The sequence below is a fragment of the Streptomyces sp. CB01201 genome (assembly GCF_002803085.1).
In the GTDB taxonomy this organism is placed as follows: domain Bacteria; phylum Actinomycetota; class Actinomycetes; order Streptomycetales; family Streptomycetaceae; genus Streptomyces; species Streptomyces hundungensis.
Map to the genome: position 1 here is coordinate 55,649 of NZ_NNBJ01000020.1, position 56,571 is coordinate 112,219.

Sequence of the window (56,571 nt, forward strand, 5' to 3'; positions counted from 1 at the left end):
CTCCGCCAGATGCAGGACGGCGGCGATCTCCGTGTTGGACAGCCCCCGGCCCACTTCCGTGAGCACTTCGCGTTCGCGGGCGGTGAGCCGGCCGAGCCGGTCGTCCAGACCGGCCCGGTCGGTCCCGGACGGGAGTTGATGGGCGAAGTTCTCCAGGAGCAGCCGTGTGACGCGCGGAGCGACCACCGCGTCGCCGGCCGCGACCGAGCGGATCGCGGCGAGCAGTTCCTGCGGCAGCGCGTTCTTGAGCAGAAAACCCGAGGCTCCCGCCCGAAGCCCCGCGAAGGCGTACTCGTCCAGGTCGAACGTGGTCAGGATGAGGACCCTCGAACGCGGTGACTCGGCGACGATGCGCTCGGTCGCCTCGATGCCGTCGGTGCCGGGCATCCGGACGTCCATCAGCACGACATCGGGCCGCAACTCGCGGGTGAGCCGGGCGGCTTCGGCGCCGTCGCCGGCCTCGCCGACGGGCTCCATGTCGGCCTGCGCGTCGAGCACCATGGTGAAGGCCATGCGCAGCAGGGGCTCGTCGTCGACGAGCAGGACACGAATGGGCATGCGGCTACGCTTCGTTCTGGTTGAGGGCGAGTACGGCGCGGACCTGCCAGCCACCGCCGGGGCGGGGCCCGGCCGTCAGTTCGCCGTTGTAGGCCGCGGCCCGCTCGCGCATTCCGTGCAGGCCGTGACCGGTCGTGCCGGCGGGCAGCGCGCCGCCGGGCCCGTCGTCGGTGACGTCGACGGTGATCCGCTGCTCGGCGCAGCTCACGTACACGGACGCGCTGGTGCCGGCCGGTGTGTGCTTGAGGGTGTTGGTGAGGGCTTCCTGGACCAGGCGGTAGACCGTCAGCTGGGCCGCCGCCGGAGCACCGGACGGATCGCCCTTGACGGTGAGGCGGGTGGGCAGCCCCGCGGCGCGCACCTGGTCGGCCAGCGGTTCCAGCTGGGCGATGGCCGGCATCGGGTGGCGCAGGGCGTCCGGCTCGTCGGCGCGCAGCACGCCGAGGAAGCGCCGCATGTCGGTGATCGCCTGGCGTCCGGTGGTGGAGACCTGGCGCATCGCCGTCGTGGCCCGCTCGGGGGCCCGGTCCTGTGCGAACACCGCGCCGTCGGCGAGGGCCACCATGACGGACAGGTTGTGCGTGACGATGTCGTGCATCTCGCGGGCGATCCGGGAGCGTTCTCCCGCCACGGCGAGCTGGGCCTGCTGGTCCCGCTCGCGCTCCAGGCGCTGGGCGCGCTCTTCGAGCAGCGCCATCGCGGCGCGCCGGCCGCGCATGTTGATGCCGATGACCGAGGCGGCGACGACCATCGCGGAGAGCCCGATGAACGTCTCGGCTCCCCGGTCGTCCGGCGCCCAGCGGAGCGCGGCCAGCAGCACACCGCCCTGGAGCACCCCGATGGCCGCCCGGACGCGCCGCCCGCTCGCATGGGCGGCGACCGTGTACAGGCCGATGAGCAGGGCGATGTCCGCCGGGAGCCGCACATCGTCAAGCCACTGGACGAACGCGACCGCCGACATCGTCAGGAACACGGCGAGGGGTGCCCGCCGGCGCCACACGAGCGGCGCCACCATCGGGGCGGTGAAGCCCACGATGGTCCAGGGGTGGTCGTGCAGCGGCCGGCGTGCCATGCCGGTGAGGGCAAGGAAGACGGCGGCCGCGAAGACGGCGTCGACCGTGCGCGGCGACAGCCGGGCGCGCGCCCGGAGCCGGACGCGCACCACGAGTGCGCGCCACGACTCCAGCCACTGCCGCGCCGCGCCCGCGTACGCGTACGTCATGACCGCGCCCGGCAGGGCGGCCGGCGCACGGCGTCACCGGCTGGTGAACCCGCCGCCGGCTTCATCAGGCGTCCCGCCGCTTGAGCGCCACTCCCGCCCCGGCCAGCGCGATCAGCGCGTAGAGGCAGAAGAATGCGAACCCGGTCCATGGGGCCAGCGTATGCGGCTCCTGATGGATGTGGAGCAGGCCCTGTCCGGCCGTGCTCGGCAGGTACGGGTTGATGTTCTGGAACCACGAGGACGGCAGGGCCTCCGCGAGCACCGGCAGGACGAGGAGCACGCCGAACACGGTGGCGATGCCGCCCGCCGTGTTGCGGATCAGGGCGCCGAAGGCCACTCCCAGCAGGCCCACGACCGTGAGGTAGAGCCCGGCGCCGAGGACCGCGCGCACCACGCCGGGTGCGCTCAGCGAAGTGCCCAGATGGTGGCCGGACATGGCGGCCTGGCCGATGAGGAACGCCACCAGCGAGGCGGCCGTGGTCAGCACCCACGCCACCACGCCGTACACCAGGGCCTTGGCCCACAGAACGGGCAGCCGGCGGGGCACCGCGGACAGCGAGGCACGGATCATGCCGGTCGCGTACTCACCGCTGACGACGAGGACGCCGAGCACGCCGACGGCGAGCTGGGCCAGGTAGAAGCCGCGCAGGCTGACCAGCGTCGGGTCGAAGTGGGCCTTCTCGTCCGCGGGCAGATGGGCCCAGCGGTCGGCTGTGAAGTAGCTGAACAGCAGACCGAGACCGATCATCGCGAGCACGGCCGCGAGCAGGGTGAAGAGCGTGGACCGCAGCGAACGCAGCTTGATCCACTCGGAGTGGATCACCCGGGCCTGCGTCACCTCGCCCCGGGCCGCGGCGGGGATGAGGGATGCCGTCGTCATGCCGCACTTCCTTCGCTGCCCGCGGCGACCAGCTCGGGCGCCGGGGCCTGGAACTCCACGGCGTCCCTGGTGAGTTCCATGAACGCCTCTTCGAGCGAGGCCTGCTGTGGGGTGAGTTCAGCGAGGGCGATGGCGTGGTCGGCCGCCACGCGACCGATGCGGTCGCTGCTCAGGCCGGTCACTTCGAGGACGCCGGGCGCGCGCGATTCGACCGTGACGTCGGGAGCCGCGAGCAGTGCGCGCAGCTTCTCCGCGTCCTCGGTCCGTACCCGCACCACATCGCCCGCGGCCTGCGCGGTGAACTCCGCCACCGAGGTGTCGGCGATCAGCCGGCCGCGCCCGATCACGATCAAGTGCTCGGCGGTCAGCGCCATTTCGGACATCAGGTGCGAGGACACCAGGACCGTACGGCCCTCGGCGGCCAGCCCCTTGAGGAGATTGCGTATCCACAGGATGCCCTCGGGGTCGAGACCGTTGACCGGCTCGTCCAGGATCACCGTCGCGGGGTCGCCGAGCAGCGCACTGGCGATGCCGAGCCGCTGCCCCATGCCGAGCGAGAAGCCGCCCACTCGCTTCTTCGCCACCTCGCGCAGCCCGACCAGGTCGATCACCTCGTTCACCCGGCGCGCCGGGATGCCGGTGGTGGCGGCGAGGGCAAGCAGGTGGTTGTAGGCGCTGCGGCCGGTGTGGATGGCCCGCGCCTCCAGCATCGCCCCCACCTCGTGCAGCGGCGCCCGGTGCTCGGCGTAACTCCTGCCGTTCACGACCGCGCGCCCCGAGGTGGGGGCGTCGAGGCCGAGGAGCATCCGCATCGTGGTGGATTTGCCCGCGCCGTTCGGCCCCAGGAACCCCGTGACGATGCCGGGTCGCACGCTGAAGCTGAGGTCCGAGACGGCTGTGCGCTCACCGTAGCGTTTGGTGAGGGAATGGGCTTCGATCATGAAAGGTCCTTGCGCGAAAAGGTCGATCGGGAGTCCGAACCGGACGCTGCCCACGCTAGGCCCGGGCTCCCCGGCCCCACGACGGCCCACGGACCGACATCACGGGGCTCCGTGTGCACCCCGGGATGGATCGTCAGTACATCTGGCGGTGTACGCACGGGCCGGCCGGTGTCGGAGCCGCGGCGCGTCAGCCGCGGCTGCTGCCGCTGCTGCCGCACCCCGGCCAAGGTGTCGTACCTGGACCACGTGGCCCGGCCAACAGCACTGCCACGCCCCGGCCGTGGGCGAGCGGGCCCGGCCCGGCGACAGGCGACATCGGCCTGGTCCCCCAGCAAATCCCAGCCCGGAATGGTGCGTCGCCTCCTGCGCCGACATCGCGCGAACCGGTCAGCACGCTTAACAACTCCGTCGGCCGGCCGACGCCTGGAAACGCCCCGTGACATGCGACGAGGTCCGAGCCCGCCAGACGTCCGCGTGGGCACCGATGCCACCCGGCCCGCCTCACCGCGTGTTCGGCCCGCCCACTCGACACCACACCCCCGTCACGAGATCGCGCGCCACCACCGCTCTGCCAGGAGCCGATCTGCCCGGGGCAGAGAACGGTTCCGCCACCCGCCCCCGCGGCGCAGGCTGAAGGAAACGACCGCCCTTCGTCACGCAGCCCGAGGAGGCCGCCCGATGAGTTCCCGCTTCACCGCCGAGGAAGGCGACACCCCCATCACCCGCTACGACGACCATCTGTCCGCCCAGCTCCTGGACCAGCGGATCATCGTCCTGGGAACCCAGGTCGACGACGTCTCCGCCAACCGCATCTGCGCGCAGCTCCTGCTGCTCTCGGCGGAGGATCCGCGCACCGACATCGCGCTCTACATCAACTCCCCCGGCGGATCGGTCACGGCAGGTCTGGCCATCCACGACACCATGCAGCTGATCCCCAACGACGTGGCGACGCTGGCCATGGGATTCGCCGCCAGCATGGGGCAGTTCCTGCTGACCGTGGGCACCAAGGGCAAGCGGTACGCCCTGCCCAACTCGCGGATCATGATGCATCAGCCCTCGGGTGGCATCGGCGGTGTCGCCGCCGACATCGCGATCCAGGCGGAGAGCCTGGAGTTCACCAAGCGGACCATGGAGAAGCTCATTGCCGAGCACACCGGGCAGTCACCGGAGACGGTGTCCCGGGACGGCGACCGCGACCGCTGGTTCACCGCCGAACAGGCCCTGGAGTACGGGATGGTGGACCACGTCCTGACCTCCCTCGACTCCGTCCGCCCCGCCGCGTCGAGGGCCCGCACGGGCCTCGGCATCCGCTGATCACCCCCGAAGGAGGCACCCCATGAGCCAGTACACGATCCCCAACGTCATCGAGCGCACCCCGAACGGTGAACGCGTCGCCGACATCTACAGCGCGCTGCTGTCCGAACGCATCGTCTTTCTCGGTACGGAGATTGACGACGGCGTGGCCAACGTCATCACCGCGCAGCTGCTCCACCTGGAGTCCGCCACCCCCGAGAGCGAGATCTCCATCTACATCAACTCGCCCGGCGGATCGGTCACTTCACTGATGGCGATCTACGACACCATGAGCTTCATCTCCTCCCCCATCGCCACCTACTGCATCGGCCAGGCCGCCTCCACCGCCGCAGTCCTGCTGTCCGGCGGCGACCCGGGGCGCCGCTTCGTGCTCGAACACTCCCGGGTGCTGCTCGGCCAGCCCGCCAGTGGCGGCCGCCAGGGCACCGCCGCCGACCTGGCGGTGCAGGCCAGGGAGATGCAACGGATCCGCGCCCAGGTGGAAGAGGTGCTCGCCCGGCACACCGGACACGAGCGGGCCCGACTCCGCGCCGACATGGACCGCGACAAAATCTTCACGGCGCAGGAGGCGGTGGAGTACGGGCTCGCCGACGAAGTGATCAGGAAGCGCGTGCTCGTACCGTCCTGAACAGAGGGTTTCCGGTCAGGCGGCGAGGCAGAGGGCGCCGCCGCGGGTGGGCGCACCCGCACGGCCCGTGGCCGACAGATCGCTGTGCACACGGAGGATCAGGTCGCCGAGCCCCAGACCGAGCGCGTTCGCCGCGGCCGCGAGGACCTCGGAGGATGCCTCCTTGAGGCCGCGCTCGATCTCCGACAGATACGGCATCGAGATGCGCGCATCGTCCGCGACCTCCTTCAGGGTCCGCCCCTGCGACTGCCGCTCCCGCCGCAACACACCCCCGACGAGATCGCGCCAGAGAGGTTCCCGGGCGGGCGGGGCCTTGTCGGAGTCGGACTGCACCAGACGGAGGGGACGCACGGGGACCGGAGCGCTGGGTACGGGTCGGCTGCTCATGCCGACCAGTATCGGCGGCGGCGCCGGAGTGCGGCACGGCGTGTCGCTCTGCCCTCAGCCGATCCGCTCTCGGCGAAACCGAGCAGACGACCGATCGGCTCCGCAGTGCGTCGACTTGGACGGTCATGGATTCCCGGACCGGGGCAGGCATCGGCTGGCCGTCAGGTGGAGCTGGCCGGCTTGGGGAGGGTGAACATCAACGCCCACATGACCGTCAGGGCGGCGATGATGTACCAGATGGTCCCCGCGAAGGCGGTGGTCACAGCGGTGCCGTGGCTGCCCGCGGGCGCGTGGTCGAAGAAGATGAGTGAAGCCGTGGCCAGGCCGAGGGCCGTGCCCAGTTGCATGGCCGTGTTGAACAGTCCAGCCGCGGATCCGGCGTCGTCGTTGTGGATCCGGCTGAGGGTGAGGCCGGACAGTCCGGCGCCGATCGCGCCCAGGCCGACCCCGATCAGAAGCATCGGGGCGGCCGCGGCCGCGAACGGCAGGTGGGTGCCGTAGCCGGAGATCAGCAGCTGGTAGCAGGCCAGGGTGCACACGATCAGCAGCGTTCCCGCCTGCGGTATCCGGCGCAGATGTCGGGCCGCCCACTTGGAGGCGAGCATCGCGCCCGCCATCCCGCCGACGGAGATGGCGATGTTGGCCGGGGCGAACTGCCACGGCGTCAGGCCGAGGCCGTCCTGCATGAACAGGACCCAGGTCAGCAGGAAGACACCGAGCATCAGGCCGAAGACCAGCTGGGCGGCCAGTCCGCCGGCGAACGCCCGGCTCCTGAAGAGGGACAGCGCCATGAGCGCCGAGTCACCCCGGGCCGTCCTGGCCCGCTGCTGGAGAAGGAACGCGACCAGGACGACCGCGCCGGCAGCGAGCATGGCCAGGCTCCATGTGGGCCAGTGCTGCTCGCCGCCCACGGTGAGGGGGTAGGCGATCAGCAGCATGGCCGCGGCGGAGAGCACCACACCCATCAGGTCCAGACGCTGGGCCCGCGGGGCGCGGGACTCGGGGAGGAACCGGATTCCGCATGCCAGAGTGGCCAGTCCGACGGGCAGATTGATCAGGAAGATCATCTGCCAGCCGAGGCCGGCGATGTCGGCGGCGGTCAGGATGGCGCCCAGGGCCGGCCCGAGGATGCCGCCGAGCGACATGACCATGCCGTACAGGCCGAACGCGCGTGCACGTCCGGGGCCTTGGAAGGTGACGGCGACGGTGGCCAGGACCTGCGGCACCATCACCGCTGCCCCGGCGCCCTGAAGGGCGCGTGCGGCCACCAGGAGTTGGGGACCGGTGGCGATCCCGCACAGGAGCGAAGCCAGGGTGAAGCCGGCTGTTCCGGCGAGGAAGACACGTTTGCGTCCGTAGAGGTCGCCGAGGCGTCCGCCGGTGATCAGGCCGAGAGCGAAGGTGAGCGCGTAGGCGGCCGGGATCCACTGCATCGCGGCGCTGGAGGCGCCGGTGTCCGCCTGGATCAGCGGCAGCGCGGTGTAGACGATGGAGGCGTCGAGCGCGTTCATCAGCTCGGCGATGAGGACGACGGCCAGAATCACTGAGGTGCCGCTCCCGGCCCGTGCGGGGCGCGGCTGGGTGTGGGTGTTGGTGAACACGAGGTTCCTGTTCGCGTGCGGTGAGGAATCGGGACAGGGGCGGGCCCGGTCAGGCCCCCGTACGCCGACAGCGCGACAGGGTGAGGCGAAGAATTGTTACGGGCCCAGGCCGTGGGAGGGCGCCGTCGTCGAGGCATGCGTCAGTGGTCCGGCGTGGCGGACGCGACTGGAATGAGCCTCAGAACGAGCGGCTACAGGGCCTGGCGGATCGGATTCTCCTGGGACGTGCAGGGCCGGGTCCGAACAGTGAGCGGAGCCGACGGGACCCGAAAAGCGTAGAGGACGATTTGTCCTCGGCGCAAAGCGGTCGGGCTCACGGACCGTCAGGCGATCGGGGCAGCCTGGGGATCCGGGGCGGGAGGACACGCGGGCCGAGCCGGTCGGGAGGAAGTGTGCGCGAGGCCGCGGCCCGTCGGTGTGGATCTCTCTCCAGCACTCGGACGCGCGGCGGATGAGCGTCGGCCGAAAGGAGGATGGTCCGGTGGTGCGAGCCATGTGTAACGTGATGGGCGGTCCTGTTGTCGCCGATTGAGGTGGACTTTGCGCATCTGAGGTTCATGCCCCTGCTGCCTGCACGGTGTCCACTCCGTGCGGCCCCGCCGCGGTCGGCCATGCCGACGGTGGTGGCGTGCATGTGACCTCTGCGCCTGCTCGGCATCTCCGGACGCCGCCTGCCGCGCTTCGTGTCCGAGTCCGCATCCCGATGTGTTGCGCTGCCGCCCTGCCGTCGCCCCACCGATCGCGTGCGATCTCCCACGCACCCGATCCCGTCACCTCAGGTGACGGACCTTTTCCGGTAGGTGACCTCATGACCGCGACCCTCACAGCCAAGAACCTCGCCGCGGGCCACGGCGGCCTCTCCCTCTTCTCCGGCCTCGACCTGACCGTGACAGCCGGCGAGGTGGTCGGCCTGGTCGGGACCAACGGAGCGGGCAAGTCCACCCTGCTCCGTATGCTTGCCGGGCTCGTCCAGCCCGAGGAAGGGCAGGTGCGCGCGGCCCCGGCCGGGGCGACCCTCGGCTATCTGCCACAGGAGCCGGACCGGCGCCCGGGCGAGAGCGTGCACGCGTTCCTGTCCCGCCGCACCGGGGTCGCCGCGGCCCAGCACGCCTTGGACAGCGCAGCACAGGCTTTGGCCGACGGTGCCGTCGGCGCGGACGACGCGTACGCCACCAGCCTGGAGCGCTGGCTGGCCCTGGGCGGCGCCGATCTTGAGGAGCGCGCCGAACAGGTCGCCGCCACGCTCGATCTCGGCGTCCGGCTGGAGCAGCCCATGGTCTCGCTCTCCGGCGGGCAGGCCGCTCGCGCCCAGCTGGCTTCGCTGCTGCTGTCGCGCTACGACGTGTTCCTGCTGGACGAGCCCACCAACGATCTGGACCTGGCCGGCCTGGAACAACTGGAGCAGTTCGTACGCGGCCTGCGTGCGGGCGCGGTCGTGGTCAGCCACGACCGCGAGTTCCTCACCCGCACCGTCACGCAGGTCCTCGAACTCGACCGCGCCCAGCAGCAGGTGCGCCTGTTCGGCGGCGGCTACGACGCCTATCTCCAGGAGCGCGAACGCGCCCGGCTGCGCGCGCGGGAAGAGTACGAGGAGTACGCCGACCGCAAGGCAGCCCTCCAGGACCGTGCGAGTGTGCACCGGTCCTGGGCGGACAAGGGCGTGCGCACCGCCTCGCGCCGCAGTCGCGACAACGACAAGTTCGGCCGTCGCGCGCGCATGGAGAACAGCGAGAACCTCGCCGCCAAGGCCAAGCAGGCCGAACGGCTCATCGAACGCCTCGAAGAGGTCGAAGAGCCGCGCAAGGAATGGCAGCTGCGCATGCGGATCGCCGACGCCCCCCGCTCCGGCACGGTCGTTGCGACCCTGCGCGAAGCGCGCGTGCGCCGCGGCGACTTCGAGCTGGGGCCGGTGTCCCTGCAGATCGACCGGGCCGACCGCGTCGCGATCACCGGCGCCAACGGCTCCGGCAAGTCGACGCTGCTGGCCGCATTGCTCGGCCGCATCCCGCTGGACACCGGCCATCAGGCGCTGGGCTCCAGCGTGGAGATCGGCGAGATCGACCAGGCCCGGGAACTGTTCCACGGCCCCGAAACGCTACTGGAGGTCTTCTGCGCCGCCGCACCCGAGACGGAACCCGCCGAGGTGCGTACCCTTCTGGCCAAATTCGGTCTGGGTGCCCACCACGTGTTGCGCGAGGCGACCACCCTCTCGCCCGGCGAACGCACCCGAGCCGCACTCGCCCTCCTGCAAGGCCGAGGGGTGAACCTGCTGGTTCTGGACGAGCCCACCAACCACCTGGACCTGCAAGCCATCGAACAGCTGGAAGCCGCCCTGGATTCCTACGCCGGCACCCTGCTGCTGGTCTCCCACGACCGCCGGCTCCTGGAAGCCGTAAGAGTCACTCGTCGGCTGCATGTCGAAGACGGCCAGATCACCGGCGCCCCCGCATGACCACGACGTGGAGGTGATCCTGGCCGAGTGGGCCATGGCGGGACTGTTGGACAGGCCGTCGTGCAGAGGCATCACACCGGTGCTGCGCCTCGGCGCCATCCGCTGATGCGGCGGCGTCGCTCCATGGGGCAGCAACGCCGAGACGGAGCCGGCCGCGAGCGAGGGTGGTCACGTCCAGCGACCGCGCCGGGAGCCCCCGTTGCTACGCAGCCGGCGTCCGGACGAGCTGCGATCGGCACTGTTCACGAGGACGCGTTCTCGTGCACGGCGGGTGTGCCAGAACCCGAGTTCTGACCGTGCCGCGGGGCAGCGACGTCGGCCGCAAAGCCTTGGCCAACGATCCTGGGGCGGGGTGGTTCCTGCTCGACAGGCACGGCAGGATGAGTGATGACCGGACCCCGCACCAGCAGGAGATCACCGCGTGCCCCCACCCGATCGTGGCCCCGCTCTTCATGTGCATCAGTACGCATGCGGCGACAGCTGGGTGGTAGCGGCCGCGGGTGACCTGGACGCCCAGACACTGCCTCCGCTGCAACGGGCTCTGGAGGCCGCCGCCATGACGCGGCAGATCGTGGTCTTCGACGCGTCCGCAGTCCCGTTCGCGGACTCCTCCACCCTGAACCTGCTGCTTCAGACCCACCGGACCACGAGGCTGCGGATCGCCGGCGCACAGCCCCAGCTCCTGCGCATCCTGGAGATGACGGGCACCGACGCGACCCTCGCTCTCTACCCGACCGTGACCGAAGCCTGCGCAGCCGTCGTCTCCTGAACCACCCGCGTCCGGCCGAGGCGCGGGCGCACTTCGTACGTGCTTGGGATCCTGTGCGGCTGCCCGGGAGAAACGACGAGGACCCGGTCGGACTCCCCCGCCGGACCGGTGACTAGGTGAGGCCGAGCGTGGCCAGGGCGGTGGTCCAGTCGGTCGCGATGGCCTTCTGTGCCGCGGCGAGCTGCACCTTGCCCGAGCAGACGGCGGTGTGGAGTTTGGACTCGACGCCGTCCTTGGGGTTGTTGGGGCCGGCGCCCTGCTTGTGACCCGGGGAGGGCGGCTCGACCCAGAGGTTGCGCGGGTCGTTGGGGTCTCCTCCGAGTTCCAGACTGACCAGGTGGTCGTATTCGGCATCGTGCAGGGAGCCGGTGTAGCCGTACGACTTGGCGTTCGCCGCCTTCTCCACCCCGGTGACGCTCTCGGGCGGCCGTATCGTCGACGTGTAGCCCGCCTTGCAGATGGTGGTCTTCAGCGTGGCCGGTGTGACCTTCGGATTCAGCGCGCCGGGCGTACACGCCTTGTCCTCAAGGGGCTGCTTGTCGGCTTCGAATCCGAAGTGACACGACCCGGCCGGCGGCTGCGTCTGCACCGCGTACTTCGTCTGCGGGCCCGGCCCGTACGGCAACGCCGAGGGAGCCCCAGCCGCCCCCGTCGCCGGGCTCCGGGACGGGCTGGACGCCGGCGTTGCCGGATGCTTGGCGCCACTGCCGCCGACGGAGGCGCCGTGGGAACAGCCGGCCGCAGCGCCGGCGAGCAGCAGCGACACCGTGACGACGGCGATATTGCGGACACCCATGACCGATCCCCCAGGCGCGACGGCAACACGGTGAAGCTACCGCCCGGATCCCAACTCGGCTGCCGACAATAGGTGTTGTTGACCTGATCGAGAGAGTCCGAGCCCGCCGCGCAGGCAGCACCGCCGTGGTGCACCGCTACTGCACGCGTGCAACGGCCCGGTCCCTTCGGACGGCCGGATGGCCGGACGGCACCAGGGACTACTCCCATGGGGTGAAGTCGGCGCAGGTGCGCAATCCGCACCGCGTGCGGTCTCGAAGCACGGGTGAGAGGTCCGGAAAGGGCCTCCCGCACGGCGCCCTCCAAAGCTCGTGCGGTTCGTTGAGACAGTGAAGAGGTCACAAGATGTTTCGTGCGGTGAAGGCGGCCGGTCTGATGGTGGCAGTGGGCGCGGCGGCCCTGATGGGCGCCTCCGCGGCGTCCGCCGACGCGGGTGCCCAGGGTGCGGCCATCGGTTCGCCCGGCGTGCTCTCCGGCAACGTCGTCCAGGTTCCGATCCACGTGCCGGTCAACGCGTGCGGCAACACGGTCAGCGTGATCGGGCTGCTCAACCCGGCGTTCGGCAACACCTGCGTCAACGACTCGCGCGGTGACTGGCACAACCACGGCTGGAGCGGATCCAGCATGCACGGCCACGCCGGGATGCGCGGACAGCAGATGGGCATGGGCCACCACGGCGGATACGGGGAGGAGCACTGAGCGTTCCCGTAGTCCGGGCCTGCGCGGGGTGAGCCCGTTGGGCCGGCCTCGGGGAAGGTGACGTCCGGCCCGGGTCGGCAGTGGATCCCATCCGTATCCGCTGCCGGCCCGGGCCGGGCCGGTTCCGCGCCGCATCGTTGGGGTTCGGAGGGACCCCGGCCGGCTAACGACAGTGCCGGTTCGGGGGCTGCCTCCAACTCGGGTGACAGGAGCGAGAAGTGCTGCCGGTACGACGTGAGGCGGCGAGGCAGCCGACTCGGCTCCCGTCAGCTCAGGAACGCGGGGCACCCGTTCGGATGAGCGACCAATCCGCTGGGCCGTCGGCTCCGAACCAGAAGTCGTGATGAGAAACCTGAGCAGCGAGGGCCGGCCGCCGATCGGCCTGCCCCGCGCAGCCGAGGGCGGCCGTAGGCCGACCGCGCGCTCGATCTCCGCCCGTACAGAGATCACGCCGCGCGCGGTGGGCGGCAGCCCCAGGCCTCCGCTCGGCGCCCTCACCACTCAAGCCGTTTCAGCACCGCCGGCACACCCCGCCGTCGGCAGGCCCGGCGATGCCGCGCGACGCGCAGAGCACCCGGCTGCCGCTGCCGGCCCCGGCGGGCAACTGCGCATCCCTGTCCTGCCGTTGGCCTTCCCAGGCATGTGCCTGCCCCGTCAACGCCCCGTCAACGCCCCGTCAATTCTGGAGTCATCGTGAATGCCCTGCGTTTCCGTCGTACCGCGATCGCCGTCACCGCTGCCGCCATCCTCCCGTTCGCGCTGAGCGCGTGCGGAGGCAGCGACAGCAAGAAGGACAGCTCCGCCTCTTCCGAGGCGGCCACTCCGCCGGCCTCGCAGCCGTCCACGGGCGGGGACTCCTCGAACGGTGACGCCTCGATGACGGACAAGCCGTTCGGCGCGGCGTGTGCGTCCGTGCCGAAGGACGGTGCGGGTTCCTTCGACGGGATGGCCAAGGACCCGGTCGCCACCGCCGCCTCGCACAACCCGGCGCTGTCCACCCTGGTTGCCGCGGTCAAGAAGGCCGGTCTGGTCGACACCCTCAACAACGCCCAGAACATCACCGTGTTCGCCCCGACCAACGACGCCTTCGCGAAGATCCCGAAGGCCGACCTGGACAAGGTCCTCAACGACAAGGCGATGCTCACCAAGATCCTCACCTACCACGTCGTGGGCCAGAAGCTCGCGCCCAAGCAGCTGGAGAGCGGCTCCTTCGACACCCTGGAGAAGGGCAAGGTCACCACGACCGGCTCGGGCACCGCGTACAAGGTCAACGACAGCGCCAGTGTGGTCTGCGGCAACGTGCCCACGGCCAACGCCACCGTCTACATCGTCGACACCGTCCTGATGCCCAAGTAGCCCAGACGCAGGCGCAATTGAGCAGTAGTGGAGTGGGGGCGGGCCGCATCGCGGCCCGCCCCCCGGCCGCGTTGATCGCCGACAGCGGGGTCGATGTGCGGGGTCGATGTGTGCGGCTGATGTGTGGGGCCGGCGTTGCTCCCGGCCCCACCACGACGCTCAGGCGGTCGCGACGTCCATCAGTACGAGCGGGGACGAGGTCGGAGCGGGTGAGCCGCCGGAGGGTTCCAGGGTGATGCCCATGCCGGACGCCCGGTCGACCGGGCCGGTGAGAAGGACGGCTTCGGTGCTGCGCGCTGAGTCCATCAGTCCCGCCGGGCGCATGGTTCCGGCGTCGTCGAACCACAGCTGGTAGACCTTGCCGGCCGGTGGGTGCGGGAGCCCGGACGCCACGAAGGCCGCCCGGTTCTTGCTGTGGGACACGACGAGCGTCCCGGTCGCGCCGTTCTTCAGGGTGGCGGTGGTCGCCTTCGCATCGGGTGCCGCGAGGACGTCGGCGAGCTGCTGGGACCGGCGCTGAGCCGTATCGGCCCGCTGCTGGGCGTCGTCGGCCTGCTGGTGCTGCCATACCGCCACTCCGCCGAGACCGGCCGCCGCCGCAAGACATGCGGCCAGTGCGAAACGGGACCAGGGTGCTCGGCTCGGTCGGCTGCCGGTGGGGCCGGCCTGGCCGGAGGTGCGGGGGGATTCCTGGCGGACGATCGCGATCCGCCGCAGGACCGTGGCCTTCAGCTCAACCGGCGGCCTCACCGACACGGCGAGTCCGAGCCGACCGGCCGTCGCGGTGAATTCCCGCACCTCTTGCGTACAAGCCGCGCAGGCGTCCAAGTGGCCCTCGAACGCGCTGCGTTCGGCCTCCGGCAGCGCGTGGAGCGCGTAGGCGCCGGTCAGCGTGTGCAGATCAGCTGTGATCATGCGGTCACCCCCAGGCAGTCGCGCATCCGGATCAGTCCGTCGCGCAGTCGGGTCTTGACCGTGCCCAGCGGCACGGTGAGCAGTTCGGCGACTTCCCGGTAGGTCATGCCGCGGTAATAGGCGAGTGTTACGGATTGGCGCTGGAGTTCGGTGAGGGTGCGCAGACAGCGGCGCACCTGTTCCCGCTCCAGGCGCCGGTCGACCTCTTCGGCGACTTCGTCGAACGCCGGGGTCTGCTCCAAAAGCGCGGCCTTGTGGTCGCGTGCGCCGGCGGCCTGGGCGGAGCGGACGCGGTCCACGGCCCGGCGATGCGCGAGGGTGAGTACCCAGTTCATGACGCCGCCCAATTCGCGCCGGTAGCGCGCGGCGGTCTGCCACACGGCCACCATGACCTCCTGGGCGACTTCTTCCGACTGTGCCGGATCACGTACGACGGCGCGTACCACCCCGAGCACGGGGCCGGCCACCGCGTCGTAGAGGGAGCCGAAGGCTTGCTGGTCTCCCTGCGCCACGCGGTCGAGCAGGTCGGGCAGGTCGGGCCCGGCAGAGGGCAACCCGCTGATGTACACCGGTTCTTTCACGCGGTGATCCTCCTGAGAATCGATTCGTACACACACGATTCGGAACCGGTGTGCCGATGGATTGCTACGGATCACTGGTGTCCACGGAAAGCCGGGCGAAGCGTCGGCAGGCGGTTCCTCGGAGCGGCACCGAAGCAGCCGTGCGCGGACGCCTGCCCGACGGGCCCGGGGCGCCGCCTCCGGCGAGACGCGTCTCGGGGAGCCGCGGAGCCACTCAAGAGGCGATTTCGCCAGGAACGTGAAGACCGGACAGAGCTTGAACGGCAATCTTCAGCGTGCCGGACATTCGCGATGAATCCGTTCCGGACGAGCGGGATCCGCGCATGGCGAAACCGTCTCCGGAGCGATCGCTCTTCCATCTCAAGGGGACATCTCAAAGGGACATCTCAAGGAGACGTCAGGAAAAGACCTTGGGTGCTTTTGTGGTGCGGGCTGGTGGAGGCAGACGTAATCGGCATTGATCGACTGGATCAGTGCGACTGCCCACGGCTTGCGTCGTCGCCCCTGCGATGATCACCTTCCCTCTTTCTTCTCTGCCGGTATTGGTTCGGTTCAGGTCCGCTGCCGGTTTGGTCCAGTGGGAAGAAAAAAGCTGTTTTCCCTCGTTCGGTCGATCGAGTGAGGTCTGAACTGCGCAAAGGCGCCCGGGTCGTGTTCCTCGTCAAGTGCTGGCTCTGTAAGCCTCCTTGACGTGATGTGAGGCGGGGCGTTTCATACGTGGCGAGCGTCGGGCCCTCTTCTGCCTCGGGCCCAGCGTCTGCCGTCAGACGCGTCGTCGACGCCTTCAATCCCTGTAGCGCAATCCCTGTAGCGCAATCCCTGAGCGCGGAACGCGGAAGCGACCGCGTCAGAACGCAACGTCCACGTGTGTGCCGCCTTTTGCCGGCCATCGACGCACGCCTTGCCCAGATCCGCCTGCCGGTTCGCCCTGCCGCGCAGCCAGTCATAGGAGTGATCATGAATGAATCCCGGTCCGAGCCGCAGCAGCGGGAACCCTCCGGCATGGATCGCCGAGGCGTGATGCGCGGCGCGACCCAGGTGGGCCTCGCGGCCTTGACGGCCGGCGCGGTCCTGAGCGTGACCGAGCCGGCCCAGGCGGCCCCCTCGCGCGGGGTCGTACCGATGGCAGAGGAGCCCGCCGGAGCGGTCGGCCCGCACGAGCCGCTGGTGGTGCACGTACGCGACGCGTCGACCGGCGAGATGGACTTCTTCCACGGCGACCAGCACCGCCTGGTGCACGACCGGGAGTTGGCCGCGGCACTGCTGCGTCACGCCCGCTGACCCGAGCACCCCCCGGCCACGGCAACTCCTGCCGCGTCGCCTTCGACCAACCCGGATGAGGTTTGATGTCCTCCCACCGCGAAGCCCCGGAGATCTCCAAGGACCCGGTCGCCGACAGCACCGACGTCTACGCCTTCGTCAGCCCCGACGCCCCAGGGACCGTCACGCTGATCGCCAACTACATCCCGTTGCAGAACCCGGCGGGCGGGCCGAACTTCTACGAGTTCGGCGACGACGTGCTCTACGAGATCCACATCGACAACGACGGCGACGGCCGCGCGGACGTCACCTACCAGTTCGAGTTCACCACCAGGATGCGCCGCCCCGACAGCTTCCTCTACAACACCGGGCCCATTCTCACCCTGGACTCGCCGAACTGGAACCGCTACCAGACCTACACCCTGACCCGCTGCGAGAGCAGCGGTCGGCGTTCGGTCCTCGGCCGGAACCTGACCTGCCCGCCCTGCAACATCGGGCCCCTGTCCACCCCGACGTACGCGAAACTGGCCCAGCAGGCCATCCACACGCTCGGCAGGAACCGCAAGGTGTTCGCCGGCCAGCGCGCCGAGGGCTTCTACGTCGACCTGGGGTCCATCTTCGACCTCGGCAACCTGCGCCCCTTCCAGAACCTGCACAACCAGTTCGGCACCAGCGCCTTCAGCGAGCCCGCCGACGGGGTCAACACGACCAAGGAACTGAACGTCCACTCACTCGCGGTCCAGGTCCCCGCCACCGACCTCACGTTCCACGGACGCCCCGTCAAGGACCCCGCGGACCCCCACGCCACGGTCGGCGTGTGGACCAGCGCCAGCCGCCGCCAGGCCCGGGTCATCGAGCCCCGGCAGGGCAAGGACCTGGAGACCGGTCCGTACACGCAGGTCTCCCGCCTGGGCAACCCCCTGTTCAACGAAGTCCTCGTCCCCCTCGGCCACAAGGACGAGTGGAACGCGGTCCCGCCGGCCGACGACAAGCGGTTCGCCGCCTACGTCGCGCACCCGGAGCTGGCCAAACTCCTGCCGACGCTCTACCCCGGCGTCTTCCCCGCGCTCGACGCGTACAACAAGTCCGGCAAGCCCCGCGCGGACCTGCTCGCCATCCTGCTGACCGGCATCCCCACAGGTGTCGTCCCCGGGTTCCAGAACTACACCGGGCCCACCCAGGCGGACATGATCCGTCTCAACACCGCCATCCCCGCGGCCAAGAGCCCCAACATCCTCGGTCTCATCGGCGGTGACCCGGCCGGCTTCCCCAACGGCCGCCGCGTCTTCGACGACGTCGTCACCGTAGAACTCCGCGCCCTCGCCGGAGCAACGCTCCCGCTCGTCGACAAGAGCTACACCCCCGACGCGGCGTCCTCGAAGGTGACCGACGGGCTGACCCCCGCCGACGTCACCAACCCCTACCTCGACACGTTCCCCTACCTCGGTGTGCCCTACGACGGCTACCACCACCCCGCCTCCTGACCCATGCCCCAGCAGCGGGGCCGCGATCACGACGAACGCGGCCCCGCCACCCCGACCCCTGAGGAGGCTCCATGCACTCCCACACCACTCACCCCTCCACGCCCGGCAGCGTCGTGCTGGACATCGGCGAGACCACCGCGGCCCTCATCATCCACACCGCGCCCGAGCACGAAGGACTCGAAATCCACGTCAGCCCCACCCACCGGCCCCAGCAGCGCACCCACGCCGCCGTGCGGCCCCGCCACCTGGCCGACCGCACCATTCACTGCGTCCTCATCCAGCCCCTCCCCGCAGGGGACTACACCGTATGGAAGGACGACAGCACTCCCCACGGCACCACCACGCTCACCGGGGGCAGCGTCACCGAATACCAGTGGTAGGGACTTCGCGGACGAGTCGATACCCCTGCGGCCGAGGATGCGTGCGCCTGCCTCGGCCGCCGAGGAGCGGCGTCCCTGAACGTTCGCCGGGAATCGGGCAACTCGCTACCTGGGCACACGAGTTGAGCTATCTGGCGCGAGCGGGGGAGCTACTCGACGGTGCGGGCAAGGATGCCGAGCGTGGCACGCAGACCGGCCTCGGGGATCACGGGGAAGATGCCGGCCTCGCGGTACTTGTCGTCGATCTCGCTCCAGTCGTAGTACGACGTGACGGCGGTGCCGGACTCGTTGGGTTCGAGCCGATAGCCGTACAGGTGTCGGGTCGGCGGCTGGATGGTGCCCGAGATCGTCCACTCCAGGACGGCGTCGCGCTCGTAGCGCGTGATGATCACGGTCACGTCGTAGCGGCCCATGGGAAGGTCCCCCAGCGCCTCCCGGTCCATGTGCACAAGGAATTCGTCGCCCACCGCGCCCACCGGCGCGCCCTCGGCGGACTGCAACATTCCTGAGCTGTCGATGCGCACGTGCCCCTGCGGGGACCGCAGCACGTCGAAGATCACTGAGGGGGTCGCGGCGATCTGGCGCGTGACCTCGAATCGTTCTGATGTCATGCACCACCTTCGCACGCCTGCTCCGATCCGCCCCGCCGTGAGCTGTTCCGGCAATCCTGAAGCCGGCTTCAGGAGACTTCAGGGACGGTTCAGGACGCGCCCCGAGAGTGGAGTCATCGCCATCCGGTGAAACACACCGCTCGGGAGTACCCATGAACAACAGCGCCACCGTCAGGCCGCACACCGCAGGACCCGCGCGGCGCCACCGCCGCCCGGCGGCCGTCGCCCTCGCGGCGGGGGTCCTGGCCGTCTCGCTCAGCGCCTGCGGCGGGTCGGACACCGATGCCGGCGTGGACAAGGCCCGCGCCGCCAAGAGCACCGCCCCGGCAGCAGCCGAGACGCCCGTCACCGCACGGGCCAAGGCTCCGGATCCGGCCGCCTCCGACCCTGATGCCTCCGCCTCGCCCGAGCGGGGCGGACCCAAGACCTCCCGCACACAGGCCCTGGTCACCGCCGAGAAGGCGGTGTCCGGAGGCCGCATGACCGAGGTGCGGCTGGAGAACGAGCACGGCACCCAGGTCTGGAAGGTCGACGTCATGACGGCCGACCCCCGCGTCCACAACCTCAAGATCGACGCCACCACCGGCGCCCTCCTGGGCAACCGCGCCGACCAGATGCCCGAGCGGGCCCGTCAGTACCTGGGGATCCCACTCGCCAAGCTGGCCTCGGCGAAGGTGGACCGTGAGGCCGCCGTCCGTACCGCCGTCGAGGAGGCGGGCGGCGGATTCGTCACGCGGCTGTCGATCCAGGGCACCGAGTCCGGCCCGGTCTGGCAGATCCGCATCAGCGACGGCACGGTCCGGCACGAGGTGGACGTGGACGCGAAGACGGGCGCGATCGCCCGCCACGAAGAGCACAAGAGCGGCTCCACGAAGGCAACCCGGGACGGTGGGAACGACTCCGGCACGGGTTCCGCCACCGACGGCTCCGGCGAGCGCGCCAACGGCGGCCGCATCTCCGAGCAGGAGATCCGCGAGCGCTCCGGCAACTTCGGCAGGGACTTCTACGACTGGTCCCGGCACGTCCCCCGCTGATCCGTCGCGTCCGGATCACGCCCGCCAGCACCAGGAACCAATAGGTAGAATCCGGTCAATGAGTCGTATTTTGATCGTCGAGGACGAAGTCTCCCTCACCTCCGTGCTCCGCCGCGGGTTCGAGGCCGAGGGGCTGAGTGTCGATGTCGCCCATGACGGCAACGAGGGTTTGCGGCTCGCCCTCACGGACGCGTACGACGTGATCGTCCTGGACGTGATGCTGCCCGGCCTCGACGGCCACCGGGTGTGCCGGACCGTGCGGGCGGCCGGCCTCTGGACGCCGATCCTGATGCTGACCGCGAAGGACAGCGAGTACGACGAGGCCGAGGGGCTCGACACCGGAGCCGACGACTACCTCACCAAGCCGTTCTCCTACCTGGTCCTCCAGGCCAGGCTCCGCGCCCTGCTGCGGCGGCGAGGCGGCGGCAGGCCGGCCGTCATCGAGGCGGGAGACCTCGTACTGGAACCGGGGAACAAGCGGTGCACGAGGGCGGGGACCGAAATCCCCCTCACCGCCAAGGAGTTCGAGCTCCTCGCCGTGCTCGCGCGGCGGCCGGGGGTCGCGGTGTCCAAGGGGGCGCTCCTTGAGGAGGTATGGGACCTGCCCGCCGACAGCGACCCGAACATCGTCGAGGTACACATCAGCGCGCTCCGGCGCAAGCTCGACCGGCCCTTCCGGCAGCCGGCCGACGACAATCCGCCGTCACTGCTCCACACGGCCCGCGGCATCGGCTACCGCCTGAACCCCGCATCTCGGGCGACGAGGTGAACCTCCCGGACGACTCCGCCCCACCCCACGAGAGCCAGCCGCAAGCCCAGGGCCGGCCGCCGCGTTCCGGCGGGGCCGCGGGCCCTCCGTCACCGGAGCCACGCGGGCAACGCGGGCAACGCGGGCAACGCGGGCAGAGCACGAAGCCGGCACAGCCGCGCAAGGGCGCTCAGCGCGAGCGGCACGAGCAGGACGAGGGGCGGCGCCGGCAGCACGAGCGGGACGAGGGGCGCGAGCGGCACGAGGGGCACGAGCGGCACGAGGGGCACGAGCGGCACGGGCAACCGCCGTGGCCCCGGCAGCCCTCGCGCCGCCGGATCTTCCCGCTTCCGTTCGGGTCCGTGCGGGTCGCGAGCACCCTGGGAGCGGTCGCCGTCGTCGCCGTCGCCCTCCTGGCCGCCTGCGCCGGGCTGCTCGGCGTGATCCGCCACGGACTGGTCGGATCGGCCGAGCACACCGCACGGGCACGCGCCGACGCGGTGGCCGGCGTGAGCGCATCCGGCCGGCTCGTCGATCGTCTCGCCGTCCCCGACGGCGAGGACAGCCTGCTCCAGGTCGTCGCCGACGACGGCCGGATCCTGGCCGCGAGCGAGAATCTGGCGGGCCGTGCCCCCGTCGCCTCCTTCGAACCCGCCCCCGGCCACAACTCGGCTGCCCGCAGCCTGGACCTGGCCCTGTCCCCCGACCCGCACCCCCACCCGTACCGGCTCGTCGCGGTCCGCGCGACGACGGCGAACGGCTCCGGGGCGACCGTCTACGCGGGCACCAGCCTGGAGACGGCCCGCTACACGCAGCGTCTGATCATCAACTCCATGATCCCCGGCATCCCGCTGCTCCTGCTCCTGGTCGCCGCCGTCACCTGGCGTTCCACCGGCCGCGCCCTGCGGCCCGTCGAAGCGATCCGCGCCGAGGTCGCGGAGATCACCGAGCGCGACCTCGGACGCCGCGTCCCCGTGCCGGCCTCGCGCGACGAGGTGGCCCGCCTTTCGCAGACCATGAACGCCACCCTGGACCGGCTGGAGGAGTCCATGGACCGCCAGCGCCGTTTCGTGGCCGACGCCTCGCACGAGCTGCGCAACCCCATCGCCGCCCTGCGCGCCCATGTCGAGGTCGCCATCGCCCACCCGCAGTTGCTGCACGGACCCGAACTGCTCGACGACGTCATCCGGGTCCAACAGCTCGCGGACGACCTGCTGTTGCTCGCCCGCCTGGACGCCGGCCAGACCCCGGAGCGGAGCCTCCTCGATCTCTCCGAGCTCGTACGGGCCACCACGGCCCGGCGCCCCCGGGGCCGGGTTCCGGTCACGGTGCACGCCGCGGATCCGGCCTTCGTGCACGGCAACCGCGGACAGCTCGCCCGCGTCCTCGACAACCTCCTCGACAACGCCCAGCGGCACGCCCGAACGGCAATCACCGTGACCGTCACCGACGGGGCGCCGGCCGTCGTCCTGGAGGTCCATGACGACGGCCCCGGAGTCCCGGAGGCGGACCGGGAACGGGTCTTCACCCGGTTCACGCGCCTCGACGCCTCGCGCAGCCGCGACGCGGGAGGCACCGGTCTCGGCCTGGCCATCGCCCGGGACATCGCGGCGAACCACGGCGGCCGACTCGCCGCCGCCGCGGGACCGGGCGGCCACTTCACGCTTTGCCTCCCCCACGCCCCGGCAAGGACGTGATCCGGCGCGGCCGCCGACGTGCTCCACGGCGGCCCCTCCAGGACGTGGGGACGGATCACCTGCGGGTCGAGCACGGTGAGCGGGGGCCCGGATCAGCGCACCCGGCCTCGCGGTTTCAGCGGCACTCCCGGGAGTTCGGGTGCCGGAATCGGGGGGCCGTCGTACCCCTTCACCTCGCCGAAGCGATCACCGTTCATCCACTCCGAACGGGCCTGAGCGATATCGTCGTTGGAGCGGCCGATGAAGTTCCACCACATGACGATCTCCTCCTCGAACGGCTCGCCGCCGAGCAGCATCAGGGAGGCGTCGGAGGTGGCGCGGAGGGGGAGTTCGGTGCGGCCGCAGCCCAGGTAGAGCATCGAGCCCGGAAGCAGCGGTACCTCGTCCACCTGCGCCTCGCCCGACATGGACAGGACCGCGTACTCGAAGTCGGGGTTCAGGGGCAGGCGGGGCTCGGCGCCCGCCGTCAGGGTCACGTCGGCGCCGACGATGGGCGTGTAGGTGCTGCCGGGTGACTCGGCACCGTCGAGTTCGCCGAGGATGACGGTCGCGTCGAAGCCGGGCGCGGTGACGTGCGGAAGCTCGGCGTGGTGCTGGAAGTGCGGCTCGACGTTGCGGTGGGCGTCGGGCAGGGCGACCCACAGTTGGGCCCCGTGCAGGAACCGGCTGTGCGATTTGGGGGTTTCCTCCGAGTGGCTGATGGCCCGGCCGGAGGTCATCAGGCCCAGTTCCCGCGGGCGTACGGTCTGGAGGCTGCCCAGGCTGTCGCGGTGCAGCACCTCGCCCTCGTGCAGCCAACTCACGGTCTGCAGGCCCATGTGCGGGTGCGGGGCCACCTGCATGCCGGGTTCGTCGGCGATGTCGTCGGGGCCGTAGTGGTCGACGAAGGCCCAGGCCCCGACCATCCGGCGGCCCAGGTTCGGCAGCAGTCGGCGTACTTCGGTGGACTCGCCGAGCCGCACGGTGCGGGGCGAGAGGAGCTCGCGGACCGGCTCGGCCACGACGAAGCCGCGTCCGCCGCAGACGGAGAGCGCGGGCTGGCGATCGAGATTGCTCATGCGGCCAACCTATTGCCTCGCGGGCCCGGCGTGCCGCGTTCACCGGAAGCGTCCCGCGCTACCGGTCGTCGCCGCAGGTGGACCCGCTGTCGCGGGGCAGTCCGTGCGCCCGGGGAGCTTGGTCGCGCCGGGCGCCACCGGGTGACCTGGAGCGGCCCCGTAACCCGGTCGGCCCCCCCGTCGGCCGCGCCCTCACCTCCCCAACAGCCCCCGTCCCAGCCAGTCGGAGGCGTCCCTCACGCCGGGGAGGGCGAAGAAGTAGCCGCCGCCCGTCGGGGATATGTAGTCGACGAGCGGCTCGTCGACGAGGCGTTCCTGAGTCGCCTCGAACTGGCGCTTCACGTCCTGCTGGTAGCAGCAGAAGACCAGGCCCATGTCGAGGTTGCCGACGTTGTCGATGCCCCGGTCGTAGTTGTAACCCCGGCGCAGGATGCGGGAGTTGTCGGTCGCGGCGGTCCTGGGGTTCGCCAGCCGGATGTGGGCGTCCAGCGGGATCGCGTTGCCCTGCGGGTCCTTGGCGTACTGGGGCGTGTCGGTCTCGACCGCGCCGTCCAGGGGCGCGCCCGTGTCCTTGCGGCGGCCGAACATCTTCTCCTGCTCGGTGAGCGAGACCCGGTCCCAGAATTCGACCAGCATGCGGATGACGCGGATCACCTGGTAGCTGCCGCCGACCGCCCAGGACGGCTCGCCCAGCGCGTTGCCGACCCAGATCAGCCGGTCGGTCTCGCGCGTGGACGTCACGTCCGGGTTGACGATGCCGTCCTTGAAGCCGAGCAGGTTGCGCTGGGCGCCCGTGGGGCGCGGCGCGTTCTGGAAGCCGTCGATGCGCCACTTGATCTGCATCGCGCCGCGGGTGTGGCGGGCGATGTCGCGCAGTGCGTGCAGCACCACGTCCTGGCGGGCGCCGCAGATCTGGAGCGAGAGGTCGCCGTGGCACTCGGCGGGGTTCAGGTTGTCGTTGGGGAAGGTCCGCATGGGCGTGAGGCGGAGCGGTTTGGCCTTGGCGAGGCCGTACCGGTCGTCGAAGAGGGAGGCGCCGACGCCCACGGTCACGGTCAGTTCGCCGGCGGGCACCACCGGGCCGAGGATGCCGTTGTCGGACGGCGGGGCGCCGACGCCGAGGTCGGCCGGTGCGCCGCCCGCCGTGAGGAAACGGGCCCGTTCGGTGATGGTCCGCAGCAGCTCGGCGAGGCCCTCGCGGCTGTCGGCGATGACGTCGAGCGCGGCGAAGGTCGCGGCCGCGGGCTGCGCGGTGAGGATGCCCGCCTGGTGGGCGCCGTGGAAGGGCACCGCGCCACCGTCGCCGGTGGCGGCCGCGTGCGCCTGCCCGGCGCCCGTCTGGCTGAGCGCGAACCCTCCGCCGGCCAGAGCGGCGCCGGCCGCGCCCGCGCCCAGGGCCGTCTTGACGAAGGAGCGCCGGCCGGCGGGGCAACCGCCTTGCGGGGCAGGGGATTCGGCGGACATGACGGGGTTCCCTTCGGGATGTGCGGGGGTCGGTGTGTGACGGCCGGCCGGTCGCCCGGGGCCCTCGGCGGGCGGATCGGGGTGCGGTTCGGGGCGCGGTTCGGGGCGCGGCATCAGGCGGACTTGCGGATCTCCAGGAGGTCCGGCACCGGGGCCAGGTCCTCCAGGAGCTGGCCGGTCGCGCCGTTCAGCCGCGCTCGCGCGATCGGGTCCAGCCGGCCGACCGGCGTCCAACTCCCGTCGTTGTGAGCGGAGTCGAGCAGTTTCTGCATCCGCGTGATGTCCCCGTCGACCACGGAGAGAAGCCGCGCGTCGCGTGCGGCCAGCAACGGGCGCAGGACGCCCAGGAGTTCACGCGTCCCGGCCAGGTTGGCGTCGGCGGTCGCGAGGGTGGTTCCGCTGCCCTGGTCGGCCTCGCCCGTCAGCTCGAACTGGAGGGTGTTCTCCAGGATCTCGTGGGTGCGCAGGGGCAGGTCTGCGGGATCGAAGTCCTGTGTGGGGAAGGCTTTTTGAAGACCTGTCACATCCATCGCGAGCTGAGCGGCCGGCGCCTTGAGGTCACTCGCCGACTCGCCGTGCCACAGGCCGTACTCGATGCGGTGGAAGCCGGTGAAGGCCTTGTCGTGCACGCCGTCGGGGAGTCCCGCGGTCCGGCCGTTGATCTTCTTGTCGAAGTCCTGGAACGTGCCGTAGGCGGCGCCGAGCGAGGCATACGTACGGTGTGCGGTGAGCCAGTCCGTGCGGGCGGCGTTCAGATCGCCGCCGGCCATGTCGTCGCTCAGCTGCTTCGTCTGCGCGACGAGGGTGCTCAGGCCCTGGTTCACGTACTGCTTGTACGCGGTGAGCGGTGCGGCCAGATCGGCCTCCGCGACCGGCACGACCGGCTTGGCCGCGCCGCCTCCGCTGACGCGTACGGCCGCCGAGGTGACGGCCTTTCCGCCGGTGGGCACACAGCGCCAGGCATAGGAGCCGCCCGCGACGGTGGCGACGAGGTCGCGCGTGGTGCCGGGCGCCAGGCCCTCGATCTCGCCGTACACCGCGTTGGTCGCCGGGTCGATGAGGTAGACCTCGGAGGCCTTGTCGCCGGTGTTGTGCATCTGGAAGGTCTGGCGCCCCGGCTTCGGTGCGGTGAACCCCTTGCCGCAGTCCCGCTCGGAGACGGAGACGGTCCCCGCGCCGGCCGGCTTGGACCCGCTCAGAGCCACGACCGCGCCCGCGACGACGGCGGGTACCGCGACCACCGCGGCCGGCACCAGCCAGACGGGCCGGCGCCGAGCCCGCACCCCCGACGGCCCGGGCACCGCGGCACCAGCACCAGCACCAGCACCAGCACCAGCACCAGCACCAGCACCAGCACCAGGCTCCGCCGCCACATCAGTGGCCGCACCGGCGGCCGCACCGGCGGCCGCAACAGTCTTGGCCGGCTTCGCCGTCGCGCCCCGTACGCCCCGCACGAACAGCGCCATCACCACACCCAGGTACCCGACGTAGGCGACGACCTGGAGCCACGTCATCGTCGGCGTCAGGTTGAACACGCCCTGAACCAGGGTGCTGTACCAGGCGGACGGGTCGATGCTCCGGCTCAGGTCGAAGGCGTACGCGGACTTGCCGGGCAGCACCCCGCCCTCCTGGAGGTCGCGCAGGCCGTAACCGAGGACGCCCGCGGCGACGACGATCAGGACCGCGCCCGTGGCGGTGAAGAACTTCGTGAGGTTGATCTTCAGGACCCGGCGGTACAGGCCCCAGCAGAGCCCCGTGGCGATGGCGATGCCGACCCCGGCGCCGATCATCGGGCCCGCCGACTCGCCGGCCGCCTGGGCCGTGGTCCACAGGAACAGGGCCGTCTCCAGGCCCTCCCGGCCCACCGCGAGGAACGAGGTCACGACGAGCATGCCCGCGCCCATGGCCAGTGCCCCGGTGACCTTCTCCTTGATCTCGCCGGCGAGCGTGCGCGCCGAGCGGCGCATCCAGAACACCATCGCCGTGACGAACGCGACCGCGATCACGCTGAGCGTGCCGCCGAACGCCTCCTGGGCCGTCGTCGGCATGTTGGCGGCCGAGAAGGTGAGCACCGCACCGAAGCTCATCGCGAGGGCGACCGCCGCGAGCACGCCCGTCCACACTTGCGGCAGGCGGGACTTGGCCTCGGCACGGACCAGCGTCGCGATCAGGATCGAGACGATCAGCCCACCTTCGAGTCCCTCCCTCAGTCCGATCAAGAAGCTTGGAAACGCGTCGTCCCACATGCCGTTCTCCCCAGCCCGCGAAGGCGTGCCTCGCCTCAGTTAGCGAAGGCATACCTTAGTCACGAAAGGCCCAGGTCGTCTACACGCATGTAGTCAAGGGACCTTCATGCGGGAGTCATCGCAGGTCAAACACCTGTGCGCGGGCTGTGCGCCGCGTCCACTCCCCGCCGGTCGCGCCCCCTCGACGGGCCACCCCCTCCCGCACTCTCCCCCATCTTCATCGTCTACAGTCACGTAGACATTCGCCGGGCCGCGATCAACGGCCGGCCGGACACAGTGGGCCCAACCATGCCCGGAATCAAGGCGGTTGAGGTCCGGGCGCGGCGCGCCGGGAGGGCGGGACGACATGGGGCAGCCCAGCAGCGAGGCGATGACGAGGCCGCTACCGGAGGGACGCACCCACCGGGCCGGCGGGCCGGCCGAGTCCGCCCTGAGCAAGGTGCCCGAGGTCACCGCGCTGTTCTGGATCGTCAAGGTGCTCACCACCGGCATGGGAGAGACGGCCTCGGACTACCTGGGCCGCACGCTCGGCCCGATCCCCGCCGGCGCCCTCGGCCTCGGCGGTCTCGTCGTCGCACTCGTGGCGCAGTTCCGCAGCGACCGGTACCGGCCGTGGACGTACTGGTCGGCGATCGTCATGGTCAGCGTGTTCGGCACCATGGCCGCCGATGTCGTGCACGTGATCGCGGGCATCCCGTACGCGGTCTCGACGGTGGCGTTCAGCGTGGCGCTCGCCGCGGTGTTCATCGCCTGGCAGCTGAGCGAGGGGACGCTGTCGATCCACAGCATCCGCACCCGACGCCGGGAGACCTTCTACTGGGCCACCGTGCTGGCCACCTTCGCCCTCGGCACCGCGGTCGGCGACCTCACGGCGGGCACGCTGCACCTCGGATACCTCGCGTCGGGCTTCCTCTTCGCCGCCCTGATCGCCGTGCCGGCGCTGGCCGGGCGCTACCTCGGGCTCAACGCGGTGGCCGCGTTCTGGTGGGCGTACGTCCTCACCCGGCCGCTCGGCGCCTCCTTCGCCGACTGGATGGGCGTGCCCACCAGCAGGGCCGGACTCGGCTGGGGCACCGGACCGGTCACGCTGGCCCTGATCGTCCCGATCGCGGCCCTGGTCGCCGTGCTGGCCCGCCGGCACAGGGCCGCCGCACGCTGAGCGGGCCCACCCCGCACGGTCGGGACATGGTGGTGGAATGTTCAACAACATACGTGTGTTGAGCGAGGCGCGAGGCTCCACCCCGGGGCCCGCGGAACAGGACGCACCCATGACCACCGCACGCGACGAAGTCACCGACAGCTACTACGAGTTCGGCACCGCGGCCGAGCGCTGGAGCCGGGCCCTGATGTTCTTCGAGGCCAAGGAGTACGTCACCGCCGCGGGCATCCTGACCGGCCTGGTCGCCGAGGTGCCCGAGCAGGTGGCCCCGCGCCTGCTCCTGGCCCGGGCCTACTACCACTCCGCCCAACTGGGGAAGGCCGAGGCCGAACTGCGGGCCGTACTCGTACGCGACCCGGTCGAGCAGTACGCCACGCTGATGCTGGGCCGCACCCTGGAGCGCCAGGGCCGCCCCGCCGAGGCGGCGCCGCATCTGCGGATGGCGGCCGCGATGGCGGGCGACTTCCCCGAGCCGGGGTCCGGTCCCGCGCACGCCGGAGCGTGAGCCCCACCCGCGCACGCGTGCTCACACGCGCCGACGGCCGATAGCACGGGCGCCCCTGATCGACCAGGGGCGCCCGTCGGACGTCACATTCAGGCCAACTCGACTGCGTGCAGTGACAGTTGCATCACGCTGTGCCACATTGCTGCGCATGAACAATCCCGCCGTTTTCTGCTCCGTCGTACCCCCTCACATCCTCGACCGGCTCGCCCAGCACGAGGACCCCGCCGTGTACGGGCCCGCGCGCCGCACCCTGGAGCACGACGCCCAGCTGCGCACCCAGCGCCGGATCACCACGGTCCGCGGCGCCGCCGCCCCCACCGGAACCCCGTCCGACCAGCCGGACCGCACCATCTACGACGCCGGGCACCAGGAGACGCTGCCCGGCACCAAGGTGCACGCCGAGAGCGACCAGCCCTCGACGGACGCCACCGTCAACCGCGCGCACGCCGGCCTGGGTGCCACGTTCGAGTTGTATCTCAAGGCGTACGGACGCCACTCCATCGACGACTCCGGGCTGCCGCTGACCGCGAGCGTGCACTACGGCGAGAAGTACGACAACGCCTTCTGGAACGGCGAGCAGATGGTGTTCGGCGACGGGGACGGGGAGCTGTTCCTCGACTTCACGCTGCCGGTCGACGTCATCGGCCACGAACTGACCCACGGCGTCACGCAGTACACCGCGAACCTCGACTACTTCGGCCAGTCGGGCGCGCTCAACGAGTCGGTGTCCGACGTGTTCGGCACGCTCATCAAGCAGTACGCCCTCGGCCAGAGCGCGGACCGGGCCGACTGGCTCATCGGCGCGGGACTGCTCGGCCCCGGCGTCCACGGTGCGGCGCTGCGCTCGATGAAGGCGCCCGGCACGGCGTACGACGACCCGCAGCTCGGCAAGGACCCGCAGCCGGGCGCGATGAAGGACTACGTCCGCACGAGCCGCGACAACGGCGGGGTGCACATCAACTCGGGCATCCCCAACCACGCCTTCTACCTGCTGGCCACCGCGCTCGGCGGCAACGCCTGGGAGCGGGCCGGAAAGATCTGGTACGCCACCCTCACCGGCGGCGAACTCGGCAAGGACGCCCAGTTCGCCGACTTCGCACGGCTCACCGCGGCGACCGCGCGCAGCCTCTACGGCGAGGGCGACGAGATCCAGGCGGTGCTCAAGGCCTGGTCCCAGGTCGGCGTGCCGGCAACCTGACGGACGGCCGGTCCACGACCGGCCGGTCGCATCCGGCGGGGGCCCGAGCCTCGTCCCGTACGTCCTCGACCTCGGAGGTCTCGGGGCCGCAGCGGGGCGCGGGCGCCCGGTCGAGCAGGCGGCCCGCGGGGCGCAGCAGCAGATGGACGGCGAGGACGGCCGCGGTGCCGATCAGCGCGAGGTCGAGCCGACCGGACGCGGCGAGGACCCCGAGCGCGGCCGAACACCACAGCGTGGCCGCGGTGTTGAGGCCGTGCACGGAGGCGCCGTCGCGCAGGATGACGCCGCCGCCGAGGAACCCGATGCCGGAGACGACGTAGGAGGCGACCCGGGTGGGGCTGGTCTCGTCGCCGACCGCCTCGCTGTAGAGCACGAAGAGGGTGGCCCCGGCGGCGACGAGGGCGTTGGTGCGCAGCCCCGCGGTCCGGGCCCGCCACTGGCGCTCGATGCCGATCAGTGCGCCGCAGCCGACGCCGACGGCGAGCCGCAGGGCGAAGTCGAAGGTGGTGAGGGTGGACATGGGAACTCCTCTCACCCGGCCGCGGGCGGCCGGACGTGCCGGCCTCGCGGCACGCCGAGGGGCGCTACCGGGGGCCGCGGGGGTGCGGGGACAGGGGGTCGCGCGTCCGATGCCGGTCCGCGCCTTCGCGACTTCGTTCCATGTCCTCACCCCCTCGGCCTGGTTCCCGGGCGGTCTCTCCGTCCTGGCCCGTCGACCGTAACCCCTACTTGCACATCCATGCAAGTAGGGGCGCGGTCACCCGGTCACTTCGCGTACACCGCCACGAAATCCCTGGTCGCCTGGTTGTAGTAGCGCTCCGGCGGGTTGTCGAAGTCGAGGATGTTGGTGGGCGTGGGGTTGGCCGGGTTCTTCGTGGGGTCGTAGCTCATGAAGGAGGGCCAGGCACGGTTCATGTCGAGCGGCATCGCGCGCACGGCGCCCGCCTGCTGCATGAGTTCGGCGAGGGTGCGGGCCGTGAGGGCCTGGCCGACGACCATGATGACGTCGCCCTGCGCGGTCACCCCGACGCCCGAACGCTCGACGAACATGCGGCTCTGGTCGGTGGCGCCCCACTTGGAGTCGACGTCGATGTCGGGCACGACCTTGCCGCCGTCCACCATCAGGTCGAGGCACTGGCGCACGCCGACCACGTCACGCGTCATGCTCATGTCGCGCCCCCACTGGCCGATTCTGATCGACCCGTCCCGGTAGAAGACCTCCGACGCCGCCCCGTCGCGCAGCTGCCCCGCCGTCTCGCCGTCGAGGTAGAAGCCGCCGCGCGAGCCGCCGTCGGTGACCTTGAAGCCGCCGTTCCAGGTCGCGAGGAGGCCGGTGCGGCTGCCCTCCGGGACATTGGGCGGGACGGAGAAGCTGCCGCCGGGTTCACGCACCCCCGGGTGCAGTTCGAAGCGCGCCTTCCTGCCGCTGATCCACGCGATCGCCGCCTGGTACGAGGTGTGGTCGGCGTCGGGCCTCACATACGTCCCCTGCACCACGGGGTCGCCGTGGGCGGCGCTGAGCACCCGCCACACCCCCTCACCCGGCAGCGCCGGGCTGACCAGCGGCCGCATCGGGGCGCGCAGCGGCACGTTCTGGTGGTGGACCGGTACGGGCGGGGCCGTCGCCCGCATCCGGGCCAGCGCCGCGCTCGGCAGGGAGCCGCCGACCTGCGGGGGGTCGAGTTCGTAGTGCAGGTTCTCCAGCTTGTCCACGACCACGCCCAGCTCGTGTTCGCGGGCCCACCCGGCGAGGCGGGCCGCCGTGCTGTCGTCGCCGGGGTAGGTCAGCGCCTCGCCCACCGAGTAGCCGACCGCGCCGACGCACAGCAGGCACACCGCGAGCGCGCCCCGGGTGGCCAGCTTGCGCCGTTTGAGTTGATGAGCCGTCAGATCACTGCGCGCCTTCCAGGGCAGCCGGCGACGCCGACCGACCGCTGTCGCGCCGCTGGGCGGCGCCACGCCCGGTCCGCTCCGGTCGCCCCGCACACCGCTGTCTCCCGGCTGTCCCGCACTCTCCGCCATGTCGCCCTCTCCCGGCCGTCTCGGAGCCCCGCGGCCCCATCGCGCGGAGGGCCTGCTCCGGCACGGCGGCAGTCGCGGATGGCCTGCCATGCCGATTCATAACGCAAGAGGGCTTATCCGGCATATCGACCGGAGGCAACCGGATGACCGCGGTCACCCACGGGGAGTTCGAGCTCCGGCCGGTCCCACATCACCGCGGGCGGGTCGGCCGGCACGACGCCGATCCGGTGCGCGCCCACCCCGAGGTAGAAGCCCTCGGCGGGCGGGTGCGAGACGATCCGCACCCGGTCGAGGCCCGCGGCGCGCGCCCGCTCCTTCAGATGGGCCACCAGGAGCCGGCCGACGCCGTACCCCTGGGCGTCGTTCGCGACGAACAGCAGATCCAGCTCGGGCGGGGTCAGGAGCAGGGCGTAGAAGCCGAGCACCCGGCCGTCCTGGCCGCTCGCCACATGGACCTCGTGGGTCTCGATGTAGTCGGGCCCCACCCGGTAGCCGTCCACCATCGGCGCGTACGGGCCCTCGTAGGCGCGGGATCCGCGCACCAGACGGGTCAGCCGCTTGGCGTCGCGCGCGGTCGCGCGCCGGATGCCGACGCCGCCTCCCGCCCCGGGCGTCGTAATACGTGGGGTCATACAGGGAGTATTACGCACGGTCGATGCCCCTCCTGCCCCGGCCCATCGCCGCGCCCCGCACGGGAAGGCCGGCCGGTGGGCGACGGCACCCCGGCGATCGTCAACCGACGTACGCACAGGGCGAGTTGACTGAGAGTGCACTTCAACTCGTAGCGTCGCCGGCATGACCACATCCGAGCAGCACACCCCTCAGCACAGCATCGGCTCGGGCTTCGGGGCCCGCAGCACCACCGCGGACGTACTGGCCGGGACCGACCTCGCCGGAAAGCTGGCGGTCGTCACCGGCGGCTACTCCGGGATCGGCCTGGCGACGACCCGCGCACTGGCCGGTGCGGGCGCCCATGTCGTCGTTCCCTCCCGGCGGCCCGACGTGGCCCGAGCGGCGGTCGCGGACATCGCGGGCGCGGAGGTCGACCCGCTCGACCTCGCCGACCTCGACAGTGTGCGCGCCTTCGCCGACCGCTTCCTCGCCTCCGGCCGCACCATCGACGTCCTGGTCGACAGCGCCGGCGTGATGGCCTGCCCCGAGACCCGGGTCGGACCGGGCTGGGAGGCCCAGTTCGCCACCAACCACCTCGGGCACTACGCCCTGGTCAACCGGCTGTGGCCGGCCCTCGCCGAGGGCGGCGCCCGGGTCGTGGCCGTCTCCTCGCGGGGCCACCAGCTCTCCGCCATCCGCTGGGACGACCCGCACTTCCGCCTCGGCTACGAGAAGTGGCAGGCATACGGTCAGGCCAAGACCGCCAACGTGCTGTTCGCCGTGCACCTCGACCGGCTCGGCCGGGACGCGGGCGTGCGCGCGTTCGCGGTGCACCCCGGCGAGATCAACACCCCGCTGGTGCGCCATGTCTCCGAGGAGGAACGGCTCGCGGCGGGCTGGGTGGACGCCAAGGGCAACTGGTCGCTCGACTTCAAGACCCCCGAGCAGGGCGCCGCCACCCAGGTGTGGGCGGCGACCTCGCCGCGGCTCACGGGCCTCGGCGGTGTCTACTGCGAGGACTGCGACATCGCGGAACTCGTGACGGCGGGCGCGAACGGGGTCACCGACGGCGAGCTGGACGCGAGCGCGCTCACCGCCGGTGTGCGCGCGCACGCGACCGACCCCGGACAGGCCGCCCGCCTCTGGGCGCTCTCGGCGGAGCTGACCGGCGTCGACGCGTTCGCGGCGTAGTTCCGCTCAGCCCCGGTACGTCTCCAGGAGGCGCAGCCACACCTCGCTGATCGTCGGGTACGAGGGAACGGCGTGCCACAGGCGCTCCAGGGGGACCTCGCCGGCGATGGCGACCGTCGCCGAGTGGATCAGCTCGCCGACACCGGGTCCGACGAAGGTGACGCCGAGCACGACACCCCGGTCCTCGTCGACGACCATGCGCGCCTTGCCCGTATAGCCGTCGGCGTAGAGCCCGGCGCCCGCGACGCCGCTCATGTCGTAGTCGACCGCCCGCACCCGGCGGCCCGCGGCCTGCGCCTCGGCGAGGGTGAGCCCGGCGGACGCGGCCTCCGGGTCGGTGAAGACGACCTGGGGCACGGCCGCGTGGTCGGCGGTCGCCGCGTGGGCGCCCCAGGGGTCGCTCTCCAGGACCGGGGTCCCCGCGGCGCGGGCCGCGATGGCCGCGCCGGAGATCCTGGCCTGGTACTTGCCCTGGTGGGTCAGGAGCGCCCGGTGGTTCACATCGCCGACCGCGTACAGCCAGTCGCTGCCCTCCACGCGACAGGAGTCGTCGACGTGCAGCCAGGTGCCGGGGTCGAGGCCGATGGTCTCCAGGCCGATGTCGTCGGTGCGGGGGGCGCGGCCGGTGGCGAAGAGGATCTCGTCGGCCTCGATGCGCTCGTCGCCCTCGGGGCCGCGCACCGAGACCGTCACCGCGCCGGTCGCCACATTGCGGACGACGTCCGTGACCGAGGTGCGGGTGCGCAGCTCGGCGCCCGCCTCGCGCAGGGCGTCGGCGACCAGTTCCCCGGCGAACGGCTCCATCTTCGGGAGCAGCCCGTCGCCGCGCACCAGGACGGTGACCCGGGAGCCCAGCGCCTGCCAGGCGGTGGCCATCTCGACGGCCACCACTCCCCCGCCGACCACCACGAGCCGGCCCGGCGCCCGCTGCGCGCTGGTGGCCTCGCGGCTGGTCCAGGGGTTCACGTCGGCCAGGCCCGGAAGGTCGGGGAGCTGGGCGCGGCTGCCGGTGCACACGGCGACGGCGTGCCGTGCGGTGAGGACGTGGTGCTCGCCCTCGGGGCTGGTGACGCTGACCTTGCGGGTGCCGTACAGGCGCCCGTGGCCGCGGTAGAGGTGGACGCCGATGCCGTCGAGCCATTCGACCTGGCCGTCGTCCTTCCAGTGGGAGGTGTAGTCGTCGCGGTGTTCGAGCACGGCCTGGACGTCCAGCGGCCCCTGTACCGACTGGCGCAGCCCCGGCACCCTGCGGGCCTCGGCCCGCGCGACCACCGGGCGCAGCAGGGCCTTGCTGGGCATGCAGGCCCAGTACGAGCACTCGCCCCCGACCAGTTCGCTCTCCACCACCGCACAGCTCAGGCCGGCCGCCCGCACCCGGTCGGCGACGTTCTCGCCCACCGGTCCCGCACCCAGCACCACCACGTCGTATTCCTCGGCTTCGGTCATACGCACAGTCTGGTGCCCGGTGTACTCCGTGGCCACAGGGGCACCCGCCAAGGATGGAATACCGCGTCGGCGCACGCGGTTGTGCGAGACGGTCCCACCCCCGGGGCCGGGAAGAGGTGTGAGTGATGGCCACTGTCGAGCTGACCAAAGAGAACTTCGACTCGGTCGTGTCCGACAACGGGTTCGTGCTGATCGACTTCTGGGCGTCGTGGTGCGGCCCGTGCCGCCAGTTCGCCCCGGTGTACGAGGCCGCGTCCGAGCGCCATGACGACCTCGTCTTCGCGAAGGTGGACACCGAGGCCCAGCAGGAGCTGGCGCAGGCCTTCGACATCCGGTCGATCCCGACGCTCATGATCGTCCGCGACAACGTGGCGGTCTTCGCCCAGCCGGGCGCGCTGCCCGAGGCGGCCCTGGAGGACGTCATCGGCCAGGCCCGCGGCCTGGACATGGACGAGGTCCGCAAGTCGGTCGAGGCGGCACAGCAGCAGGCGCAGCAGACCCCGCCGCAGAACTGAGCCCGCCGGCCGCAGGGCCCCTCTCGTGGCGCACGGCCCCCTCCCCTCGCGGGGCAGGGGGCCGTGGCGCGTCCGGGGACGGAATGCGCCATTGCTGCGCGCGCCGAGGAGCATCGATTATCGGTCAGGCGTTCGGCCGCAACCGAGGGGCACTCCCCCTCCGGGCTGCGACCGGTTTGGCGTCAAGATGCCAACTGGCGTCATTCAACGGCCAGTTCATGCCTGCCGGGTTCTGGCCAGCGAGGTCCCCGCATGGTGAGGATCCGGCGGACGTTGCGTGTTCTTCCTCCTACTCTCCGTCCTCATGCGAATCACACACCTGAGGCGTTTCGGCCTCGCCGCCGCCCTTGCCTCCTCCCTCGCCCTGTTCGGCATGGGCCAGTCCGCAAGTGCCGCCACCCCGGACGTGAGCTTCAGCGCGGACGCGACGACGGCCAAGCCCGGCAGCACGGTCAACCTGAGCATGACCTTCACGAACAACCAGACCACCGACGTGTGGTTCGTCTACCAGTCGGTGCAGCCGACCTGGGCGACCACCCAGCGCCCCGACCTCAAGTACACGCTCGCCTCGTGTTCCGGCACCGGCGTGACCTGCACCGGCACCGGCACCACCACGCTCGGGGTGAACTACTCCGTGCCCGTGGCGCCCGGCACCAGCCGCACCGTCACCATCCCGGTCCAGGTGGCCGCGGACTCCGGCTGCAACGGCAACATCGCGTTCTACTCGTACGTCTACTACGAGTTCAACGACAGCCAGAGCCACCAGGACGGCACCTTCAACTCCCCGACGCTGCGGGTCAACTGCGCCACTCCCGCCCCGGCAGCCGTCCACTAGCACCGGACCGGTCGCCCGCAGCCGCGGCCCACGTTCGCCGGTCGGCCCATCCCCCCGGGTCGGCCGGTTTCGTGTGTCCGGAAATGAGCGCCGACGGCAGGGATTCGAGCGGATGTTTCGCTCGTGTGGCCGAAAACCGTATACGTCCCGGAACGCCTGGTTGTCTGGACCATTGATGGTTTGCGCCCGCGTGCGCCCCCTGCACCGAAAGCGGTTACCCCGCCCGACTGCTCCGATTTTCCGGGCCCGGCGGCTACCGGCGCGACGGACCGGAATCGCTCACACCGGATCGTGCACCGGCCTGCGCCCCATCACGTCGGCCACATTTTTTCGTCATGTTTCACAGTAGCCACTCGAAAACTCCCCGAAGACCCGCACTATGTGACGCGTCAGAGCGGAACGGCAGGCCCTCCTCATCGGGGCGCGGCCGTTGCGCCGTGGGCGGGGTCCGCACAGGCAGGGGAGCCGAACGGACCTCCAGGGGAGGGGACTTCACCGCGTGAAGCGGAATACGCACCGCAGCAGACATCTGACCGGCCTGGCCGCAGGCACGGTTCTGCTCGCCATGGGCCTGCCGGCGGCGCCGGCGTACTCGGCGACGCCCGCGCCGCGCGTCGACCTCAAGGTTCTGGTCGTGTCGGACGGCGGACCCGCCACCGACGCCATCACCGCCGAGCTCGACGGCGAGGGCACTCCGTACACCGAGGTCGATCTGACGCGGTCCGGCCGCCCCGTGATCGACCAGGCGTTCCTCGCCGACACCGTGAACGGCGCGCCCCGGGCCAAGTTCCAGGCCGTGGTGCTGCCGAACGACAACCCCTTCCCGACCGGCTCGGCGGAGATGGCCGCGCTCTCCGCGTACGAGAAGACGTATGCGATACCCCAGGTCGACGCCTACACCTACGCGCGCCCCCAGGTCGGCCTCCAGCCGGCCGCCACGAGCGGCTACAGCGGCTCGGTGGACGGCATCAAGGCCCAGGTGACCGCCGCGGGCCGCAGCACCGGGCCGTTCGGCTACCTCAACGGGAGCGTGCCGTTCGAGGACAACTCGCCCTCGGTGGGCGAGAGTTACGCCTTCCTCTCGCAGCCGGCCGCCGGCGCGGACTTCACGAGCTACGTCGAGGCTCCGATACCCGGCAAGTCCGGCAACGGCAGCCTCGTCGGCGAGTACCGCCACGACGGGCGCCGGGAGCTGGTCGTCACCTTCGCGTACAACCAGTACCAGCAGCAGTTCAAGCTGCTCGCCCGGGGCATCGTCGACTGGATGACGCAGAACGTCCGGCTCGGCGCCTCCCGGAACTACTTCGCGGTCCACGTGGACGACGTCTTCGCCGGTGACGACCGGTGGGACTCCACCCTCAACTGCACGCCGGGCGACGTGGACTGCCCGCCCGGGCAGGGCGTCGAGGACTCGATCCGGATGACCCCGGCCGATGTGCAGAACGCCGTGGCCTGGGAGAAGTCCCGCGGCTTCACGCTCGACCTCGCCTACAACGGCGGCGGCAGCGTCGAGTACCGCGAGAACCACAACGGCGCCGATGAGCTGGCCGACGCGTTCGTCGCGGCCAAGAGCGACTTCCGCTGGATCAACCACACCTACGACCACGCCTTCCTGGGCTGCGAGCAGAACGTCACGGTCGTGCCGTGGAAGTGCGCGACCAACCCGGACGGCTCCACCAAGTACGTCAGCCAGTCGGAGATATCCAAGGAGATATCCGACAACCAGCAGTGGGCCCAGGGCGTCGGGCTTCCGGTCGAGTCCGACGAGCTGGTCACCGGAGAGCACTCCGGCATGAAGCTCCTGCCCCAACAGCCGCAGGACAATCCCTACTTGGCCCCCTCGCTCACCACCAACAGGATCTCGTGGCTGGGCGCCGACATGTCGCGCGACCCCGTGCAGCGCCAGGTCGGCCCGGCGCTCACCGTCGCCCGCTACCCGATCAACATCTTCTACAACGCGGGCCACGCCTCCGAGCAGGTCGACGAGTACAACTGGATCTACACCAGCCGCACCCAGGGCGGCAGCGGCCTGTGCGACGACCTCCCGAACACCACGTGTCTGCCCGCGCCGCTCGACCCGGCCACCGGATACACCGGCCACATCGTGCCCCTGGAGACCCAGGTCGCCCTCGGCCATGTGCTCGGCAACGACCCCCGGCCGCACTTCATCCACCAGTCCAACCTCGCCGAGGACCGGATCGGCTACCCCGTGCTCGACGGGGTGCTCGGCCAGTACAAGGCGCTGTACGCGCCCAGTGCGCCGCTGGTGAACCTGCGGATGAAGGACATCGGCGCCGAGCTGCGCAACCGGGGCGCCTGGAACACGGCGGTCAAGGCCGGCCAGGTCACCGCGTACCGGATCGGCGACAGCGTGACCGTGCAGGCCCCCTCGGGCGTGGCCGTCACCGCGACGATGCCGAACGGCACCGGCCAGGTCCTGGGCAGCGGCACCACCGCGTTCGGCCAGGCCTATGCCGGGAGCGTGTCCGGCTGGGTGTCGCCGCAGTCCGGGCAGAGCAGCGTCGCCCTGTCCCTGGCTCCGGCTCCGGCCAGAGCCCTGGCCCCGCAGTCCCACCCCGCGTCGTCCGCCGCGCGCGTGACCCCGGGGAGCGCACCGCGCACGCCGGTCCCCGCCGGTCTCACCAAGCCGGTCCCGTACAGCGCCGAGCGGCGCTGACACCGGTCCGCTCCAGCTCCGACGGTCCGCCGCCCCCGCGGCGGCGGACCGCCGGGCCGCATTCACCACCCACCGCTCTCTTCAGCCGCGGAGCGCATGCATGCACGTACCACACCGCGCGCCGCGCTCCGGCGCGGCGCGGGTCACCCTGCTCACCGAGGGCACCTATCCGCACAGCCACGGCGGGGTGAGCGTCTGGTGCGACCAGCTCGTCACCGGAATGCCCGACATCGACTTCGACATCATCGCGGTCACCGGTACCGGACGCGAAGCCACCGTCTGGGACCTCCCGCCGCACGCCTCCGAGGCCGTCTCGGTCCCCATGTGGGGCCCGGCGCCCGCAGGTTCGGCCCCGCGCGGCCGACAGGAACGGCGCCTCATGGCAGCCTACGAACGCTTTCTGACCGCCCTGCTCGACCCCTCGGCCGAGGACGGCTTCGGGCCGGCCCTCTACGAGATGGCCCGGGCCGCCCGCGACGGGCAGCTCAGCCCCGCCCTGCGCGGGGACGCGGCGATCCGGGTCCTGACCGAGGTGTGGAACCGCCCGGGGCTCGCGGTCCGCGAGGCCCGGCCGACGCTGCACGACGCGGTCACCGCGACCGGGCTCCTGGAGCACGCGCTGCGGCCGCTCGCCGCGGCCCCGCCGACCCAGGGCGTCTCGCACGCGGTGAGCGGCGGAGTGGCCGTACTACCGGGTCTGGTGGGCGCCGAACTCCACGGCGTACCAATGCTGTTGACCGAGCACGGCGTCTATCTGCGCGAGCGCTACCTGGGCTACCGCACCGCCCCCTACCGCTGGCCGGTCAAGGCCGTGCTGCTCGGCTTCTTCCGGCTGCTCGCCGAGGAAACGTACCGCCGGGCCGCGCTGATCACACCGGGCAACCAGTACAACCGGCTGTGGGAGGAGCAGGGCGGGGCCGATCCCCAGCTCATACGCACCGTCTACAACGGGGTCGACCCGGCGGCGTTCCCGCCCGCCGGACCGGAACCTTCCGCCCCGACTCTCAGCTGGGCCGGTCGAGTCGACCCGATCAAGGACCTGGAGACCCTCATCCGCGCCTTCGCCAAGGTGCGGGCCGAGCTGCCCGAGGCCACCCTGCGCCTGTTCGGCGGCACGCCCCGGGGCGGCGAGGCCTACCGGGAGCGCTGCGAGGCGCTCGCCCAGTCGCTCGACCAGGGCGGGGCGGTCACCTTCGAGGGCCGCGTCGAGGACATCAGGGACGCCTACGCCGCGGGCAACGTGGTCATGCTGTCCAGCATCAGCGAGGGGTTCCCGTTCACCCTCATCGAGGCGATGAGCTGCGGCCGGGCCACCGTCTCCACGGATGTGGGCGGGGTGCGCGAGGCGGTCGGCGAGACCGGACTCGTGGTGCCGCCGCGCGATCCGGCCGCGATGGCCGCGGCGGCCCTGGAACTCCTGGGGGACCCGGCTCGCCGGGCCGCGATGGGGGAAGCGGCACGGTTGCGCGTCGTCGAGCAGTTCACGCTGCGCCAGACCGTCGACACCTTCCGGGCCATCTATCTGGAACTCTCCGCACGCGACCGGCTCGTCCCGGCACGGCGAAGAGCCGGCCACGAGGACGCCACCATGGCACTGCGCCTGGTGAGGGCCGATGAGCTGAGCCGGGTGGCGGGGTGAGCGGGCCCATCCGTCTGGGGCCGCCCGACGGCCGCGACGACACGCTGACGCTGCGGCTCGCCACCGAGTCGACGATGACGCTCCGCCTGCCGGGCCGCCGGTCCGCGCGGTGGGGCAAGGACGCGGCGGTGGACCGCCTCGCCGCCGAACTCGCCGAGCAGATAGGGCCCGCCGTCCACGCCTACGAGGTCGCGGCGGTCCTGGAGTCAGAGGGCCTGACGGCCCAGCAGATCGCGGACGAGTACGGCCACCGCAATCTGTTCGCACTGGCCGAGGATCTGTACCGGCGGGTGCCGCGCAGCTTCCCCGAGCCGCCCGCGGCCGCCGACCCCTGGAAGCCCGACCCGGTGCGCTGCGGGCTGCGCGGCGCGCTGTTCGCGCTGCCCGGACTCGCCTATCCCCTCACCGCCCGGCTGTGGCAGAGCGACCGGGCGGTGCTCGCCCTGATCGTGGCCGGTCTGATCTCGTGGGCCTGGGGGCAGGGGCTCGGCCACCGCGCCTATCTGCGGATGGCCTCGGGCCGGGCCGAGGCGGCCCGCACGCTGATGGCGGGAGCGCCGCTCGGCGCGCTGCTCGCCTTCGTCACGGGCCTGGCGATCGCGGGGCCGAGCCCGGCCGCGTTCTTCGTGGCGGGCCAGTCCTGCTACCTCGCGGCGGCCGGGATCCTGCTGGTCCTTGCCCGCGAACGGCTCCTGCTCGGCGCGCTCGCCCCGCTGATGGTGGGGGCCGCCGCGCTGCCGTTCCGGGAACCGGGCGCACCGCTGCGGATCGGGATCAGCGTGTTCACGCTCGTCCTGGTGGTCGCGACCGCCGCCTACTGTCTGCGCCAGGCCCTGAAGCTGCAGCCCGCGTCGGCCCCGGTGCGACCGCCGCTCGCGGCCTCGCTCCCGTACGGTCTGTTCGGGCTCGCGGCGGGGGTGCTGGTGGCCTTCGCCGGACAGCAGCATCCGCTCGCGGTGATCGCGCTGACGCTCAGCATGGGCCCCGCCGAATGGCTGCTCTACCGCTACCGGGGCCTGTCGGTCGCGGCGCTGCGGGCGACGGCCACCCCGGCCGCCTTCCGCCGGCGCTCTGCCGCCGTGCTCGGGGGCTGCCTCCTCGTCTACCTGCTGCCGCTGATCCCCGCGGCGCTGCTCACCGGCGCCGAACCCGCGCCCCTGCTCGCGCTCGCCGCACTGCTGTGGACGGCGCTGCTGCTCCAGGCGTTCGGCATCGCCTGGATCCCGGCCGCCGTCAGCCTCGCGGCGGCGACCGGGATCGCGTCGGCGGCCCTGGCCGCGCCGCCGCCGGGGCCGCTCACCGAGCTCCTCTGTTGTACGGCCGCCGCCCTGGCCCTGACGGGCACCACCCTGCACCTGCTCGGGCGGCCCACCGCACACGCCTGACCCCGGCACCACGGCCCCCGACCGGCGCACCAGCCGGACCAAGGGCCTCACACACCGCACCCGAACGATCACCACACGTACCGAACCACCTTGAGAGGAGCGGCAGTTGTCCTCCGCACCGCTTGTCGCCGTCACCGGAGCCGAAGGCTTCATCGGATCCCACCTCACCGAGGCCCTCGTCGCCTCGGGGCACCGGGTCCGCGCGATGGCCCAGTACAACTCGTTCTCGTCCTACGGCTGGCTGGAGACCCTGTCCCCCGACGTCCTGGACCAGGTGGACATCGTCCTCGGCGATGTCCGCGACCCGGGCTCGGTGCGCGGTCTGGTCGAAGGGGCCGAAGCCGTCTACCACTTGGCTGCCCTGATCGCGATCCCGTATTCCTACCAGGCCCCGCACAGCTACGTGGACACCAACATCACGGGCACGCTCAACGTCCTGGAGGCGGTCCGCGCCCTCGGCACGCCGCGCCTGGTGCACACCTCGACCAGCGAGACGTACGGCACCGCGCAGACCGTGCCGATCACCGAGGACCACCCCATCAACACCCAGTCCCCGTACGCCGCTTCGAAGGCCGGCGGGGACCGGCTCGCGGACAGCTACTTCGCGAGCTTCGCCACTCCGGTGGTCACGCTGCGGCCGTTCAACACCTACGGTCCGCGCCAGTCGATGCGGGCCGTGATCCCCACGGTGATCGGCCAGGTCGCGGCGGGCGAGCGCACCATCACGCTCGGCGATCTGCGCCCCACCCGGGACTTCACGTTCGCCGCCGACACCGCGCGGGCCTTCCTCGCGGTCGGCACCGCCCCCGCCGAGCAGGTCGTGGGGCGCACGTTCAACGCCGGTACCGGCACCGAGATCTCGGTCGGGGACCTGGTGCGGCTCATCGGCAAGGTCATGGGCGCCGAGCTCGACGTCCGCGAGGACGAGCAGCGCATCAGACCCGCCAACTCCGAAGTGATGCGTCTGGTGGCGGACGCGAGCCGGCTCACCGAGGCCACCGGCTGGCAGCCGGGGTTCGGCCTGGAGTCGGGCCTTGAGCGGACCGCGGAGTTCTTCCGCGACCCGGGCAACCTCGCGCGTTACAAGACCGGCATCTACAACATCTGACTCTGCAGTCCCCACTCTCAGGGAGGCTCCCATGCACGCAGTGATACTCGCCGGAGGCAAGGGCGTCCGGCTGCGGCCGTACACCACGGCGCTGCCCAAGCCGCTGGTCCCGATCGGCGACCAGCACGCGATCCTGGAGATCGTGCTGCGCCAGCTCGCGGCGTCCGGGTTCACCAGCTGCACCATCGCCATCGGCCACCTCGGCCAGATCATCCGCGCCTATGTGGGCGACGGCGAACGCTGGGGCCTGGACATCGACTACAGCACCGAGGAGAGCCCGCTCGGCACCATCGGCCCGCTGCTGACCATGCGTGACCGGCTGCCGGAATCCTTCCTCGTCATGAACGGGGACATCCTCACCGACCTCGACTACGCGGACGTGCTCACCCAGCACCGGACCAGCGGGGCACCGCTGACCATCGCCACCTACGCCCGCAAGGTGCACATCGACTTCGGGGTGCTGACCACCGACGACACCAAGGTGGTGGCCTTCACCGAGAAGCCGAGCATGGACTACCGGGTGTCGATGGGCGTGTACGGCCTGTCGCTCAGCACGCTGGCCACCTACACGCCCGGCCTGCCGCTGGGCTTCGACGAGCTGGTCCTGGACCTGCTCAAGGCCGAAACCCCGCCGCATGCCTACGCGTTCGACGGCTACTGGCTGGACATCGGACGCCCGGACGACTACGACCGGGCCAACGCCGAGTTCACCACGCACCGTTCACTCCTGCTGAAGGGGGCCTGACCGCCCCATGCGCATCCTCGTACTGGGGCACAGCGGCTACCTGGGCGGCCATGTCGCCCAGGAGTTGCGTGCCCTGCCCGGTGTGCGGTTCTTCGGCGCGGGCCGGGGCCCCACGTCGGACCTCGCCGTGGACCTCGCCACCGTCCCTCCGGCTCAACTCGCCGAGCAGCTCTTCTCGTTCGCGCCCGACGCGGTCATCAACTGCGCGGGCGCGGTCGGCCCGCAGTCCGTCCCGCTCGCCGAGATCAACGTCCGGGGCCCCGCCGTGCTGTGCGCGGCCCTGCGCGAGGCGGCCCCGACCGCCCGGCTCGTCCACTTCGGCTCCGCGGCCGAATACGGGCCGAGCGGCATCGGGGAACGCGTGACCGAGCAGACCGCGGCCCGGCCCACCACGCTGTACGGAGCCACGAAGCTGGCCGGCACCTTGGCCGTCACCTCGTCGGGTCTGGACGCCGTGGTGCTGCGGATCACCAACCCGGTCGGGCCCGGCGCACCCGCCGCCGGGCTGCCGGGCCGGCTGGCCCGGCAGCTGCGCGACCTGGGACCCCGGTCCTCGGTACGGCTCGGCGACCTCTCCGCGCACCGCGACTTCGTGGACGCGCGGGACGTCGCGCACGCCGCGGTCCTCGCGGCGACCAGCGCCGGCCCGCTGCCCCCGCTTCTCAACGTCTCCCGCGGACAGGCCGTCCCGGTAAGGGAGTTGGTGCACGAGCTGGCCCGCGCGGCCGGGTTCGAGGGCCATATCGAGGAGAACGCCGAGGGCTCGGCGCGCTCGGCGGACGTGCCCTGGCAGTGTTCCGACCCGACCGCGGCCCGCACCACGCTCGACTGGTCGCCCCGGCACGACCTCGCCGACTCGGTGTCGGCGCTCTGGGCGGCCGTGAACGCCGAGCCGGACCGGGAACCGGTGCACTGATGCTGCTGGTTCCCCTTTACGTCCATCCCGCCGAGGATCCGGCCGCCTGGCAGCGGCTCGCCGAGGCGGCGGACGATGTGTACGGGGTGGTGCTGAACGCGGCCGACGGCCCGGGCACCGCCCCGGATGCCGCATTCACCGGCCCGGTCGAGACACTGCGCTCGGCCGGGGTCCGGGTGCTCGGCTATGTCGACCTGGACTACGGCACCCGGCCGCTGGCCGACGTGGTCCGGGACATCGACCGCCATCGCGCCTGGTACGGCACGGACGGCTGTTTCTTCGACCGGGCGCCCGCCGACCGCACCGGCCTGCCGTTCGTGCGGCAGGCGACCCGGGCCGCACGGCGGGCGGGCGCCACGACCCTGGTGCTCAACCCGGGGGTGCATCCCGCGCCCGGCTATCTGCGCCTGGCCGATCTGGTGGTCACCTTCGAGGGACACTGGTCGACCTATGTGTCCACGTTCTCCCGGCCCGGCTGGGCCGACCGCCAACCACCCGAGCGGCTCTGCCACTTGGTGTACGGCGTCCCCGGGGCGCTCCTCGCGCTCGCCCTGCGGACGACGGGGGACCGCGGCGCCGGCGTGTGCTGCGTGGTCGAGCGCGAGCTGCCCAATCCGTGGGCGGCACTGCCGCCCGTGCTTCCCGGAAAGACACCATGAACCGCACCCCGCCCCGCCGTTCGACCGCCCTGCTGTGCACCGCCGTCACCGTGCTGCTGCTCGCGACCGCCTGCTCGTCCGGCTCCTCCGACGACGACGCGGACGGCCCGGACGACCCCGCCCCGACCTCGACCGGACCCACTCCCCCGCGCTCCCCGGCACCCAGCAGGCCGGGCACGCCTTCGCCGGGCACCTCCACCCCGCCCGCGTCGCCCTCGCCGAGCGGCCCGGCGAAGGCGAAGATCTGGCAGCCCAGACCCGGTACCGCCTGGCAGTGGCAGCTCAACGGCCGGGTGCAGGACGGCCCCGACGTCCCGGTGTACGACATCGACGGCTTCGAGAACACCGCGGCCGACGTCGCCAAGCTGCACAGCCAGGGCCGCAAGGCGATCTGCTACATCAACGCGGGCGCCTGGGAGAACTTCCGGTCGGACAAGGGCGACTTCCCCGGCTCGGTGCAGGGCGAGAACAACGGCTGGGAGGGCGAACGCTGGCTCGACATCCGGCAGATCGACGTGCTGCGACCGCTGATGGAGCGCCGCTTCGACATGTGCAAGCAGAAGGGCTTCGACGGCGTCGAGCCCGACCTGATGGACGGCTACGCCAACAAGACGGGCTTCCCGCTCACGGCGGCGGACCAGCTGGCGTACAACCGCATGCTCGCGGGGATCGCCCATGCGCGGGGCCTCGCGGTGGGGCTCAAGAACGACCTCCAGCAGATCCCCGAGCTGGTGCCCGACTTCGAGTTCGCGGTCAATGAACAGTGTGCGCAGTTCGACGAGTGCGCCAAGCTCACGCCGTTCGTGAAGGCGGACAAGGCGGTGTTCCACGTCGAGTACGAGCTGCCGAACAAGGACTTCTGTGCCGAGTCCGACAAGCTGGGGCTCTCCTCGATGCGTAAGAACCTCAAGCTGGACGTGTGGCGTCAGCCCTGCTGAAGGGGCCGCGCTCTCAGCCGAGCAGGACCGCTGTCAGGGACAGGGTCGCCATCGACAGGAGGGTCGAGAGCAGCACGGTGTCGCGGGGCAGCGCGGCGTCGAGGCGGTATTCGGAAGCGAAGACGAAGGCGTTCTGCGCGGTGGGCAGCCCCGCGCAGAGCACCACCGCGAACAGTTCGGGGCCGCCGAGCCCGAAGGCCCACCGTCCCAGCGCATAGGCCAGGAGCGGCTGGACGGCCGTCTTGAGGGTGACGAGCAGGGTGCGCTCGGCCCGCTCCCCCGGGGCGGCCGCGGTCCGCGCGGTGAGCGACATGCCGAGCGCGAACAGGGCGGCGGGGACGGCGCCGCCGCCCAGGACGGCGAGCGGCGAGGTCACCTCGGTGGGCAGCCCGAGGCCGAGCGCGGCCACCGCCGCCCCGGCGGCGGATGCGCCGACCACCGGGTTGCGTAGGGGCAGTTGGAGCATCCTGAGCCATCGCCCGGGTGCGTCACGGCGTACGTCGAGTTCGATGAGGATCAGGATCAGCGGCGTGATGAAGAGCATCTGGAAGAGTGCCGCGGCCACGATGAACGAGGTGTCGTGCAGGACGTGCACCGCGACCGGGATCCCGAGGTTGGCCGAGTTCACATAGGAGGCGCCCATCGCGCCGATCGCCTGCTCGGCCCGCTTGCGCCCGAAGAGGCGTCCGCTCGCCACCAGGCCCGCCGCGAACACGGCGAGCAGGCTGAGGGCGAAGACCGCGACGCCGGGCTGTGCGAGGTCCCCGGGGCGCGACTTCGCCATCGTCAGGAACAGCAGCGAGGGCATCGCGAAGGTGAACGCGAAGCGGCCCAGCACCTGTTGGGCCTGGTCGCCCAGCAGGTCGAACCGCCCGGCCGCCCAGCCGAACGCGGTGATGATCCAGATGGGCAGGAATCCGGAGAAGACCGAGTGCACCGGGTCAAGGATGCCCGAACGGTGTCCGGTCCCCGCCGTCGGGGTACCGCTGACCGGACACGCGTCCCCGGCCGGTCAGACCCTAGAAGGGATGGCCGGCGGTCTCGCGGCGCACGGTGGTCCAGCGCAGCTCGGTGAAGGCGTCCAGGTTGGCGGAGCCGCCGAAGCGGGCGCCGGTGCCGGAGGCGGCGATCCCGCCGAAGGGGGCCACGGCCTCGTCGTTGACCGTCTGGTCGTTGATGTGGGCGATCCCGGTGGGGATGCGGTCCGCGAGTTCCAGGCCGAGCGCGGTGTCCCGGGTGACGATGCCGAGCGAGAGCCCGTAGGGGCCGCTCGCCGCCAGGGTCGCGGCCTCGTCCAGGGTGGCGAAGGACCGCACCGGCGCGACCGGCCCGAAGACCTCCTCCGCGTAGGCGGGGGTGTGGTCGTCCACGTCGGCGAGGACGGTCGGGCGGAAGAAGAGGTCGCGGTGGCCGCCGCCGGCCGCGAGCCGGGCGCCGCGCGCGATGCTGGACTCCACCAGCCCCTGGATCTTGCCTAGTTGGCCCCGGTCGATGACGGGTCCGAGATGGACCCGCTCGCGGTGGGGGTCGCCGACGGTCAGCGCCTCGGCCTTGGCCGCGAGCCGCTCGATGTACTCCTCGTACAAGGAGGCGTGCACGAGGTGGCGGCCGGTGGTCATGCAGATCTGGCCCTGGTGGAAGAACGAGCCCCAGGTGGCCTGGGCGACGGCGCCCTCGATGTCGGCGTCCGCGAGGACGACGAGTGCCGAGTTCCCGCCCAACTCCAGGTGCGCCCGCTTGAGTTGGCGTCCGGCCGCCTCGCCCACCCGGCGGCCCGCGGCGGTCGACCCGGTGAAGGAGATGACGGGGATCCGGGGCTCGGCGACGAGGGCCTGTCCGGTCTCGGCACCGCCGGGCAGAAGGTGCAGCAGCCCTTCGGGCAGACCCGCCTCGGCGAACACGGCCCCGAGCGCGAGGCCGCCGCAGACCGCGGTGCGCGGGTCGGGCTTGAGCAGCACCGCGTTGCCCAGCGCGAGCGCGGGGGCCACCGAGCGGATGGACAGGATGAGCGGAGCGTTGAACGGGGCGATCACCGCGGTCACACCGACCGGGACGCGGCGGGTGTAGGAGAGCCGGGGCTGCTCGCTCGGAAGTATCTCGCCGAGCGGGCGGGAGGCCAGGGCGGCCGCCTCGTAGCACTCCTGGGCGGCGACGTGCAGCTCGAAGTCGGCCTTGCCGGGGATCGAGCCGGACTCGCGCACCAGCCATTCCCGCAGTTCGTCGGCGTGGCGGCTGAAGAGGTCGCCCGCCCTGCGCAGGACGGCCGCACGCGTGAGGTGCGGGGTGCGCGCCCAACCCGGCTGGGCCGCGGCGGCGATCGCGGCGGCCGTTTCCACGTCCTCGCCGGCGGCGAGGGTGACGGCGCCGAGCGATGCGCCGGTGGCGGGCTCGACGACCTCGTACTCACCCCCGGCGAGCGGTGCGGGCTGCCATGTCTTGGGGTCGAGCAGGGCCATGAAGGCGCTCCAGTCACTTTCGCATCGGAGGGGCGAAGTCCCTTACGGGGCACGCTGGTTGACGGTACCGCCCGTCGGCGGCACCGCCGGAGTCCGGGTCGGTCAGCGTTCCAGTACGAGGGCGAGGCCCTGGCCCACCCCGATGCACAGGGCCGCGAGGCCCGTGCCCGAGCCGGCCGCGGCGAGCTGATGGGCCACGGCTCCGGCGAGGCGGGCACCCGAGGCGCCGAGCGGATGGCCGATCGCGATGGCGCCGCCGCGCGGGTTGACCACGGCGGGGTCGAGGCCGGGCCATTCGGCGAGGCAGCCGAGCGACTGGGCGGCGAACGCCTCGTTCAGCTCGAAGGTGGTGAGGTCACCGAAGTCCTTGCCGGCCCTGGCGAGCGCCTTGCGGACCGCCTCGACCGGCCCGAGCCCGAAGAGCTGGGGCTCGATGCCGGTCACGGCGGAGCTCCGGATGCGGGCGAGCGGTTCGCGGCCGGTGGCACGCAGGCCGTCCTCGTCGACGAGCAGCAGGGCGGCGGCGCCGTCGTTGAGCGGCGAGGCGTTGCCCGCGGTCACCGAACCGTCCGTGCGGAAGGCCGGCTTGAGCCGGGCGAGCGCTTCCGGGGAGGACTCGCGGATGCACTCGTCGCGGGCGAGCTCGACCCCGGCGTACGGGACGACCTCGCCGTCGTACAGGCCCTTGGCCCAGGCCTCGGCGGCCTTGCGGTGGCTCTCCAGGGCGAAGGCGTCCTGCTGTTCGCGGGTGATGCCGTGCCGGTCGGCGATGAGTTCGGCGCCCTCGCCGAGCGCGACGGTCCACTCGGCGGGCAGCTTCGGGTTGGTCATGCGCCAGCCGAGGGTGGTGGAGAACATCTGCTGGTGCCCGGCGGGAAAGGCGCGTTCGGGCTTCTGGACGACCCAGGGGGCGCGGGACATCGACTCGACGCCGCCCGCGACGGCGATGGAGGCGTCACCGACCGCGATGGCGCGGGCCGCCTGGATGACGGCTTCGAGGCCCGAGCCGCACAGCCGGTTGACGGTGACGCCGGGCACCGAGACCGGCAGCCCCGCGAGCAGCACGGCCATCCGGGCCACGTCGCGGTTGTCCTCCCCCGCTCCGTTGGCGTCGCCGAAGTACACGTCGTCGATGCGGGCCGGGTCGAGCTCGGGGCTGCGGTCCACCAGGGACCTGACCACATGGGCGGCGAGGTCGTCGGGCCGCACCGCGGCGAGGGCGCCGCCGAACTTGCCGATCGGGGTGCGGACGGCGTCGACGATGTACACGTCGCGGATGCTCATCGGGTCTCTCCCACGGATCTCTTCACCGCTTCGCGGCCACCACGGCAGCCTGTTCGCCCAGTGAAGTGATGTTCATGAATGGCTGCGCCCGAGTCTCTGCCCCTCGCCGTCCGCTGTCAACGGGCCCCGGCCGGAACCCGGTCAGCCGCCGGGGCGGGCCGGTACGTCCCTGACCACCGCGGTCAGACCGATGTCGAGTTCGGACCCGTCGACCAGCAGCGCCTCGACCGCCCGCCCCGCGGAGTCGATCTCGGCCTCGATGCCGTGTCCGGCATAGCGGGGGTAGCCCGAGACCCCCGTCTCACCGGTGGCCTCGACGACGGCGGACCGTACGGCGCTGTCGGCCACCGAGGCATCGCCCCGGGACTCGACGTGCTCGGGCACCAGCAGGATCTCGAAGCGCCGCGGGTGCCGGCTCGCGTACTGCGGTTGATGGCTCATGCTCCGAACGCTAGACACCCGGCGCCCCTGACGCACCCCGTCCCACGCGCCGGGCTCAGCTGGATTCGCGCGGCAGCGCCCGGGCGCCCATGAGGTCGTGCCGCTCGGGGGCGCCGTCCGGGTCGCGCACCACGCGGTCGACCAGTTCGGCCAGGTGGCGGCCGGTCACCATCTCGACGCGCACCGTGCTCAGACGGGGGCGCAGGAGCCTGCCGAGCAGCAGGTCGTCGGCGCCGATCACCGCGGCCTCGCCGGGGACATCGATGTCAGCGTCCTGGAGCGCGCGCATCAGGAGCATCGCGTACTCGTCGTTGTAGGCGAACACCGCGTCCAGCCCCAACTCGCGCCAACGGGAGGCAAGTTGGGATGCGGACTCTTCCGTGTACGCCATCGTCACCGGCTCGACGAGCGCGTCCGTGCCGTGCGCGGCCTTGCGGGCGCCGGCCAGGCGCGGCCGGGAGAAGAGTTCGAGACCGGGCTCCTCGGGCATCAGCACGCCGATCCGGCGACGACCCCGCTCAAGCAGGTGGGCGACGGCACTCTCGCCGACCTCGCGCTGGTCCATCACGAGCGCGTGGGCGCCCTCGACGCGCTGCGGGCCCAGCGTTATGACCGCGCGGGCCCCGGAGCGCTTGAGGAGCTGGACGCCCTGCGGAGTCAGCTCGATCTCGCCGAGCGAGACCACCGCGACCGGCCGCAGTTCGGCCCATGCGCGGGCCGCCTCGTCGGCGCCCAGCCCGAGACTCCCGTACTGCACGACGGTGTAGTCGAGCCGGCGCAGCTCCCACTGGAGTTCGTTGAAGAACCGGCTGTAGAGCGGCCCCACCGGGATGTGGGAGGTCGGCAGCAGCACGATCCGGGTGTGCCCGGCGCGCAGGCTGCGGGCCGCGGCGTGCGGCACATAGCCCAGTTCCTCGGCGGCGGCCCGCACCTTGATCCGGGTGGGCTCGCTGATCCGCACGGCCGAGGTGTTGTTGAGCACGTAGCTCACGGTCGCCCGGGAGACCCCGGCGAGCCTGGCCACGTCGGCACTGGTCGGGACGGGACGGTCGGCAGGCTGCTTGGGTGTCTGGCTCATCGCGATCGGCATCTTTCCAGACGCGTCCGGGCCAGGGTCTAGCGGATGGCCTGAATTCGATGCTACACAGTGCTTACGCGCATCGTTGACACGTGTCACCACAAGCGTCACCGCCGTCGGTCACAGGCCGTCGTCCCGTCGGCACCGGTGTCACCAGGAGTCCTCCACCGTCCGGAACCCTCATTCCGCACCGGTCGGGCCCCGAGCCGCGCGCGCTCGTCCCCCTCGTCCGCCTCTTCCCACTCCTCGGAGGGCAGCGTGGCCCTTTCCTCCCCCGGCACCGGCATCCCCCTGGCCGTCACCGACCCGGCTCCCCGTCCCGCACGCGGGCTCCTTCCGCTGCTGCTGCTCGGCAACACCGCCATGTACGCCCTCTACATCGGCGTACCCGGGGTGCTGCTGGCGCTCCAGATCGAGCACATCGACGCGGCGCACAAGGTCGCCGACTTCGGTCTCGTCTCCGGCGTCTCGGCGATCTTCGCGACCGTGTTCAACCCGGTGGCGGGCGCGCTCTCCGACCGTTCGGGGCGCCGTAATCCCTGGATACTCGGCGGCGGCCTGCTGGCGCTGCCAGTCATGCTGCTGCTCGGCACGGTCCACACGCTGCTGCTCGTGACCATCGTGTGGTGCCTGGGCCAGGCCGTCCTCAACGTCTACCAGGCTGCGCTCACCTCGGTCGTCCCCGACCGGGTGCCGCTGTCCGCCCGCGGCAAGGCGTCAGCCGCCGTCGGGCTCGGGCTGCCCTTCGGCTCCACCGTCGGCGCGCTGCTCGGCGCCGCCTTCGCCGACCACTACCGCACCGGCTATCTGGTCTTCGGCGCCCTCATCGCCGTCGCCGCGGTCGTGTTCACGGCCGGGACGCGCGAGGAGAGACGGCCGGCCAAGGCGCCGCTCCCCTTCGCCCGGCAGCTCTCCGCGTTCACCGGCGCGCTGCGCGACCACGACTTCCGCTGGGCGTTCATCGGGCGCGCGCTGCTCGTGCTCGGTTACTTCTCGGTGGCCGGATACCAGCTCTACATCCTCCAGGACCACACCCGTCTTCCGGCGGGCCTCTCGCCCGAGCACGCGGTGGCGATCCTGACGCCGGTCAACGCCGTCGCCATGGTGGTCTCCACCGTGCTCGGCGGCTGGCTCTCCGACCGCCACGACCGGCGCAAACGGTTCGTCGGGGCCTCGGCGGCGCTCTCCGCGGCCGCTCTGATCATCCCGGCGGTCTCGCCGAGCTGGCCCGCGATGATCGCGTTCGCGGTCGTCAACGGCCTGGGTTTCGGCTGCTACATGGCGGTCGACACCGCGCTCGTCACCCTCGTCCTGCCGAAGGCCGAGGACGCGGCCCGGGACATGGGCGTCCTCAACGTCGCCAACGCGGGCCCGCAGATCGTCGCCCCGTTCGCGGCCTCCCTGATCGTCTCGGCCAGTGGCGGCTACACCGCGCTCTTCCTGGCCGGAGCGGCGCTGTCGGTCCTGGGCGCGCTGGCCGTGCGCCCGATCAGGTCCGTGCGCTGACAGACGTACGGGCCCGGGGCCCGCGCGTGCCTGACACACGCGCCGGTCCGGGGTCCGTATCCGTACGGTTCCGGGGCGGGCCCGCACCTGACCGCGCCGCCCGCCCCGGGCCCGTACACCCTCCGATCGACCGCACCACCCGTACCGAAAGGCAATATCGTGCAACTCAACACGCGCACCTGGGGAGAGGGCGACCGTGTCGCGCTCCTGATCCACGGGATCATGGCCGACCACCGCACCTGGCGGAAGGTGGGCCCGGCGCTCGCCGACCGGGGCTATCGCGTCATCGCGGTGGACCTGCGCGGCCACGGCGCGAGCGGGCGCGGCGAGTACCGCCCCGAACTCTTCGCGGACGATCTCGTCGAAACGCTGCCCGCCGGGGCCGAGTTGGCGATCGGCCACTCGCTCGGCGCGCTCTCCCTCTCGCTCGCCGTCGAGCGGCTGCGGCCGGCCCGCGCGGTGTACTCGGATCCGGCCTGGAACGTCAACTCCCCCCAGGAGAGCGTGAGTCCGGAACTCTTCGCCCAGTTCAAGGGGGCGACCCGGGAGATGGTCGCCGGGCTCAACCCGCGCTGGGAGCAGGAGGACATCGACATCGAGCTGGCGACTCTGGGGCTCTGGGACGAGAACACCGCCCTCGGCCTGGCCGCGATGTTCGGCTCGGACCTGGTCCCCGCGAAGGCCGTCGTCCCCTCGCTCGTCCAGCTCGCCGAGGCGAGCTTCCTCTACGACGCGGCGGAGGCGGCCCGCCTCGAAGCGCGTGGCTTCGAGGTCCGTACCGTCAAGGGCGCGGGGCACACGATCCACCGCGACGACTTCGACGGTTTCATGGCTTCGCTCGACGGCTGGATCTGACGTCGCCGGGCGGCCGGACCCCCGTCCCGGCCGCCCCGACGTCCCCGCTCAGGCCGGGAGCGCGTCCACCGTGGGCACGACGACCCCGAACAGGTCGGTGATCGCGGTGAGCGCGGCGGTCTGGAGGTCGTTCGCCCGAAGGTCCCTGCCGTCGGGCGCGGTGAGGGAGCGGGTCGCCGTGGTCTCGGCGACGACCGTGGGCCGGTAACCGAGGTTGAAGGCGCCCTGCGCGGTGTAGTTGACGCACATGTGGGTCATGAACCCGGCGATGACCAGGTCCTTGCCGCTGCCCGGGGCCGCGCCGAGCTGGGTCAGGGTCTTCTCCAGGTCGGTCAGGTGGAAGGAGTTGGGGAACTGCTTGACCACGACGGGCTCCCCGTCCTTCGGGGCCACTTCGTCGCTGATGGCTCCGATGTGGGCGCGGATGTCGTACGGTCCGCCCTCACCGCCGTCGTTGATGATGTGCACGACCGGGGCGCCTTCGGCGCGGGCCCGCTCCAGCAGGCGCGCCCCGGCCGCGAGGGCTTCCTCGGCGCCCTCCAGGGCCATCACGCCGGTGCGGTAGGTGTTCTGGTAGTCGACCAGGATCAGGATCGAGTCGCCGAGCCGCGGCGGCCGGCTGTCCAGGCCGACCACCTCGCGCAGGGGCGCGGAAGGCTGGTGGGTGAGGGACTGGCGGTCGAAGGACTGCGGGGTGGCGTTCTCTTCGGTGCTCATCTCGGGCCTCTCATAACGTAATTGACGGAGCGTCATGGATCGGATGGGGTCATGGTTGCGGGCATGGCGAAGCCGTCGCGGCATGGCGAAGCCGTCGGGATCGCGCTCGGGACAAGGTGCAGAGGTCAGGCGGGCTGGGTGCGGAAGCGCCGGCGGTAGGCAGCCGGGGTGGTCGCGAGCTGACGTCTGACCGCGCGGTGCAGGGTCTCCACCGAGCCGAGACCGGACGTATGCGCGACCTCGTCGAGCGGGCAGTCGGTGGTCTCCAGCAGGCGCCGGGCCGACTCGACCCGGGCGGCCTCGACGTAGGAGGCGGGGCTCGCGCCGGTCTCCTGTTTGAAGACCCGGGCGAAGTGCCGCTCGCTCAGACACATGCGGGCCGCGAGGGCCTGGGCCGACAGGTCCTCGTCGAGGTGGTCGGCGATCCACAGGCGCAGCTCGTCGATGTCGCGCCGGGAGGTGGCGGGCCGGCTGAGCGGCACGGAGAACTGGCTCTGGCCGCCCTGCCGTCTGAGGTACATCACCAGCTGCCGGGCCACCGCGAGGGCGACCTCCTCGCCCTGGTCCTCGGCGACCAGGGCGAGCGACAGGTCCAGGCAGGCGCTGATCCCTGCGCCGGTCCACAGCCGCCCCCGGTCGGTGCGGACGAAGATGGGGTCCGGGTCGACGGTGACGGCGGGGTGGTCGGCGGCGAGCTGGGCGGCCGTCAGCCAGTGGGTGGTCACCGTCCTGCCGTCGAGGAGCCCGGCCGCAGCGAGGACATGGGCGCCCACGCACACCGACGCCACCCGGTGGGCGTACCGTGCGGTGTCCCTCACCCAGGACACGACGTCCGGGTCGATGCGGGCGACGGGCCCCGCGTCGGTGAGGTCGACCGCGCCGGGCACGAGCAGGGTGTCCACGCCTCGGCCGACCTCCGCGAACGACAGGTCGGCGATCAGCCGCACGCCCGCCGACGTGCGCACCTCGCCGGCGGCGGGGCCGGCAAGGCACACCTGGTACCCGGCGCGGCCGCCGGTCTCACGGTTGGCCAGGGCGAAGACCTCGGCCGGTCCGGTGACATCCAGGAGGTCGACATCGGGGAAGACCGCGATGACGACCCGGTGCGAAGTGGGCATGCACCCATCCTCGGCGCCCGCCCCGGTGGCCGCAATGACGATTCCCTGTCACATCCGGACACCGGCCCGATCCGGCTCGTCCGGGCCACGGCGCCGGGCCCCGCCCGGGCTCAGTCGCGGCGCCGTGCGGCCCAGACCGTGCGCTCGGTGCGCACCGCGAGGTCGTCACGGTTCAGGATGCTCTGCGGGCCCTCGGTGTCGAGGAGTCGGTCGTACGCGGCGAGGTCCTCGGCCGACAGGTTCTGGACGACGGTGTCGCGCATGCGGAGCAGGCTCTGGAGGGCGTAGCGTCCGACGGCGTCGCTGTGGGAGCGGTCGAGGTGCACGGTGATCGTGCGGTGGTCCTCGATGGTGAACCCGGCCTCGGCCAGCATGGGTCCCCAGTCGGCACCGCGGTGCGGCACCTGCTCGGCGTGGTGCCGCTCGCTCGCGGCATGGCTGCGCTCCTCCAGGCCGGGTCGCTCGGCCGGGGCGTCCTCGGGCAGG

Annotated in this window: 52 protein-coding genes and 1 pseudogene (2 of these 53 only partly in view); 28 read left to right on the top strand and 25 right to left on the bottom strand. The window is 71.7% G+C overall.

The annotated features are described in order from the left end of the window. From CG740_RS32405 to CG740_RS32420, 4 genes are all read right to left on the bottom strand, one after another. A protein-coding gene (locus tag CG740_RS32405; RefSeq protein ID WP_100578882.1) for a response regulator crosses the window boundary here: on the bottom strand, window positions 1–558 show its 5' portion. Its footprint begins 108 nt before the window's first position; 558 of the gene's 666 nt are visible here — the first part of the coding sequence; the start codon lies at window positions 556–558; its stop codon lies off the left edge, out of view. Between the two features lie 4 nt (window positions 559–562). Beyond that, window positions 563–1,780: a sensor histidine kinase gene (locus CG740_RS32410; RefSeq protein WP_100578883.1), complete on the bottom strand. Its 1,218-nt coding sequence runs from the start codon at window positions 1,778–1,780 to the stop codon at window positions 563–565. Window positions 1,781–1,844: 64 nt separating this feature from the next. Beyond that, entirely contained in the window at window positions 1,845–2,660 is an 816-nt protein-coding gene (locus CG740_RS32415; protein ID WP_100578884.1) for an ABC transporter permease, read from the bottom strand. After that, entirely contained in the window at window positions 2,657–3,601 is a 945-nt protein-coding gene (locus CG740_RS32420; RefSeq protein WP_100578885.1) for an ATP-binding cassette domain-containing protein, read from the bottom strand. Before CG740_RS32420 ends, CG740_RS32415 begins: the two co-directional genes overlap by 4 nt. Before the next feature lie 678 nt (window positions 3,602–4,279). Between CG740_RS32420 and CG740_RS32425 the strand changes: the two genes are divergently transcribed. Both CG740_RS32425 and CG740_RS32430 read left to right on the top strand, forming a co-directional pair. Continuing rightward, the gene (locus CG740_RS32425) at window positions 4,280–4,915 is read left to right on the top strand and encodes an ATP-dependent Clp protease proteolytic subunit (protein ID WP_100578886.1); all 636 of its coding nucleotides are present in this window, start codon (window positions 4,280–4,282) and stop codon (window positions 4,913–4,915) included. A gap of 22 nt (window positions 4,916–4,937) precedes the next feature. After that, window positions 4,938–5,543: a ClpP family protease gene (locus CG740_RS32430; RefSeq protein ID WP_100578887.1), complete on the top strand. Its 606-nt coding sequence runs from the start codon at window positions 4,938–4,940 to the stop codon at window positions 5,541–5,543. A gap of 15 nt (window positions 5,544–5,558) precedes the next feature. Here CG740_RS32430 and CG740_RS32435 read toward each other — a convergent pair whose 3' ends face one another. Continuing rightward, on the bottom strand, window positions 5,559–5,930 hold the full coding sequence (locus tag CG740_RS32435; protein ID WP_100578888.1) for a helix-turn-helix domain-containing protein: 372 nt from the start codon (window positions 5,928–5,930) through the stop codon (window positions 5,559–5,561). A 161-nt stretch (window positions 5,931–6,091) separates the two neighbouring features. Further along, a complete protein-coding gene (locus tag CG740_RS32440) occupies window positions 6,092–7,531 on the bottom strand; it encodes an MFS transporter (RefSeq protein WP_199846636.1) in 1,440 nt (479 codons plus the stop codon). Between the two features lie 808 nt (window positions 7,532–8,339). Between CG740_RS32440 and abc-f the strand changes: the two genes are divergently transcribed. Next, window positions 8,340–9,983 (top strand): ribosomal protection-like ABC-F family protein, encoded by a 1,644-nt coding sequence (abc-f, locus tag CG740_RS32445; protein WP_100578889.1) that lies wholly within the window; start codon window positions 8,340–8,342, stop codon window positions 9,981–9,983. A 454-nt stretch (window positions 9,984–10,437) separates the two neighbouring features. Next, window positions 10,438–10,752: an STAS domain-containing protein gene (locus tag CG740_RS32450; protein WP_234376605.1), complete on the top strand. Its 315-nt coding sequence runs from the start codon at window positions 10,438–10,440 to the stop codon at window positions 10,750–10,752. Window positions 10,753–10,864: 112 nt separating this feature from the next. Here CG740_RS32450 and CG740_RS32455 read toward each other — a convergent pair whose 3' ends face one another. After that, window positions 10,865–11,548 (bottom strand): hypothetical protein, encoded by a 684-nt coding sequence (locus tag CG740_RS32455; protein WP_100578891.1) that lies wholly within the window; start codon window positions 11,546–11,548, stop codon window positions 10,865–10,867. A gap of 344 nt (window positions 11,549–11,892) precedes the next feature. On the opposite strand from CG740_RS32455, the gene CG740_RS41185 reads away from it, so the two are divergent. Further along, window positions 11,893–12,246 (top strand): chaplin, encoded by a 354-nt coding sequence (locus CG740_RS41185; protein ID WP_376207246.1) that lies wholly within the window; start codon window positions 11,893–11,895, stop codon window positions 12,244–12,246. Between the two features lie 693 nt (window positions 12,247–12,939). Further along, window positions 12,940–13,602 (top strand): fasciclin domain-containing protein, encoded by a 663-nt coding sequence (locus CG740_RS32465; RefSeq protein WP_100578892.1) that lies wholly within the window; start codon window positions 12,940–12,942, stop codon window positions 13,600–13,602. Window positions 13,603–13,761: 159 nt separating this feature from the next. On the opposite strand, the gene CG740_RS32470 is transcribed toward CG740_RS32465, so the two are convergent. Both CG740_RS32470 and CG740_RS32475 read right to left on the bottom strand, forming a co-directional pair. Next, the gene (locus CG740_RS32470) at window positions 13,762–14,517 is read right to left on the bottom strand and encodes an anti-sigma factor (RefSeq protein ID WP_100578893.1); all 756 of its coding nucleotides are present in this window, start codon (window positions 14,515–14,517) and stop codon (window positions 13,762–13,764) included. Beyond that, entirely contained in the window at window positions 14,514–15,098 is a 585-nt protein-coding gene (locus CG740_RS32475) for a sigma-70 family RNA polymerase sigma factor (protein ID WP_100578894.1), read from the bottom strand. The genes CG740_RS32470 and CG740_RS32475 overlap by 4 nt, the downstream gene beginning before the upstream one ends. A gap of 957 nt (window positions 15,099–16,055) precedes the next feature. Between CG740_RS32475 and CG740_RS32480 the strand changes: the two genes are divergently transcribed. The 3 genes from CG740_RS32480 to CG740_RS32490 all read left to right on the top strand — a co-directional run bounded on the left by CG740_RS32480 (window position 16,056) and on the right by CG740_RS32490 (window position 18,222). Further along, a complete protein-coding gene (locus CG740_RS32480) occupies window positions 16,056–16,379 on the top strand; it encodes a hypothetical protein (protein ID WP_100578895.1) in 324 nt (107 codons plus the stop codon). 65 nt (window positions 16,380–16,444) lie between these two features. Further along, window positions 16,445–17,842, top strand: a complete 1,398-nt coding sequence (locus CG740_RS32485) for a DUF4331 domain-containing protein (RefSeq protein ID WP_100578896.1) — start codon at window positions 16,445–16,447, stop codon at window positions 17,840–17,842. 71 nt (window positions 17,843–17,913) lie between these two features. Then, window positions 17,914–18,222, top strand: coding sequence for a phospholipase (locus CG740_RS32490; RefSeq protein ID WP_100578897.1), 309 nt, complete (start codon window positions 17,914–17,916; stop codon window positions 18,220–18,222). Window positions 18,223–18,371: 149 nt separating this feature from the next. Here CG740_RS32490 and CG740_RS32495 read toward each other — a convergent pair whose 3' ends face one another. Then, window positions 18,372–18,833: an SRPBCC family protein gene (locus CG740_RS32495; RefSeq protein WP_100578898.1), complete on the bottom strand. Its 462-nt coding sequence runs from the start codon at window positions 18,831–18,833 to the stop codon at window positions 18,372–18,374. 152 nt (window positions 18,834–18,985) lie between these two features. Between CG740_RS32495 and CG740_RS32500 the strand changes: the two genes are divergently transcribed. The 3 genes from CG740_RS32500 (at window position 18,986) to CG740_RS32510 (ending at window position 22,312) form a co-directional block, all read left to right on the top strand. Further along, a complete protein-coding gene (locus CG740_RS32500; protein ID WP_100578899.1) occupies window positions 18,986–19,867 on the top strand; it encodes a PepSY domain-containing protein in 882 nt (293 codons plus the stop codon). Between the two features lie 58 nt (window positions 19,868–19,925). After that, entirely contained in the window at window positions 19,926–20,636 is a 711-nt protein-coding gene (locus CG740_RS32505; protein WP_100578900.1) for a response regulator transcription factor, read from the top strand. A gap of 341 nt (window positions 20,637–20,977) precedes the next feature. Further along, window positions 20,978–22,312: a sensor histidine kinase gene (locus CG740_RS32510; protein ID WP_234376606.1), complete on the top strand. Its 1,335-nt coding sequence runs from the start codon at window positions 20,978–20,980 to the stop codon at window positions 22,310–22,312. A 92-nt stretch (window positions 22,313–22,404) separates the two neighbouring features. On the opposite strand, the gene CG740_RS32515 is transcribed toward CG740_RS32510, so the two are convergent. The 3 genes from CG740_RS32515 to efeU form a co-directional block, all read right to left on the bottom strand. Next, the gene (locus CG740_RS32515) at window positions 22,405–23,370 is read right to left on the bottom strand and encodes a pirin family protein (protein ID WP_100578901.1); all 966 of its coding nucleotides are present in this window, start codon (window positions 23,368–23,370) and stop codon (window positions 22,405–22,407) included. 192 nt (window positions 23,371–23,562) lie between these two features. After that, on the bottom strand, window positions 23,563–24,834 hold the full coding sequence (gene efeB, locus CG740_RS32520) for an iron uptake transporter deferrochelatase/peroxidase subunit (protein ID WP_100578902.1): 1,272 nt from the start codon (window positions 24,832–24,834) through the stop codon (window positions 23,563–23,565). A gap of 113 nt (window positions 24,835–24,947) precedes the next feature. After that, window positions 24,948–27,080 carry an iron uptake transporter permease EfeU gene (efeU, locus tag CG740_RS32525; RefSeq protein ID WP_100578903.1) on the bottom strand — a complete coding sequence of 711 codons (2,133 nt, stop codon included), beginning with the start codon at window positions 27,078–27,080 and terminating at the stop codon, window positions 24,948–24,950. Window positions 27,081–27,426: 346 nt separating this feature from the next. Between efeU and CG740_RS32530 the strand changes: the two genes are divergently transcribed. From CG740_RS32530 to CG740_RS32540, 3 genes are all read left to right on the top strand, one after another. Continuing rightward, a complete protein-coding gene (locus CG740_RS32530) occupies window positions 27,427–28,239 on the top strand; it encodes a COG4705 family protein (RefSeq protein WP_100578904.1) in 813 nt (270 codons plus the stop codon). A gap of 109 nt (window positions 28,240–28,348) precedes the next feature. Continuing rightward, entirely contained in the window at window positions 28,349–28,744 is a 396-nt protein-coding gene (locus CG740_RS32535; RefSeq protein ID WP_100578905.1) for a tetratricopeptide repeat protein, read from the top strand. 148 nt (window positions 28,745–28,892) lie between these two features. Further along, window positions 28,893–29,942 carry a M4 family metallopeptidase gene (locus CG740_RS32540; RefSeq protein WP_100578906.1) on the top strand — a complete coding sequence of 350 codons (1,050 nt, stop codon included), beginning with the start codon at window positions 28,893–28,895 and terminating at the stop codon, window positions 29,940–29,942. Between the two features lie 22 nt (window positions 29,943–29,964). Here the strand turns inward: CG740_RS32540 and CG740_RS32545 are convergent. The 3 genes and pseudogenes from CG740_RS32545 to CG740_RS32555 form a co-directional block, all read right to left on the bottom strand. After that, window positions 29,965–30,462, bottom strand: a pseudogene (locus tag CG740_RS32545) (MgtC/SapB family protein); the annotation flags it as partial. 245 nt (window positions 30,463–30,707) lie between these two features. Then, window positions 30,708–31,964, bottom strand: a complete 1,257-nt coding sequence (locus CG740_RS32550; protein WP_159030447.1) for a phosphodiester glycosidase family protein — start codon at window positions 31,962–31,964, stop codon at window positions 30,708–30,710. A gap of 113 nt (window positions 31,965–32,077) precedes the next feature. Next, window positions 32,078–32,596 (bottom strand): GNAT family N-acetyltransferase, encoded by a 519-nt coding sequence (locus CG740_RS32555; protein WP_100578909.1) that lies wholly within the window; start codon window positions 32,594–32,596, stop codon window positions 32,078–32,080. 163 nt (window positions 32,597–32,759) lie between these two features. Here CG740_RS32555 and CG740_RS32560 point away from each other — a divergent pair, with 163 nt between their 5' ends. Next, complete coding sequence (locus CG740_RS32560) at window positions 32,760–33,767, top strand: SDR family NAD(P)-dependent oxidoreductase (protein ID WP_100578910.1); 1,008 nt, start codon at window positions 32,760–32,762, stop codon at window positions 33,765–33,767. A gap of 6 nt (window positions 33,768–33,773) precedes the next feature. On the opposite strand, the gene CG740_RS32565 is transcribed toward CG740_RS32560, so the two are convergent. After that, window positions 33,774–35,213, bottom strand: coding sequence for a dihydrolipoyl dehydrogenase family protein (locus CG740_RS32565; RefSeq protein WP_100578911.1), 1,440 nt, complete (start codon window positions 35,211–35,213; stop codon window positions 33,774–33,776). Between the two features lie 125 nt (window positions 35,214–35,338). Between CG740_RS32565 and trxA the strand changes: the two genes are divergently transcribed. The 10 genes from trxA (at window position 35,339) to CG740_RS32615 (ending at window position 46,630) form a co-directional block, all read left to right on the top strand. After that, complete coding sequence (gene trxA, locus CG740_RS32570; RefSeq protein WP_100578912.1) at window positions 35,339–35,728, top strand: thioredoxin; 390 nt, start codon at window positions 35,339–35,341, stop codon at window positions 35,726–35,728. A 304-nt stretch (window positions 35,729–36,032) separates the two neighbouring features. Next, window positions 36,033–36,563, top strand: coding sequence for a hypothetical protein (locus CG740_RS32575; RefSeq protein ID WP_100578958.1), 531 nt, complete (start codon window positions 36,033–36,035; stop codon window positions 36,561–36,563). A gap of 565 nt (window positions 36,564–37,128) precedes the next feature. After that, on the top strand, window positions 37,129–39,240 hold the full coding sequence (locus CG740_RS32580) for a hypothetical protein (protein WP_100578959.1): 2,112 nt from the start codon (window positions 37,129–37,131) through the stop codon (window positions 39,238–39,240). 100 nt (window positions 39,241–39,340) lie between these two features. Then, a complete protein-coding gene (gene pelF / locus CG740_RS32585) occupies window positions 39,341–40,879 on the top strand; it encodes a GT4 family glycosyltransferase PelF (RefSeq protein WP_100578913.1) in 1,539 nt (512 codons plus the stop codon). Then, window positions 40,876–42,264, top strand: coding sequence for a hypothetical protein (locus CG740_RS32590; RefSeq protein ID WP_100578914.1), 1,389 nt, complete (start codon window positions 40,876–40,878; stop codon window positions 42,262–42,264). Before pelF ends, CG740_RS32590 begins: the two co-directional genes overlap by 4 nt. A gap of 106 nt (window positions 42,265–42,370) precedes the next feature. Then, on the top strand, window positions 42,371–43,372 hold the full coding sequence (locus CG740_RS32595; protein WP_100578915.1) for a GDP-mannose 4,6-dehydratase: 1,002 nt from the start codon (window positions 42,371–42,373) through the stop codon (window positions 43,370–43,372). Between the two features lie 31 nt (window positions 43,373–43,403). Next, the gene (locus tag CG740_RS32600) at window positions 43,404–44,117 is read left to right on the top strand and encodes a sugar phosphate nucleotidyltransferase (RefSeq protein ID WP_100578916.1); all 714 of its coding nucleotides are present in this window, start codon (window positions 43,404–43,406) and stop codon (window positions 44,115–44,117) included. 7 nt (window positions 44,118–44,124) lie between these two features. After that, window positions 44,125–45,033: an NAD-dependent epimerase/dehydratase family protein gene (locus CG740_RS32605; protein WP_100578917.1), complete on the top strand. Its 909-nt coding sequence runs from the start codon at window positions 44,125–44,127 to the stop codon at window positions 45,031–45,033. Continuing rightward, window positions 45,030–45,692 (top strand): spherulation-specific family 4 protein, encoded by a 663-nt coding sequence (locus CG740_RS32610; protein ID WP_100578960.1) that lies wholly within the window; start codon window positions 45,030–45,032, stop codon window positions 45,690–45,692. Before CG740_RS32605 ends, CG740_RS32610 begins: the two co-directional genes overlap by 4 nt. Beyond that, window positions 45,689–46,630, top strand: coding sequence for an endo alpha-1,4 polygalactosaminidase (locus CG740_RS32615; protein ID WP_100578918.1), 942 nt, complete (start codon window positions 45,689–45,691; stop codon window positions 46,628–46,630). Before CG740_RS32610 ends, CG740_RS32615 begins: the two co-directional genes overlap by 4 nt. A gap of 13 nt (window positions 46,631–46,643) precedes the next feature. Here CG740_RS32615 and CG740_RS32620 read toward each other — a convergent pair whose 3' ends face one another. The 5 genes from CG740_RS32620 to CG740_RS32640 form a co-directional block, all read right to left on the bottom strand. Continuing rightward, window positions 46,644–47,567 carry an AEC family transporter gene (locus CG740_RS32620; protein WP_100578919.1) on the bottom strand — a complete coding sequence of 308 codons (924 nt, stop codon included), beginning with the start codon at window positions 47,565–47,567 and terminating at the stop codon, window positions 46,644–46,646. An 82-nt stretch (window positions 47,568–47,649) separates the two neighbouring features. Then, a complete protein-coding gene (locus tag CG740_RS32625; protein ID WP_100578920.1) occupies window positions 47,650–49,086 on the bottom strand; it encodes a benzaldehyde dehydrogenase in 1,437 nt (478 codons plus the stop codon). 102 nt (window positions 49,087–49,188) lie between these two features. After that, on the bottom strand, window positions 49,189–50,370 hold the full coding sequence (locus tag CG740_RS32630; protein WP_100578921.1) for a thiolase family protein: 1,182 nt from the start codon (window positions 50,368–50,370) through the stop codon (window positions 49,189–49,191). A gap of 141 nt (window positions 50,371–50,511) precedes the next feature. Continuing rightward, window positions 50,512–50,811 carry a hypothetical protein gene (locus tag CG740_RS32635; protein WP_100578922.1) on the bottom strand — a complete coding sequence of 100 codons (300 nt, stop codon included), beginning with the start codon at window positions 50,809–50,811 and terminating at the stop codon, window positions 50,512–50,514. 55 nt (window positions 50,812–50,866) lie between these two features. Further along, window positions 50,867–51,889 (bottom strand): LacI family DNA-binding transcriptional regulator, encoded by a 1,023-nt coding sequence (locus tag CG740_RS32640; RefSeq protein WP_100578961.1) that lies wholly within the window; start codon window positions 51,887–51,889, stop codon window positions 50,867–50,869. A 258-nt stretch (window positions 51,890–52,147) separates the two neighbouring features. Here CG740_RS32640 and CG740_RS32645 point away from each other — a divergent pair, with 258 nt between their 5' ends. Next, the gene (locus CG740_RS32645) at window positions 52,148–53,395 is read left to right on the top strand and encodes an MFS transporter (RefSeq protein WP_100578923.1); all 1,248 of its coding nucleotides are present in this window, start codon (window positions 52,148–52,150) and stop codon (window positions 53,393–53,395) included. A gap of 159 nt (window positions 53,396–53,554) precedes the next feature. Beyond that, window positions 53,555–54,250 (top strand): alpha/beta fold hydrolase, encoded by a 696-nt coding sequence (locus tag CG740_RS32650; RefSeq protein WP_100578924.1) that lies wholly within the window; start codon window positions 53,555–53,557, stop codon window positions 54,248–54,250. Window positions 54,251–54,298: 48 nt separating this feature from the next. Here CG740_RS32650 and CG740_RS32655 read toward each other — a convergent pair whose 3' ends face one another. The 3 genes from CG740_RS32655 to CG740_RS32665 all read right to left on the bottom strand — a co-directional run. Further along, a complete protein-coding gene (locus tag CG740_RS32655; protein ID WP_100578925.1) occupies window positions 54,299–54,967 on the bottom strand; it encodes an isochorismatase family protein in 669 nt (222 codons plus the stop codon). Between the two features lie 125 nt (window positions 54,968–55,092). Then, window positions 55,093–56,085 carry a GlxA family transcriptional regulator gene (locus tag CG740_RS32660; RefSeq protein ID WP_100578926.1) on the bottom strand — a complete coding sequence of 331 codons (993 nt, stop codon included), beginning with the start codon at window positions 56,083–56,085 and terminating at the stop codon, window positions 55,093–55,095. Window positions 56,086–56,195: 110 nt separating this feature from the next. Next, on the bottom strand, window positions 56,196–56,571 hold the end of the coding sequence (locus CG740_RS32665; protein WP_100578962.1) for a class I SAM-dependent methyltransferase. Its footprint extends 530 nt past the window's final position; the window shows 376 of its 906 coding nt (coding positions 531–906); its start codon lies off the right edge, out of view; the stop codon is at window positions 56,196–56,198.

Bases quoted from the DNA above. Each gene is read 5' to 3' on its own strand.
- CG740_RS32410 (WP_100578883.1), bottom strand. From the start codon at position 1,780: ATGACGTACGCGTACGCGGGCGCGGCGCGGCAGTGGCTGGAGTCGTGG.
- CG740_RS32415 (WP_100578884.1), bottom strand. From the start codon at position 2,660: ATGACGACGGCATCCCTCATCCCCGCCGCGGCCCGGGGCGAGGTGACG.
- CG740_RS32420 (WP_100578885.1), bottom strand. From the start codon at position 3,601: ATGATCGAAGCCCATTCCCTCACCAAACGCTACGGTGAGCGCACAGCC.
- CG740_RS32425 (WP_100578886.1), top strand. From the start codon at position 4,280: ATGAGTTCCCGCTTCACCGCCGAGGAAGGCGACACCCCCATCACCCGC.
- CG740_RS32430 (WP_100578887.1), top strand. From the start codon at position 4,938: ATGAGCCAGTACACGATCCCCAACGTCATCGAGCGCACCCCGAACGGT.
- CG740_RS32435 (WP_100578888.1), bottom strand. From the start codon at position 5,930: ATGAGCAGCCGACCCGTACCCAGCGCTCCGGTCCCCGTGCGTCCCCTC.
- abc-f (WP_100578889.1), top strand. From the start codon at position 8,340: ATGACCGCGACCCTCACAGCCAAGAACCTCGCCGCGGGCCACGGCGGC.
- CG740_RS32455 (WP_100578891.1), bottom strand. From the start codon at position 11,548: ATGGGTGTCCGCAATATCGCCGTCGTCACGGTGTCGCTGCTGCTCGCC.
- CG740_RS41185 (WP_376207246.1), top strand. From the start codon at position 11,893: ATGTTTCGTGCGGTGAAGGCGGCCGGTCTGATGGTGGCAGTGGGCGCG.
- CG740_RS32470 (WP_100578893.1), bottom strand. From the start codon at position 14,517: ATGATCACAGCTGATCTGCACACGCTGACCGGCGCCTACGCGCTCCAC.
- CG740_RS32480 (WP_100578895.1), top strand. From the start codon at position 16,056: ATGAATGAATCCCGGTCCGAGCCGCAGCAGCGGGAACCCTCCGGCATG.
- CG740_RS32485 (WP_100578896.1), top strand. From the start codon at position 16,445: ATGTCCTCCCACCGCGAAGCCCCGGAGATCTCCAAGGACCCGGTCGCC.
- CG740_RS32490 (WP_100578897.1), top strand. From the start codon at position 17,914: ATGCACTCCCACACCACTCACCCCTCCACGCCCGGCAGCGTCGTGCTG.
- CG740_RS32495 (WP_100578898.1), bottom strand. From the start codon at position 18,833: ATGACATCAGAACGATTCGAGGTCACGCGCCAGATCGCCGCGACCCCC.
- CG740_RS32500 (WP_100578899.1), top strand. From the start codon at position 18,986: ATGAACAACAGCGCCACCGTCAGGCCGCACACCGCAGGACCCGCGCGG.
- CG740_RS32505 (WP_100578900.1), top strand. From the start codon at position 19,926: ATGAGTCGTATTTTGATCGTCGAGGACGAAGTCTCCCTCACCTCCGTG.
- CG740_RS32515 (WP_100578901.1), bottom strand. From the start codon at position 23,370: ATGAGCAATCTCGATCGCCAGCCCGCGCTCTCCGTCTGCGGCGGACGC.
- efeB (WP_100578902.1), bottom strand. From the start codon at position 24,834: ATGTCCGCCGAATCCCCTGCCCCGCAAGGCGGTTGCCCCGCCGGCCGG.
- efeU (WP_100578903.1), bottom strand. From the start codon at position 27,080: ATGTGGGACGACGCGTTTCCAAGCTTCTTGATCGGACTGAGGGAGGGA.
- CG740_RS32530 (WP_100578904.1), top strand. From the start codon at position 27,427: ATGGGGCAGCCCAGCAGCGAGGCGATGACGAGGCCGCTACCGGAGGGA.
- CG740_RS32535 (WP_100578905.1), top strand. From the start codon at position 28,349: ATGACCACCGCACGCGACGAAGTCACCGACAGCTACTACGAGTTCGGC.
- CG740_RS32540 (WP_100578906.1), top strand. From the start codon at position 28,893: ATGAACAATCCCGCCGTTTTCTGCTCCGTCGTACCCCCTCACATCCTC.
- CG740_RS32550 (WP_159030447.1), bottom strand. From the start codon at position 31,964: ATGGCGGAGAGTGCGGGACAGCCGGGAGACAGCGGTGTGCGGGGCGAC.
- CG740_RS32555 (WP_100578909.1), bottom strand. From the start codon at position 32,596: ATGACCCCACGTATTACGACGCCCGGGGCGGGAGGCGGCGTCGGCATC.
- CG740_RS32560 (WP_100578910.1), top strand. From the start codon at position 32,760: ATGACCACATCCGAGCAGCACACCCCTCAGCACAGCATCGGCTCGGGC.
- CG740_RS32565 (WP_100578911.1), bottom strand. From the start codon at position 35,213: ATGACCGAAGCCGAGGAATACGACGTGGTGGTGCTGGGTGCGGGACCG.
- trxA (WP_100578912.1), top strand. From the start codon at position 35,339: ATGGCCACTGTCGAGCTGACCAAAGAGAACTTCGACTCGGTCGTGTCC.
- CG740_RS32575 (WP_100578958.1), top strand. From the start codon at position 36,033: ATGCGAATCACACACCTGAGGCGTTTCGGCCTCGCCGCCGCCCTTGCC.
- CG740_RS32580 (WP_100578959.1), top strand. From the start codon at position 37,129: ATGGGCCTGCCGGCGGCGCCGGCGTACTCGGCGACGCCCGCGCCGCGC.
- pelF (WP_100578913.1), top strand. From the start codon at position 39,341: ATGCACGTACCACACCGCGCGCCGCGCTCCGGCGCGGCGCGGGTCACC.
- CG740_RS32600 (WP_100578916.1), top strand. From the start codon at position 43,404: ATGCACGCAGTGATACTCGCCGGAGGCAAGGGCGTCCGGCTGCGGCCG.
- CG740_RS32605 (WP_100578917.1), top strand. From the start codon at position 44,125: ATGCGCATCCTCGTACTGGGGCACAGCGGCTACCTGGGCGGCCATGTC.
- CG740_RS32615 (WP_100578918.1), top strand. From the start codon at position 45,689: ATGAACCGCACCCCGCCCCGCCGTTCGACCGCCCTGCTGTGCACCGCC.
- CG740_RS32625 (WP_100578920.1), bottom strand. From the start codon at position 49,086: ATGGCCCTGCTCGACCCCAAGACATGGCAGCCCGCACCGCTCGCCGGG.
- CG740_RS32630 (WP_100578921.1), bottom strand. From the start codon at position 50,370: ATGAGCATCCGCGACGTGTACATCGTCGACGCCGTCCGCACCCCGATC.
- CG740_RS32635 (WP_100578922.1), bottom strand. From the start codon at position 50,811: ATGAGCCATCAACCGCAGTACGCGAGCCGGCACCCGCGGCGCTTCGAG.
- CG740_RS32640 (WP_100578961.1), bottom strand. From the start codon at position 51,889: ATGAGCCAGACACCCAAGCAGCCTGCCGACCGTCCCGTCCCGACCAGT.
- CG740_RS32655 (WP_100578925.1), bottom strand. From the start codon at position 54,967: ATGAGCACCGAAGAGAACGCCACCCCGCAGTCCTTCGACCGCCAGTCC.
- CG740_RS32660 (WP_100578926.1), bottom strand. From the start codon at position 56,085: ATGCCCACTTCGCACCGGGTCGTCATCGCGGTCTTCCCCGATGTCGAC.